The sequence below is a fragment of the Sphingomonas lycopersici genome, assembly GCF_026130605.1.
In the GTDB taxonomy this organism is placed as follows: Bacteria; Pseudomonadota; Alphaproteobacteria; order Sphingomonadales; family Sphingomonadaceae; genus Sphingomonas; species Sphingomonas lycopersici.
On record NZ_JANFAU010000020.1, the window covers coordinates 1 to 53,420 of the forward strand.

Here is a 53,420-nt window from a genome sequence, read left to right on the forward strand (position 1 = left end):
CGGATCGCGCCGAGCGCGAGGCGCGCAACGCCGCCGATGCGCTCGCCGCGCTCCCCGATGCGGCGCCGCTGGAGGCGACACGGAGCGGCGCGGAACAGACGCTCGCGGCGTCGGAGGCCGAGGCCGAGCAGGCGCGCGGCGACCTCGCGCGCGCCGAGAGTGACGAAAAGACCGCGCTCGCCGCCCGCGACGAGGCGCAGGGCCGCCGCGCCGCCGCGCGCGCCGAGCTTGCCGCGCTGGAGAGCGAGGCCGCGACGCTGGCGCGCGCAACGCAGCGCTCGGGACGCGATCGGTTGCTCGATCATGTCCGCGCCGCGCCGGGTTACGAGCGCGCGCTGGCGGCGGCGCTGGGCGACGATCTGGAGATCGGGCTGGATGCCGGCGCGGAGGCGCATTGGGCTGGCGCGGATATCTTGCCAGACGACCCCGCGCTCTCCTCCGTTCGTGCTGAGCCTGTCGAAGCGCTGCCTTCTTCCGCCAAGAAAGACAGCCCTTCGACAAGGTGGGGGCGAACGGAGGGGGTAGCCTTGGCGCTCCATGTCACCGCGCCGGTGCAGCTTGCGCGGCGGCTGGCGCAGGTCGTCGTCGTCCCCGAGGACGACGGGCGCCCCCTCGCGGTCGGGCAGCGGCTGGTGACGCGGACCGGCCAACTCCGCCGCTGGGACGGCTTCGTTGCGAAGAGCGGCGGCGCGGCGGCGGCGGAGCGGCTCGAACGGCTCAACCGGCTCGCCGCGATCGAGGCCGCGCTGCCCGATGCGCGCACGGCGGTGGAAGCCGCCGACAAAGCGCTTGCCGAAATCGAGACGCGGATCGCCGCCGCGCGCACCGCCGCCGGCACCGCGCGCACCGCCCTCACCCGTGCGGAAGCAGCCGCGCGCGAAGCACGCCAGAATATCGACCGCGCGGTGACCCAGATCGAGCGCCTCGCCGGGCAGCGCACCGATCTCACCGCGCGCGCCACGCACACCGCAACCGAACGTGACGCCGCCGCCACCGAAGTCGCGACCGCCGAGGCGGCGATTGTCGCTCTGCCCGATACCAGCGCCACCGCGGGCGAAGTCGCCACGCTCCAGCGCGAGGCCGAGGCGCGCCGCGCCGCGGTGGTGCAGGCGCGTGCGGACCGCGCGAACCGCGAGCGTGCCGGCGCCGCCGCGCGCGAACGGCTCGCCGCGTCGCAGGCCGAGACCAAGAGCTGGAAAAGCCGTGCCGGCGATGCCGCACGCCGCATTGCCGACATGGCGAAGCGCGAAAGCGAGATCGCCCGCGACCGCGAAGCGCTCGCCGGTCGTCCCGCCGCGCTGGAAGCCGATATCGCCGCTCTCGCCGCCCGGCACGACAGCGAACGCAGCGCCGCTGACGCGCTCGCCGCGACCGAGCGCGAGGCCGAGGCCGCGCTGCGCCGCTGCGAGGAGGCGGCGCGTATCGCTGGCGAAGCGCTCGCCGCGACCCGCGAGGCGCGCGCCGGGGCGCTGGCGCGCGCGGAAAATCAGGAGCAGCGCCGGGTGGAGCTGGGCCAGCTTTCGGGCGAACGCTTCGAATGCCCCGCGCCCGTGCTGCCGACCAAGGCCGGATTCGACAGCGCGACGGTGCGTGCACCGCAGGAGGAAAGCGCGGCGCACGACAAATTGACGCTCGATCGCGAGCGGCTCGGCCCGGTCAATCTCGTCGCCGAACAGGAACTCGCCGAGCTCGAGGCGGGCGCGGTCGGCAATGCCGCCGAGCGCGAGGAACTGGGGCTGGCGGTCAACCAGCTGCGCGGGTCGATCGGCACGCTCAACCGCGAGGGGCGGCAGCGGCTGCTCGCCGCGTTCGAGGCGGTCAACGGGCATTTCCAGCGGCTGTTCACCACGTTGTTCAACGGCGGGCAGGCGCATCTCGAACTGGTCGATTCGGATGATCCGCTCGAAGCCGGGCTGGAGATCATGGCGCAGCCGCCGGGCAAGCGCCTCCAGTCGCTCACCCTGCTGTCGGGCGGCGAGCAGGCGCTGACCGCCGTTGCGCTGATCTTCGGGCTGTTCCTCACCAATCCGGCGCCGATCTGCGTGCTCGACGAGGTCGACGCCCCGCTCGACGACGCCAATATCGAGCGCTTCTGCGACCTGCTCGACCGCATGACCCGCGAGACGCAGACGCGCTATCTGATCGTCACCCACAATGCGGTGACGATGAGCCGGATGCACCGCCTGTTCGGGGTGACGATGATCGAGCGCGGGGTCAGCCGGCTGGTCTCGGTCGACCTGCAGGGGGCGGAGACATTGCTGGCGGCGGAATAGCCTCTACCTTCCCCTTCTTCTCCCCTCCCTTCACCAGGGAGGGGAGCAAAAGGAAGGCGGCCCGGGGTAGTTCCTAAACCGTCACCCGCACCCTGTTCCGCCCGTCGCGCTTCGCCCCATACATCGCAAAATCCGCGCGGCGCAGGCTTTCGGCGATCGCGACGTCGCGATCGGCCGCGGCCAGCCCGATGCTGACGGTGATCGTCATCCCCGGCGCGACCGGATCGCTCAGCGAGGCGGTTTCCATGTCGGATCGCATCCGCTCGGCGACCTGCATCGCGATCCCGCGTCCCACCCCGGGGAGGTAGATGCCGAATTCCTCGCCGCCCAATCGCCCGATCAGGTCGCCGGTACGCGCCGAGCGGCGCAGCACCCCCGCCACCTTGCACAAGGCGCGATCGCCGACCTCATGCCCGTAACGATCGTTGATCGATTTGAAGTGATCGACGTCGAGCACCAATATCCAGCCGCCGACGCTGCGGTGCTGCGGCTCGAGCCGTTCGAGAAAGGCGGTGCGGTTGAGCACCCCGGTCAGCGGATCGGTTTCGGCGGCGTGCTTGAGCTGGACATGCACCGCCTCGAGCTCGGCATTGAGCCGGCGCAATTGCTCGCCCTGCCAGGCAAGCCGCAGCGAAACGAGAAACGAGACGCCGCCCGAACAGCAGGTCGCAAAGGCCCAATAGACCGCCGGGACCTCCAGACCGGTCCAGCGCGACAGCAAATACATCGGCACCAGGGTGACGCCGAGAGAAAATGCCGCCCATCGCAAGGCTTTGCGAATCGCCCCCATGACCGCGACGTAGCATCATTATGTTTAATGCGCATGAACCATGTAACAGATCATTGCATGGCGATCGGCGCAGGTTGACCCGCGCACCCGCCTCGCGCATGCGCGGCCGCTATGATCGAGAAGATACTCGCCGCGCTCGCGACCTTCGCCGTCACCGTCATTTCGGCGGGGGGCTATGGCGGCATTGCGCTGCTCATGGCGATCGAAAGCGCCTGCATCCCGCTGCCGTCGGAGATCATCATGCCCTTCGCGGGCTATCTCGTCTCGACCGGGCGGTTCGATCTGTATCTCGCCGCGACCGCCGGCGCGATCGGGTGCAACCTCGGCTCGATCGTCGCTTATGAGGCGGGCAAGCGCGGCGGGCGCCCGCTGGTCGAGCGCTGGGGCCGCTATCTGCTGATCGGGCCGGGTGAGCTCGACATGGCCGATCGCTTCTTCAACCGCTGGGGGCCGATCGCGATCCTCGTCGGGCGGATGCTGCCGATCATCCGCACCTTCATCGCCTTCCCCGCCGGGGTCGCGCGGATGCCGCTGATCCCGTTTCACATCTATACGTTCGTCGGCTCATGGCCGTTCTGCCTCGCGCTCGCCTGGATCGGGATGAAGCTCGGCACCGCGTGGAACAGCGACCCGCGGCTCAAGGCGTTCTTCCATCAGGCCGATCTCGCGATCGGCGCGGTGATCGTGATCGCCGGCGGGCTCTATCTGTGGCATCGGCTGCGCGGGTTGAAGAAGAACCCTCAGGAATAACCGCGCCGCGCGGCGAGCCGGCGCAATTCCTCGTCGCGCCCCGGCGCCAGCCGCTCGACGCGGCGCTGATAGGCCGCGACCAATGCCGCATCGGCATGTTCGGGCGAGCCCGAATCGAACGGCGGGTCGGGATCATATTCGAGCGCGAGCTGCACCATCCGCGCGTGCGCTTCGCCGCGGATCAGCGCCATTAGCCGAAAAGCGAAGTCGATCCCGGCGGTCACTCCGCCGCCGGTGACGCGGTTGCGATCGACCACCACGCGCTCCGCCACTGCGGTCGCGCCGAACAGCGGCAGCATATGGCGCTGCCCCCAATGGCAGGCGGCACGATAGCCCTCGAGCAACCCCGCCGCGCCGAGCACCAGCGAGCCGGTGCAGACGCTCGTCACCCATTGCGCGTGCGTGCCGACATGGCGCACCCAATCGATCGTGGCATCGTCGGCGATCGCGCCGTTGATCCCGAACCCGCCGGGAATGCACAGGATATCCGCCGCGGGCACCTCATCGAAGGTCGCGGTGGGGAGGATCGCGAAACCCGCATCGGTCGGCACAGCCTCCAGCGTCGCGGCGACGAGATCGACATGCGTCCCCTCCCCCATCCGCGACAGGACCTCCGCCGGGCCGGTGAGATCGAGCTGGGTAACGTTGGGGAATAGCAGAAAGGCGATGCGCATCGGGTCTCGGCTCCTCTCGTCCTGCGAAGATCGCCCAGGCGCGCGGCGGGAGAAGGCATCGCGCTCCCTCGTGGTGCTCCACGACTGCGCCAGTCACGCGACAGGGCCGAGGTTAGCGGGAAACGGGGGCGCGGGCCAGCGCCTCATCACACCTGTCACCCCGGCCTTGAGCCGAGGTCCATCGGAGGCAAGCGCAGGGCAAGAGGTTCTGACGATAGAGCGTGCGGCACAATGGACCCCGGCTCAAGGCAGGGGTGACGGTGTGCAGTTGGTCAGGGAGCCGGTCCTTAGTTCGACAGATCCGGATTGGCTTCCTTGGCGCGCGCGCGCGATTCCGCCCTGGCGCGATTGGCGTTCTGGACGAAACAGCCGGTCGCGCCGCCCGGGCCGACCGTCGAGCAGCTACCCACCCCGGTGCCGCTGAGATCGTCCTGCCCCTTGATGCGCGCCGCCCAGGCGGCGTTCTCGGGGGTCACCTCGAAATTGCGCAATTCCTTCGGGATGCGGAATTGCTCCTCGGCCGAGCGCCGGACGCACACCGCGACCTCGGCGCCGTCCTTGTTGGTCGGGCAGCGCTGGTTGCCGTAGAGCGTGATGACGCCGTTGACCGGCGCCGCATGCGACACATCGGACTGAACGGTCTGCGGGCTGACGCGCGGCGCGCCGGGCAGCGCGACCTCGCGCGACGAGGGCGGCGGGATGATCAGCGGCGGCGGCGCCGGCTTGGCCGCGGCCGTCTCGGCCTGTTGCGCGGAAAGCGCGGCCGGGGTCAGCAGCAGGGCGGCGATAATCATCGTGCGGGGCAACATCTTTTTCTCCCGTCAGATACGCTTGGCGGTCGCGATCGCGAACCGGCACCCCAACCGGATCGCGGCGGACAACAATGGATAGGCCGGCGCGTCCTCCGCCCCGCTGGCGAGCGCGGTCTCGCGATGCTCGACCTCCTCGGCCTGGAAGGTGCGGACCGCATCGGAAAGCTCGGGATCGTCGTCCCCCAGAACCCCGAGCTGCTCCTCATAATGTTTGTCGATCTCGGTCTCGACCGCGGCGGTGCAGGCCATCGCCGCCTCCGGCCCGATCGCCGCGGTCACCGCGCCGAGCGCGAAGCCCGCGACGTTCCAGAACGGCTGGAGCAAGGTCGGCCGCACCCCGCGCTCGACGATCAGCCGATCGAAAAAGGCGCGATGCCGCTCTTCCTGCAGCGCCATCCCGCTGATCTTGCGCGCGGCGGGCGAACGATGCCCCATGATCGCGAGCTGCCCGGCATAAATCCGCGTCGCGCCATATTCGCCCGCCTGATCGACGCGGATCATCGATGCGGTCGTGCGGCGACGATCTCCCGGCTTCCAGCTCACGCGCGCCTCCTGATGAGCCACGCGATCACCGCCGCGCCGCCCAATGAGAAGATCGCATTATAGCCCGCGAGCGAGATGCCGAACATCTTCCACTGCGCCGCGTCGCATCGCACCACCGGCGCGGCGAGGATCCGGCGCAGCATCTCGTCGGTGCTGATCCCGGCGCCGCTCACGCTGGTCGAGCAGGCGGTGATCCCCTGCCACCAATGATATTCGACCCCGGCGTGGAAGATGCCGATCAGCCCCGAGACCGCGATCAACGCGGCCGCACCCGCGATCAGCGTCAGCCGCACCGCGCGCCCCGGCACGACGAACGCCAGCGCGGCGGCAACCACCGCGGCATAATGCGGCCAGCGCTGCCAATGGCACATCTCGCACGGCACGAGCCCGCCGATCAGCTGCGATCCCCAGGCGCCGGCGAGCAAGGCGGCGGGCAGCAGCAGCGCGAGCGCGCGGGCCTTGGTCTGCGACGGGGTCATCTGCGAATAGCTCATCTGGCGGGTCACTTGGCAGCAATGTCCTTCGGGTCTTTCCAGTCCTTCTGCACCGCCGCGGTGACGGCCGCCACCTGCGTCGGGCCGCCGAGCCGGGCGATCGCCTTGAGCGCGTACCACAGCTGGAAGTCGGTGATCTTTTCCTTCTTGAGCTGATCCACCGTCATCGAGAAGCGCGGATCCTCCTTGGTGTCCTCCTCGAGCACCTTGTTGTCGGTCTTGACCTCATTGATCAGGTGCCGGCGCAGATCGGCCTCGCGAAACACCGGGCGCGCCTTGTAATCGGGGTCGGACAGCTGCGGCACGGCGATATCGGGCTCGATCCCGCCCTCCTGCACCGAGCGCCCCGAGGGGGTGTAATAACGCGCGGTGGTGAGCCGCAGCGCGGTGGTCGGGCCGAGCGGGAGCAACGTCTGCACCGATCCCTTGCCGAAGGTCCGCTCGCCCATCACCAGCGCGCGGTGATGATCCTGCAATGCGCCGGCGACGATCTCGCTCGCGCTGGCGGTGCCCGAATCGGTCAGGATGATCACCGGCAGCCCGTGCGCGTCGTCACCCGGCTTGGCGAAATAGCGCTGGTTCTCGCGCGGATCGCGCCCGCGCTGCGAGACGATCTCGCCGTGATCGAGGAAGGCGTCGGACACGTCGATCGCCTGCGTCAGCAGCCCGCCGCCGTTCGAGCGCAGATCGATGACATAGCCCAGCGGGCGATGCCCCAGCGCCTTGTCGATCGCGAGCAGCGCGGCGCGCGTGTCGGCGCCGGTCGTCTCGGAGAAGGTGTTGATGTCGATGTAGCCGACATCGCCCTTGATCTGCCATTTCACCGGGCGCTGGACGATCACCTCGCGGGTCAGCGTCACGTCGATCGGCTTGTCGCGGCCGGGGCGGACGATGGTCAGCGCGATCTTGGTGCCCGGCTTGCCGCGCATCTGCGCCACCGCCTCGTCGAGCGTGCTGCCGTAGAGCAATTTGCCGTCGATATGCGTGATATAGTCGCCCGGCTTGAGCCCCGCCTTGGCCGCCGGCGTATCCTCCTGGGGAGCGATCACCTTGACCGCGCCGTCCTCCATCGTGACCGAGAGGCCGAGCCCGCCATAATTGCCCTCGGTCTGGATGCGCAGATTGTCGAAATCGCGCCCGTCGACATAGCTCGAATGCGGATCGAGCGCGGACAGCATCCCGTCGATCGCGCCGCGGATCAGCTGCTCGTCGGTGACCTTGTCGACATAATCCGCCTTCACGCGGTTATAGACGTCGAGGAACTTGTCCATCTGCTTGTAGGTGTCGGTATCGACCGCCGCCATCGCCCCGGTCGCGACCGGGACCAGCGCGATCGTCGCGACAAGAGCGGTGGCCTGAAACAGCTTGAACTTCATCTGGGCGTCCTGACGAGAGGGGGCGTTTTCACCCTAGCCCCATATCGCCGGGCGAGCAAAGCGCCAGCGCGACTGAATGGGGGATGAGCGACCTTTCGCTCCCCTTCTTCTCCCCTCCCTGGAGAAGGGAAAGGAAAAAGAAGGGCGTCGCCCGCTTCACCCGATCAGCGCGGTGATATCGACCGGCTGGCTGCGGCGGCGCAGTTCGACGGTCACCTGCGGCTCCTCGCGCGTCGGCGCCGTGCCGAGCGCGCGGCCCGCCGCGATCGCCTCCCCGCGCGTCACCGCGATCGCGCCGAGCCCGGTGACGAGCGTGCTCCACCCCGCACCGTGATCGATGATCACCGTGCCGCCGTAATCGCGGAAAACCCGCGCGAAGATCACCTTCCCCGCCGCCGGCGCGACCACCGGCGCGCCCGACGCGACCGCGAAGGTCAGCCCGCGCGCGCGCACGCCATTGTCGGAAACCTCGCCCAGCCCGATCACCAGCCGCCCCGCGACCGGCAGGCGATACGCCGCCGGGATCGCGCCGGGCGTTCGGTCGACCCGCGGCGGCCCCGGCAAGCGTTCCAGCGCAGCAAGCGTCTGGCGATCGTCGCCGATCGCGGTCATCCGATCGAGCAGGTCGCGCGCTTCCTCACCCATCGCGATCGCGCGGTCGGCGGCGGCGCGCGCATCGCGGTCGAACCGCATCGCGGCCTGATCGTGGCTGGCGCGCAACGCCGCGAGCCGCTGGCGCTGGACGACGAGATCGGCGCGCCCGTCGCGCAGCCCCTTCGCCGCCGACGCCGCGGCGCGCTCGAGCCGGCGCGATTCGGCCAGCGCCGCGCGGACATCGGCCGCGCGCGCGTCGATCACCGGCGTGGTCGCCGCGAGCGCGGCGCGGACATGCACCATATCGCTGATCGACCCCGGCTGCGCCACCGCAACCACCGCCGGCCGCCCGGCAAGCGAAGCGAGCGCGGCGAGCAACCGCGCGACCGGCTCGCGCTTCCGCGCGAATTCCGCGCGCTGCTGTTCCTGCAGCCGTTCGACGATCGCGACGCGCGCCTCGGCCGCCGCCAGATCGGCCTCGGCCCGGGTGATGCGCGCCGCCATTCCCTGTTCCTGAACGTGGAAACGCGCCGCGGTGTCGCGCTCGGCGGCGGCCTGGCGATCGAAGGCGGCGGCGCGGCGGGTCGCCTCGGCGGCGGCGGCCTTGGCCTGCGCCAGCCGCGCCCGTGCGATCGCCAGCGCATCCTGCGCCGGCGCCGACGCGGCGAGCAGCGTTCCGGCCAGCACGGTGGCTGTTACCGCAAATACCCTTGTGCTCCCGCGAAGGCGGGACCCCAGACTGGGTCCCCGCCTTCGCGGGAGCACAAGGGAAGGCGTACCAGCCTCCAAAGCATCACGCGCCGATCCCTTTCCACCCCGGCGCAGGCCAGGGTCCGGTTGCGACCGGCCCGATGCTGGATCCGGGCCTGCGCCGGGGTGGATCATATCTTGGGTACAATGCTCCGCGTGCAATCCTTCCCCGTTCCGCATCGCCTCAGCCTTCGCGATGATAGGGGTGGTTGGCAAGGATCGAGGTAGCGCGGAACAATTGCTCCGCCAGCATCGCCCGCGCGAGCAGATGCGGCCAGGTCGCGCGCCCGAACGAGATCAGCAGATCCGCCTCGCCGCGCGCGGCATCGTCGAACCCGTCGGCCGCGCCGATCATGAAGCGCGCCTCGCGCACCCCGTCGTCGCGCCACCGCCCGAGCAATTGCGCGAAGGCGAGCGACGCCATCACCTCGCCACGCTCGTCGAGCAGCACGCGGCGCGTCTGCGGCGGCGCATCGGGGATGCGGCCGCCGGTGTCGGGCAGTTCGGTGATCTTGGTCGGCCAGCCGATTCGCTTCATGTAGCGATCGACCAGCTCGGCCTCCGGCGAGCGGCCGATCCGGCCGCGCGCCACGATATGCAGCAGCAGCTCAGGCGTTCCCGGCCGGCGGCGCGTCCCCGAACGACCACATCCGCTCGAGATTGTAGAAAGAGCGCACCTCGGGGCGGAACAGATGGACGATCACGTCGCCGGCGTCGATCAGCACCCAATCGGCGGTCGGCAGCCCCTCGATCCGGGGAGAACGGCCGGTTTCGGCCTTGATCTTCTCGGCGAGCTTGGACGCCATCGAGGCGACCTGTCGCGTCGAGCGCCCCGACGCGATCACCATATGATCGGCGATCGACGATTTCCCGGCGAGCGGGATCGAGATCATATCGGCGGCCTGATCATCGTCCAGGCTGTCGAGCACGAGCTTATGGAGCACCGCGACACCGTTGGCGTCGGGCGATCGATAGGCGTTGGCGGATGCGGGCAAGGTTACTCCTGGGCAAAAGGTTTGGCGGGGGCGCCGCGGAAGCGGCGATGCCAGGACGGGTCGGCAGCACGAAGCTGCGTCGCGGACGTCGGATCGGGGCGGAAACGCAACAGCACCAGCGCCGGCACACTCCACTCGGTCCAGTTCCTCGCCTGACATGCGGGCCTCTGGAAGCGCCGCAGCCAGCCCATCGCGTGGGCCGCGTGGGCCGGGCCATCATATCCCGGCCGCGCGATCACCGCAATCGGAACCGTCCGCGCAATCCGCCGCCAGTCGCGCCAGCGGTGGAACTGGACGAGATTGTCCGCCCCCATCACCCAGATGAAGCGTCGTTTGGGATAGCGCTGGACGAGTTTCGCCAGCGTATCGGCGGTGTAGCGCGTGCCGAGCCGCGTCTCGATATCGCTTGCGCGGATCGGCGCGCGGCGCGCCATCGCCCGCGCCGAGGCGAGCCGTTGCGGCAGCGGGGCCATCCCCGCTTTGGGCTTGAGCGGGTTGCCCGGCGAGACGAGCCACCACATGTCGTCCAGCCCCAGCGCGCGGATCGCCGCGAGGCTGACCCCGCGGTGACCACGATGCGCCGGGTTGAACGACCCGCCAAGGAGACCGGTGCGGGTCAGATTCCGCACCGCGACCGGCCTCGTGTCATCAGATCGGTTCGCCGACCACCGGGGGTGCCGACGGCGGATCGCCGACCAGCGCGCGATAGCCGAAGCCCGCGAGGATCCCGCCGACGATCGGCGCGACCCAGAACAGCCAGAGCTGCTGGAGCGCGAGCCCTCCGACCATCAGCGCCGGCCCGGTGCTGCGCGCCGGATTGACCGAGGTGTTGGTCACCGGGATGCTGATGAGGTGGATCAGCGTCAGCCCCAGCCCGATCGCGATCGGCGCGAAGCCGGAGGGCGCGCGGGTATCGGTCGATCCCATGATGATGGTGAGGAAGGCGAAGGTCATCACCACCTCGATGATCAACGCCGAATGGAGGCCGTAGCCGCCCGGCGATTGCGAACCGAAGCCATTGACCGCCAGCCCGTTGGGCGCGAGTTCGAACCCCGGCTTGCCGCTGGCGATGCACCACAGGAGCGCCGCCGCAACGATCGCGCCGACCACCTGCGCGACGACATAGGGAATGATGTCCTTCGCCGGAAAGCGCTTGCCCGCCCACAACCCGAAGGTGACCGCGGGGTTGAGGTGGCAGCCGGAGATATGGCCGATCGAATAGGCCATCGTCAGCACGGTCAGCCCGAAGGCGAGCGCGACCCCGAGGAGCCCGATCCCGACGCCCGGAAAAGCCGCGGAGAGCACGGCGCTGCCGCATCCCCCCAAGACCAGCCAGAAGGTGCCGAATGCTTCGGCGGCACAACGCTTGTGTATTGGCACCATATCTCCTTGTCCTCCTTTGCGACTTTGTGACGATCGTTCTTCATTCTCCCACGTAATAACGGGAGGATAAGGCACGGATATCATTGGGGCAAGCGGGGGGAGCGCAAGGTGCTGGGGGGCGAGAACCGAGCGCGCCGTGCATCGGCGCTGAGCGGAAAAGCGCGCGCCGGAGCGATGATGCCGAGGGCTGGCGCGGATTAGACACCTATCGATCCGGCCACCCGCGTCTTGTTCGATAAAGCTATCCCCACATTCTACGGATATACGAAAACACAATGCTATTTACTTAGTGAACCGCGCACTCGATGCTAAGGCCTGGAAAATCCCGCGAACTACCGAAGCGAATGACGCCCGGGGCGATTGCAGTTTGAGGGCAGATGCAGATCTGAGTGAATAACAACGGGGGAGGAAAGCACGATGGTCGCATATGCTCTTGGCGATGATCATCATAGGATGTCGGTGGGCAGGGCGTTCGCACGGGCTTTTGCGATAATCCGTGCTCATCCATTGCTGACCATCGGCACGACATTCGCGATGACGATGATCCCCAGCCTGCTGTTCAGTGAAACGAGCCTGAGCGAGGCAATAACCGGCGCTTATTATGGCGCGCTGACCGACAGTTTCTTTCTCAAGATGATGATGGGCTGGGTGGTCCAGTTGTTTTTCTGGGCCGTCGCGGTCGCGGCGGTGATTCAGGCGGGGCTGGCCTATGTCGAGGGACGGCGGCCCGACCTCGGCGAAATTCTATACACTGGCGGAATGCGCAGCCTGCCGATGCTGGCGGTCTACCTGCTCTACGCGATAGCGACCGGGATCGGCTTCACGCTGTTGTTGGTGCCGGGCATCTTTCTTGCGGTGATCTGGTCGATGGCGATGGTCGCGATGGTCGCAGAAGAACCCGGCGTATTTGGTGCGTTCAAGCGCAGCGCCGCGCTGACCAATGGCGCGCGGTGGAAGATATTGGGGATACTCCTGCTGACCGTCGCGATCGCCCTGATCGTCAATTTGCTCGGGGGATTCGTCGTCCTCACCGCCGGGCTTCGACCGGAAACGCAACCGGCCGCCCTACCTGCACAGATCGTCATGTCGCTGCTCAACACGATCGTCCTGACCTGGACGACAACGATGTTCACGGCGCTGTTCGTCGAGTTGCGCGAATGGAAGGACGGACCGGACACCGATCGGCTGGGCGACATTTTCGCCTGACCAACACGATCGCCCCGGCGAAACCGCGGACGGCTGCCCCACCCGACATTGTCCGGGCGGCGGATCAACTTGCGCCGATCACCCCCGCACCTGCCCCGTCCCCAGCCCGAGCCATTTGTACGTCGTCAGCCCCTCCAGCGCGACCGGCCCGCGCGCGTGGAGCCGCCCCGTCGCGATGCCGATCTCCGCGCCCAGCCCGAATTCGCCGCCGTCGGCGAATTGCGTCGAGGCGTTCCACAGCACGATCGCCGAATCGACCTGCGCGAGGAAGCGCTGCGCCACGCCTTCATCGGCGGTGACGATCGCGTCAGTATGGTGCGAGGCGTGCCGCGCGATATGCGCCAGCGCGCCCTCCAGCCCGTCGACCAGCGCGACCGAGGCGATCGCGTCGAGATATTCGGTGTCCCAATCGGCATCGTCCGCCGCCGCGATCCCCGGCGCCACCGCACGCGCGCGGCCGTCGCCGCGCACCTCGCAGCCGGTCGCTACCAGCGCGGCGATCAGCGCCGCCGGATCGGGATAGGCGATATCGATCAACAGGGTTTCCATCGCCCCGCAGATCCCGGTGCGCCGCATCTTCGCATCGACCACGATCCGCTCGGCCATCGCGCGATCGGCGGCGGCGTGGACGAAGACGTGATTGATCCCGTCGAGATGCGCCAGCACCGGCACCCGCGCCTCGGCCTGCACGCGGGCGACGAGGCTCTTGCCGCCGCGCGGCACGATGAGGTCGATCAGCCCGTCGGCGGTGAGCATCGCGCCGACCGCGGCGCGATCGGTGGTCGCGACGCGCTGCACCGCCCCCGCGGGCACGCCGGCCTGCGCCAGCCCGGCGACGAAGGCGCGGTGGATCGCGGCATTGCTCTCCACCGCCTCCGATCCGCCGCGCAGCACCGCCGCATTGCCCGACATCACGCATAACGCAGCGGCATCGGCGGTAACGTTGGGGCGGCTTTCGTAGATGATCCCGATCACCCCGATCGGCACGCGGACGCGGCGCAGCACGAGGCCGTTGGGGCGCGTCACCTCGTCGATCGTCGCGCCGACCGGATCGTCGAGCGTCGCCACCGTCGCCACCCCGTCGGCCATCGCCGCGACGCGCGCGTCGTCGAGCCGCAACCGGTCGAGCATCGCCGGCGAGAGGCCGTTCGCCGCGCCGCGTTCCATATCCAGCGCATTGGCGGCGATGATCTCGGGGCGCGCGGCACGCAGCGCTTCGGCGGCGGCGCGCAGCCCGGCGCGGCGCTGCTCGGTGGAAAGAAGCGCGAGCGCCTGCGCGGCGGCGCGCGCCTCGCCGGCCATCGTCGCGATCAGGGCGGAAGGGGACTGGCTGTCGAGCATCGGGCCTGCGCCTATCATGCCGGGGTGCGAGTGGGAATGGCGGCACGCATCAATCACGATTGTCGTCTCTACCGTTCGCCCTGAGCCTGTCGAAGGGCGAACGGTTCATATTTGGCACGCGATGCGCTAGATTAACGGCATGACCAACGCCAACCGACGCAATTTTCTGCTCGGCATGCTCGCCGGCGGAGTCGCCGGCGCGGCGCTGGCGGCGCCGGAACGGTTCGAAGTCTCCCTCACCGACGCGCAATGGCGCGCCCGGCTCTCCCCCGCGGCCTATCGCGTGCTGCGCCAGGCCGCGACCGAGCGGCCGTTCAGCAGCCCGCTCAACAGCGAGCATCGCACGGGCACCTTCGTCTGCGCCGGCTGCGCGTTGCCGCTGTTCGCCTCGCGCACCAAATTCGACAGCGGGACGGGGTGGCCGAGCTTCTGGGCGCCCTTGCCCGATGCGGTGCGGACGCGCACCGACAAGACGTTGGGGATGATCCGCACCGAGGTACTATGCCGGCGCTGCGGCGGGCATCTCGGCCATGTTTTCGACGATGGACCGAGACCGACCGGCAAGCGTTATTGCATGAACGGCCTCGCGCTCGCTTTCCGGCCTGCGTGAGGTTGCCCACCGTCCTCCCAGCCCGTAAAGGCGCGCCATGCCCGACAAGCCGACCGACAAGCCAGCGCTCGACCTGCTGATCGCCGCCCCGCGGGGCTTTTGCGCCGGGGTCGACCGCGCGATCCGCATCGTCGAGCTGGCGATCGAGAAGCACGGCGCTCCGGTCTATGTCCGCCACGAGATCGTCCACAACAAATTCGTCGTCGACAGCCTTCGGAAACGCGGCGCGATCTTCGTCGAGGAATTGGACGAAGTGCCCGATGGCGCCCCGGTGGTCTTTTCGGCGCATGGCGTGCCCAAATCGGTGCCGGCCGATGCCGATGCGCGCGGGCTCGACTATCTCGACGCGACCTGCCCGCTGGTCAGCAAGGTGCATCGCCAGGCGGAGCGGCTGGTCGCCGCCGGGCGCCATATCGTTTTCATCGGCCATGCCGGCCACCCCGAGGTGATCGGCACCTTCGGCCAGGTGCCCGCGGGGGCGATGACTTTGGTGCAGGACCTGGCCGACGTCGAGGCACTGACCCCGGCCGATCCCGACAATCTCGCCTTCCTCACCCAGACCACATTGTCGGTCGACGATACCTCGGAGGTGGTGGATGCGCTCCAGCGGCGCTTCCCGACGATCCAGGGGCCGCGCGGCGAGGATATTTGCTACGCCACCTCGAACCGGCAGAGCGCGGTCAAGGCGATCGCCGCCTCGTGCGACGCGATGCTGGTGATCGGTGCGCCCAATTCCTCCAACTCGCTGCGGCTGGTGGAGGTCGCCGAGCGCGAGGGTACGCGCGCGCGGCTGATCCAGCGCGCCGCCGAGCTCGACTGGTCGTTCCTCGACGGGGTGCGCACGCTCGGGCTGACCGCGGGAGCATCGGCGCCCGAATTGCTGGTGCGCGAGCTGATCGACCTGCTCGCCACCCGCTACGCGATCAACGAACGCGAAGTGGAAACGACGCGCGAATCGATCGCGTTCAAGCTGCCGCGCGGGCTCGAAGCCGTCGCCTGAGGCCGGCGGCCCGACATCTATATCATCGGGGGGAAGAATGGCGGTCTATACGCAGGTGTCGGCTGAGGTGCTGGCAGCGTTTCTGACGCGCTATGACGTGGGCGAACTCGTCTCGGCCAAGGGGATCGCCGAGGGGGTCGAGAATTCGAACTTCCTCGTCGAGACGACGCGCGATCGCTTCATCCTGACGCTCTACGAAAAGCGCGTCGCGGCGGCGGACCTGCCGTTCTTCATGGCGTTGCTCGATCATCTCGACGCCAAGGGCCTGCCGGTGCCGCCTGCGATCAAGGATCGCGACGGCATCGAGATTCAGGAGCTGGAGGGGCGCCCGGCGTGCCTGATCCGCTTCATGCCCGGCGTCTCGCTGTCGCACCCCACCCCGGCGCAGGCGCTCGCCGCGGGCAGTGCGATGGGCGAGATGCACCGCGCGGTCGCCGATTTCGCGCCGACCCGCGAAAATTCGATGGGGGTCGACACATGGCGCCCGCTGCTCGATCGCTGCGGGCGCAGCCTCGATCAGATCGCGCCGGGGCTGTACGACGATCTCGCCGCCGCGCTCGATCATGTCGAGGCGCGCTGGCCGCGCGACACGCTCGACCGCGTTGCGATCCACGCCGATCTGTTCCCCGACAATGTGCTGATGCTCGGCGACACGGTGACCAGCCTGATCGACTTCTATTTCGCCTGCACCGATATCCGAGTCTACGATCTGGCGGTGATGCACGGCGCCTGGGCGTTCGACGGCGCCGGGCGGAATTACGACGCCGCGGTCGGCGAGGCGCTGATCCGCGGCTATGAGCGGCATTTCCCGCTGAGCGCCGAGGAGCGCGGCCTGTTCGCCACGCTCGCCAGCGGCGCGTGCATCCGCTTCGCGCTGTCGCGCGCGTGGGACTGGCTCAATACGCCGCCCGATGCGCTCGTGATGCGCAAGGACCCGCTCGCCTATATGCGCCGCCTCGGCCATTATCATCCCGCGCTGGCGATGCGCGTCGCATGAACGAATTGTCCGAGGTCGAGGCGTTCACCGACGGTGCGTGCAAGGGCAATCCCGGCCCCGGCGGCTGGGGGGTCGTGCTGCGCATGGGGGTGCATGAGAAGGAATTGTCGGGGGGCGATCCTTCCACCACCAACAATCGCATGGAACTGACCGCGGCGATCGAGGCGCTCAACGCGCTGAGCCGGCCGTGCCGCGTCCGACTGTATACCGACAGCCGCTATGTGATGGACGGGCTGACCAAATGGATCCACGGCTGGCAGCGCAACGGCTGGAAGACCGCGGACAAGAAGCCGGTCAAGAATGCCGAATTGTGGCAGGCATTGCTCGCCGCGGCGAAGCGTCACCGGATCGAATGGCAATGGGTGAAGGGCCACGCCGGCCACCCGGAAAACGAGCGTGCCGATAAATTGGCAAGCGATGCCGCGATCGCGGCGGGGCGAGCCGGGCGGGTTTAATTAGCCAGGCCGATTGCGCCGCAATCACCCCTCCCCGTTCGGGCTGAGCTTGTCGAAGCCCTGCACTTTTCTTCCTCGCGAAGAAGAAAGCAGCCCTCCGGCGGGTCCCATGAAAGTATTACTTTCATGGGCGCCCTCACAAGCTCAGGGCGAACGGCTTTATTTGCGCGCGCCTTCCCTTATTCGGCAAACCGATCGGGCAGATATATCGCGATGTCGATCCCCGACGGCGGTGCCTCGCCCAGCAGCAGCGCCGCGCCGATCGCCGCGGCGGCAGGCGCGGTCTGGATGCCGAACCCGCCCTGCCCCGCGAACCAGAAGAACCCCGGCCTATCGGGCGCGAAGCCGTAGACCGGCAACCGATCCGGCGTGAAGCTGCGCAGCCCGGCCCATTTGCGCTCGACCTGCATCACCCGCCAGTCGACCGCCTGCTCCATCCGGTCGATCGCGATCGCGACGTCGAGTTCCTCGGGCTGGACATCGCCCGGCGCGACCGGGGTCTCGTCGTGCGGCGAAAGCCACAACCGCCCGCCCGCTTCGGGCTTGAAATAGAAAGCGCCGCCGAGATGGACGACATGCGGGACCCCCGCCGCCACCGGCGGATCGACGCGCAGTTGCGCCAGCGTCCGGCGATAGGGCTGGATGCCGATCGGCGCCGCCCCCGCCTGCCGCGCCACCAGATCGACCCACGCCCCGGCGGCGTTGACCAGCACCGTCGCCTCATAGCGGCCCGAGTCGGTCTCGATCCGCCAGCGGCCGTCGACGCGCGCCGCGCTGGTCACCGCGCTGCGCAATGCGAGCTCCGCCCCCGCCTTGCGCGCGCGCGCCAGTGCATCGGCGTGGAGCGCGGCGACGTCGATATAGGTGCAGCTCGGCTCCCATATTCCGATCGTCCAGCCGGGGCGCAGCCCGGGAATATAGGCCGCGGGGTCGACGCGTTCGAGCGTCACCCCGGATTCCTCGAACGCGGCGAGAAACGCCTCGGCGCGCGCCGCATCCTCCGCCTGCCCGATATGCAGCGACCCAAGCGGATCGAGGAACCCGCCCGCCTGCAGCGCCGGCCCCGATAAAGTGGTGAGCGGCTGGACGCCCGGCCCGCCATAGGTTTCGGACCAGAAAGCCGCCGAGCGCCCGGTGGCGTGATAACCCGCGATATCCTCCGCCTCGAGCATCACCACGCGGGCGCGGTCGCCGATCGCGGCAGCAAGGGTGGCGCCGGCAATGCCCGCGCCGACGATCGCGATATCGTAGGTCATCGCGCGCGCGTTTCGAGGAATTGGTCGATCGCCGCAAGCGCGCGATCGCGCACCGGATCCGCCTCGCGCAACAATTCATGCGCGGCCTCCGCGCCGAAGCGGACGACCGTCGCATCGGGCAGCCGATCGGCGACGCGCAGCGCCGCCGCCGGATCGACCAGCGCATCGGCCTCCGCCACCAGCAGCATGATCGGCACCGCGAGCGATTCGATCCGCCGGTCCGCCTGGAGCGCGCGCGTCCCGGCGAAGGCGTGCGCGAGCCACGCCCAGCTCGGCGGGCCGAGCTGGATCTCGGGCTTTTCGCGATACCAATATTGCTCGTCGTCGTAGCGCGACGCGTCATGCGTCAGCAGCGCGCGGCGTTCGAGTCGCGCGCCGGGACGCTCATGGCCCTTCCACGCCGCGCGCGCGGGGTTGCCGATGTGGGTCATCAGCCGGGCGACCGTCGCGCCGAGCCACGGCCCGACCGGCGCGCACAGCCCGAGCATCGGCGCGACAAGCACCGCCGCCGCCGGGGTCACCGCGCGATCGAGCAGCGCACGGAGCACGAGATAGCCCCCCATCGAATGCCCCATCACGACTCGCGGGCCGGGCGCATCCCAGGCGTGCCAAAAAGCCGCGATATCGGCGATCCACGGTGCGAAATCGTCCACATGGCCGACATGCGGATCGGGCGACAGCCGCCCCGATCCGCCCTGCCCGCGCCAGTCGAACGACGCGATCGTCCACCCCGCGGCGTGCCAATGCCCGAAGGCTTCGAAATATTTCTCGAACACGTCGCCGCGCCCGCCCTGAAACAGGATCGCGCCGCGCGGGGTGCCTTCCGCCGGCCAGTCGAAACGGCGGATCGTCCAGCCGTCGGGCGCCGACCATTGGGTGATCGTCGCGCCGGCCGGAATCGCGCGGCGGAGGGGCGCTGCGATGGTCATCGGGGATGGTTACGGTTTGGAAAGCCATTCCGTCTAGTCAGTTGCATCAATGGGGTGGGTTCTTCTTTCCGGCGCGCTGCCTGTGGCGCTTCTGCTTCTGCTGTTGTCGGCGGGAATCGAGGACGTGCGCACGCGTGAGATCGCTAATTGGAAGAATGCCGCGATCGCGTTGCTCGCGCCCTTGTGGTGGCTGGCGATCGGGCTGCCGCTGTGGCCCGGCGTCGCGCTGCGCATCGGCGTGGCGCTGGCGGTGTTCGCATTATTCTGCGTCGCGTTTCACTTCGGGCAGATGGGCGGCGGCGACGTCAAGCTGATAGGCGCGCTCGCCTTGTGGCTGCAGCCGATCGCGGTGCTGCAGATGCTCATGCTCATGTCGCTGGCCGGCGGGGTGCTGACGCTGGTGATGCTGGCCGACCACCATTTTCGGAAAAGCCAGCGGACTCTGGAGATTCCCTACGGTGTTGCGATCGCGATAGCCGGCCTCGCCGCGCTTCGCGAACCCCTTCTTAACCAGTTTGCGTAATCATAGCCGGCGCGAAATCCGGCCGGGCGGACGCTTGAAAGGCACGTTTTGTCATGGATACTCGCAAGGTCGTATTGCTGGTCGGGGCGCTGTTCGTCGCGGCTGTTACGGCATTCTTCGCGCGAACCCTGATCGCAGGAAACGCCGCGCCGCAAGCGCAGGCGGTGGCCGCCGTCGCGCCCCCGGCGGAGGGCCCCAAGGTGCTGGTCGCGACGCGTGCGCTGCCGGTCGGAACGATTATCGATCCGGCGTCGGTGAAGTTTCAGCCGTGGCCGAAGGAGCTGGTCGAGGGTGCCTATTTCCAGGAGGGCGCCGGCTTCGACATGAAGAATGTCGTCGGCACGGTGGTGCGCACCGCGATGACCGCCGGACAGCCGATCACGCAAGGCGCGCTGGTCAAGCCGGGTGACCGCGGCTTCCTCGCCGCCGCGCTCGGCCCGGGGATGCGCGCGGTGACGGTGCCGGTTTCGACGCAATCGTCGGTCGCCGGCTTTATCTTTCCCGGCGACCGCGTCGATCTGCTGCTGACCCAGTCGGTCGCCGGCGGCGGCGAAGGCCCGCCGCTCAAGGCGTCCGAGACGATCATGCGCAACCTGCGCGTGCTCGCCACCGATCAGCGCACCTCGGACGAGAAGGACGAAAAGGGCAATACGATCGTTCACACCTTCTCCACCGTCACGATCGAGGCAACTCCCAAGATCGCGGAGGAGATTGCGGTGGCGCAGACGCTCGGCACGCTGTCGCTCTCGCTGCGTTCGATCGCCGACAATCAGGGGGAATTCGATCGCGCGATCGCTTCGGGCGCGGTGAAGCTGCCGACCAATGGCGATCCCAAGGCCGAAAAGGCGTTGATGACGCAATTCGCCAGCCTGCCGCAGACGGGTGATTCGACCTATTCGGTCGGCGCCGACGTCTCGCGGTTCCAGCGCAGCACCGTGCCGGGCAAGGCGCAGGATAACAGCGCGGCGGGGGGCGCCGCCGGTGCCGCGCCGCCGATCGGCCCGATCGTCCGTGTTGCCCGGGGTACTGCTGTGACCGCCGTTCCGGTGGGGGGGAAGAACTGACATGCGTATTCGTTCGAAGCCGATCGGCCTGCCGATCGCGGTCGCGCTGACCGCCGTCGCGGTCGCCGCGACGCCGGCCGCCGCCCCGGCCCAGCCCGGCATGACCGGCACCGCGGTGGTGCAGCTCGCCACCAGCCGCGGCCGGTTGATCACGCTGGCGCGGCCGATGACCGACTTGTTCGTCGCCAATTCGGACATCGCCGACGTCCAGGTCCGCTCGCCGACCCAGCTCTATATCTTCGGCAAGAAGCCGGGCGAGACGACCGTTTCGGCGACCTCGCGCGGCGGACAGGTAGTCTATGCGGCCACGGTCCGCGTCGGCAACAATTTCGATTCGCTCGGGCAGATGCTCAAGCTCGCGATGCCCGAGGCGGCGATCACCGCGACGACGATGAACGGGGTCGTGCTGCTCACCGGCACGGTCGCGCAGCCCGACGACGGCGCCGAAGCCGAACGGCTCGTCACCGCTTTCGTCGGCGAAGGGACCAAGGTGGTCAGCCGGTTGCGCACCGCGACCCCGCTGCAGGTCAACCTGCAGGTGCGCTTCGCCGAGGTGAGCCGCAGCTTCGTCAAGAACATCGGCTCGAACATCATGACGCGCGATATGACGTCCGGCTTCAACTTCGGCATCGCGTCCGGTCGTCCGAATTTCGGCACCATTTCCAACAATAACACCACCGGCCTGCCGATGGCCGACGCATCGGCGCTCTACGGCCTGCCGACGGGGACGCTGTCGCTGCCGTTCAATCCGGCCACCAAACAGTTCATCACCGGCACGCAAACCACCTTCAAGCAGGGCAGCGACCGTACGACCCTGGGATTCGCGGGCAAGCTGCTCGGCCTCGATGTGCTTCAGGCGCTCGATCTCGGCGAACGGATCGGGCAGGTGACCAGTCTCGCCAACCCGAATTTGACCGCTCTGTCGGGCGAGACCGGCACCTTCCTCGCCGGCGGCGAGATCCCGATCCCGATCGCGCAGGGGCTGGGCGCGGTGTCGATCGAATATAAGCAATATGGCGTCAGCCTGGCCTATACCCCGACGGTGCTCGCCGACGGGCGGATCAGCCTGCGTGTCCGGCCCGAAGTGTCGCAATTGTCGTCCGACGGCGCGGTGACTTTCCAGGGCACGTCGATCCCCGCGATCACCACCCGCCGCGCGGAGACGACGGTGGAGCTCGGCTCGGGCCAGAGCTTCATGATCGCCGGGCTGCTGCAGAACAGCCACAACAATTCGATCGACAAGACGCCGGGCATCGGCGACCTGCCGGTGCTCGGCGCGCTATTCCGCTCCAACGGTTTCCAGCGCAACGAAACCGAGCTGGTGATCGTGATCACGCCGTATCTGGTGAAGCCGGTTAACGCCAACGACATCGTTCTGCCGACCGACGGCTATAAGGCGCCGACCGATCTCGATCGCGTGCTGTTCGGCCAGCTGGGCGGCGGCACCAACGGCGGGTCGCGGCCCAAGCCGGCGATGGAGGCGGGTCCGCCCGCGCAGCCGGCGCTCGGCGCGACCGCGCCGGTCGCCCCGGCCCCCGCGCCTGAACCCCGCGCGCCCGCGACGAAGCCAAAGGACGCCAAGGCGCCCCCCGCCCCGGCCCCCGGCTTCTCCAACAATTGATGCGCCAGCACGAGGACGTGAACATGTTCAAGCGCACCCTGCTTCTCGCCACCCTCCCTGCCCTGTTGGTCGGCGGGTGCAGCGGCACCAAGAACCGCGGGCTGGAATCGGTCCATCAACCCGTCGTCAGCCGGACCGATTATAGTTTCGATGTCGGCACCGCCGGCACCGGGCTTGCGCCGGGCGAGGAACAGCGGCTCGCCGGCTGGATGGCCTCGCTGCGGCTCGGTTACGGCGACAGCGTCGCGATCGACGATCCGGGCGGCAGCGGCAAGCCGGCACGCGAGGCGGTGGCGCGCGAGGCGGCGCGCTTCGGGCTGCTCGTCTCCGACCAGGCCCCCACCACCGGCGCACCGATCACCCCGGGCACGCTGCGCGTCGTCGTCAGCCGCGCGCGCGCGCAGGTGCCGGGCTGCCCCGATTTCTCGCGCACGCGCCAGCCCGAATTCGAAAGCAACACCTCGTCCAATCAGGGGTGCGCGATCAATTCGAACCTCGCGGCGATGGTCGCCAACCCGCTCGATCTGGTGCGCGGCGAGCCGGGCACGCAGGTCTATGACGCGGCCACCGGCACGCGCGCGATCACCGAATATCGCAAGGCCACGCCGACCGGCAACGGCGGCACGACGATCAAGGCCGAAAAGGCGGGGAGCAAGTAAGATGAACGCGCCGTGGAAACCAGCCGCGCTTCGCGAACCGTTCGTCGCCTTCGTCTGCGACGAGACGACCGCGGAGGCGATCCGCCCGATCGCGCTCGAGATGGGATGGCTGCCGGAAAAGGTGAACAAGGGCGGGCTGCGCAACGCGGTGCAATCCTTGTCGGTCGCGGCGAGCCCGCACATCCTGTTCGTCGATCTCGCCGAATCCGGCGATCCGCTGAGCGACATCAACTCGCTCGCCGAAGTGTGTGAACCGGGAACGATCGTGATCGCCGCGGGCCAGATCAACGACGTGCGGCTCTATCGCGATCTGCTCGCCAGCGGGCTGCAGGACTATCTGCTCAAGCCCCTGTCGGCCGACGTGCTGCGCGATTCGTTCGCGCACGCCCAGGCAGTGCTCAACGCCCCGAAGGCGAACGACGGCGTGACCGAGCGGCCGCATTATGCGGTGGCGGTGATCGGCACGCGCGGCGGGGCCGGCGCCTCGACCGTCGCCACCTCGCTCGCCTGGCTGATGAGCGAGAAGGAAAAGCGCTCGACCGCGATGCTCGACCTCGACGTGCATTTCGGCACCGGCGCGCTCGCGCTCGATCTCGAGCCGGGTCGCGGCCTCACCGACGCGATCGAGAATCCGGCGCGCATCGACGGGCTGTTCATCGAACGCGCGATGGTCCGCGCGTCCGAGCGGCTCTCGGTGCTGTCGGCAGAGGCGCCGATCAACACCCCGGTCGTCACCGATGGCGCGGCTTTCTACCAATTGCAGGAGGAAATGCGCGCCGCGTTCGAATGCACGGTGGTCGATCTGCCGCGCAACATGCTGGTCGCGCACCCGCATCTCGTCAGCGACATGCAGGCCGCGGTGATCGTGACCGAACTGACGCTCGCCGCCGCGCGCGACACGATCCGTATTCTCTCGTGGCTGCGGTCGAACGCGCCGCACCTCAAATCGCTTGTCGTCGCCAATCGCGTCCACCCGGGGCAGCAGCTCGAGATCTCGCGCAAGGATTTCGAGAGTTCGATCGAGCGCAAGATCGATTTCATCATCCCGTTCGATCAGAAGCTCGCCGCGCAGGCCGCGAAACTGGGCAAGCCGCTCGCCGAGACGGGCAAGGGATCGAAGACCATCGCACCCTTCGCCGATCTCGCCGCGCAGCTTTGCGCCGCCGGCGACGCCAGCGGCACCGCCCCCGAGGGCAAGGCCGCGAGCGCGAAGGTCAAGGGCGCGTCGCTGATCGGCAAGTTCACCGATCTTAAGTCTTTTCTGCCTAAGAAACCGGGCGGGGCGAAGGCGGGTTGATCGTGAGTCGCGCCCCACGCGGCGCTCGATCGCATCGAACGATTGGATGAAGCCACGATGCCGTTGATGCCGATTGTCATGCTGGCGCTGGGCACGATGACCGTGATCGGGATGCTCCTGTTCGCGTTCGCCGGCCCGTCGGCGGCGCGTGCCAGCAGCCGCCGGCTGGTCGCGCTGCGCGAGCGCCACTCCACCTCGCCCGCGATGGCGGTGGAGGCGCAGATGCGCCGCATCACCGGCAAGAACACCAGCAAGGCCGACGAGGCCGCGATGCGCTTTCTGCCGCGGCCGGCCGAGCTCAAGAAGCGGTTGGTGCGCACCGGCAAGAGCTGGACGGTCGGCCAATATGGCCTGGCGACGCTGGGCATCACATTGTTCATCGCGCTCACGCTGATGGTGAAGGGACTGCCGACGCTGCTCGCGCTGCTGACCGGGCTGGCGATCGGCGCGGGTCTTCCGCATCTCGTCGTCGGTTTTCTCATCAAGCGCCGCATCGCCCAGTTCAACGCCAAATTCCCCGACGCGATCGAGCTTCTCGTCCGCGGCCTTCGCTCGGGCCTGCCGATCACCGAGACGATGGCGGTGGTGGCATCCGAGGTGCCCGATCCGGTCGGCGAGGAATTCCGCATCGTTTCCGACAAGATGAAGATCGGCCGCTCGATGGACGTCGCGCTGCAGGAAACCGCGGAGCGGATCGGCACGCCCGAATTCCAATTTTTCTGCATCACTATCGCGATCCAGCGCGAAACCGGCGGCAACCTCGCGGAAACGCTGCAGAATCTCGCCACCGTGCTGCGCCAGCGCGGCCAGATGAAGCTCAAGATCAAGGCGATGTCGTCGGAATCAAAGGCGTCGGCCTATATCATCGGCTCGCTGCCGTTCATCGTCTTCGCGCTGATCTGGTCGATCAACGGATCCTATATGCAGAACTTCTTCAGCGATCCCCGGCTGATGGTCGCGGGCGGCGGCGGGCTGGTGTGGATGGCGATCGGCGGCTTCATCATGGCCAAGATGATCAATTTCGAGATCTGACGCGATGGAAACGGTCCACAACCCGACGCTGCTTGGAGTCGACGTCTATCTGGTGGCGACGATCCTGTCGGGCATCGCCTCGCTCGCGGTGCTGGTGGCGATCTATGCCGCGCTCAGCGTGCGCGATCCGATGGCCCGGCGGGTCAAGGCGCTCAACGAGCGGCGCGAGCAGCTGAAGGCGGGGATCATCGCCCCCAGCGGCAAACGCCGCGCCAAATTGGTCCGCCAAAGCGACGGCGCGGATCGCATGCGCGCGTTTCTCTCCTCGCTCAAGGTGCTGCAGGACAGCCAGCTTAAGGAAGCCCAGCTCAAGCTGCTCCAGGCCGGCATCCGATCGAAGGAATGGGCGGTCGGCGTGATCTTCGGCCGGCTGATGCTGCCGATCTTCATCGGCGGGCTGATGGTGTTCCTCGTCTACGGCACCGATAGTTTCGCCGACTGGACCCCGCTCAAACGTTACGGGCTGGTCGCGATCACGTTCATCGTCAGCTACAAAGCGCCCGACATCTTCCTCAAGAACAAGATCACCAAGCGCTCGCAGGCGATCCGCAAGGGCTTGCCCGATGCGCTCGACCTGCTGGTGATCTGCGCCGAGGCGGGGCTCACGGTCGACGCCGCCTTCCATCGCGTCGCGAAGGAGCTCGGCAAAGCCTATCCCGAGCTCGGCGACGAATTCGCGCTCACCGCGATCGAATTGGGCTTCCTCACCGACCGGCGGCAGGCGTTCGAGAATTTCGCGACGCGCATCGCGCTCGACGACATCAAGGGGATCGTCACGACGATGATCCAGACCGAGAAATACGGCACCCCCTTGGCCTCCGCGCTGCGCGTGCTGTCGGCCGAGTTCCGCAACGCGCGGATGATGCGCGCCGAGGAAAAGGCCGCGCGGCTCCCCGCGATCATGACGGTGCCGCTGATCCTGTTCATCCTGCCGGTGTTGTTCGTCGTCATCCTCGGCCCGGCGGCGTGCTCGATCAAGGACTCGTTCATCAACGGCGGGCATTGATCGGGCGGGATTTCTGCGTTCGCTCTCCGACAAGCTTAGGGCGAACGGGATTGCTAGTCCCGATTGGGCCAAGCTTCGGCCGCAATCGCTTGGCAAATCTACCCCCGACTCTCTAAGGGCCGGGATATATGAGCGACCGCGATACCATCCTCACCGCCGTCAAGGCGCAGATCGAACCCTTCAACAAGAAGGGCGTCACCGTCACCGAAGCCACCACCTTCCAGGGCGATCTCGAATGGGACAGCCTGACCGTGATGGATTTCGTCGCCGCGATCGAGGATGAGTTCGACATCATCATCACGATGAACATGCAGGCGGAAATCGAGACGGTCGGCCAGTTGGTCGATGCCGTCGCCAAGCTGAAGGCGTGATATGAGCGACGACGGCGTCCAATCCGACCTTCCCGCCGCCGCCGCCGCGGTGCCGGCCGAACGCGACCTGTTCGACAAATTCGCGCCCTTGATTGCCGAGCGCGAGGCGTTGCTGTCCAGCGGGGTACGCGATCCGTTCGGGATCGTGATGGAGGAGGTGAAATCCCCCACCGTCGCGGTGATCAAGGGCAAGGAAACGATCCTGCTCGGCACCTATAATTACATGGGGATGACGTTCGATCCCGACGTGATCGCCGCGGGCAAGGAGGCGTTCGACAAATTCGGCACCGGCACCAACGGCAGCCGCGCGCTCAACGGCACCTTCCACGACCATATGGAAGTCGAACAGGCGCTGCGCGAATTCTACGGCACCACCGGCGCGATCGTTTTCTCGACCGGCTATCAGGCCAATCTCGGCGTGATCTCGGCGATCGCCGGCAAGGGCGAATATGTCATCCTCGATGCCGACAGCCACGCCTCGATCTACGACGGCTGCGCGATGGGCAATGCCGAGATCGTGCGCTTCCGCCACAATTCGGTCGAGGATCTCGACAAGCGCCTCGGCCGGCTGCCCAAGGAGCCGGGCAAGCTCGTCGTGCTCGAAGGCGTCTATTCGATGCTCGGCGACGTCGCCCCGCTCAAGGAGATGGTCGCAGTCGCCAAGAAGCACGGCGCGATGGTGCTGGTCGACGAGGCGCATTCGATGGGCTTCTTCGGCCCCAACGGGCGTGGCGTCTACGAGGATCAGGGGCTGGAGGATCAGGTCGATTTCGTGATCGGCACCTTCTCCAAATCGGTCGGCACGGTCGGCGGCTTCTGCGTCTCGAACCACCCGAAGTTCGAGATCCTGCGCTTCGTCTGCCGCCCCTATATCTTCACCGCCAGCCTGCCGCCGGCGGTGGTGGCGAGCGCCGCCACGTCGATCCGCAAGCTGATGCACGCGCACAACAAGCGCGCGCATCTGTGGGAAAACACTCGCCAATTGCACGGCGGCTTGAAGCGCCTCGGCTTCCGCCTGCCGACCGATGAGCCGCAATCGGCGGTGGTCGCGGTGCTGCTCGAAGATCAGACGCAGGCGGTGGCGATGTGGCACGCGCTGCTCGAGGCCGGGCTTTACGTCAACGTCGCGCGGCCGCCGGCGACCCCGGCCGGCACCTTCCTGCTGCGCTGCTCGGTCTGCGCCGAGCACACCAGCGAGCAGATCGCGCAGGTGATCGCGATGTTCGAAGCCGCCGGCCGCGCGACCGGGGCGATCGGCTGACCGGTTTGCGGTAGAGCGGGATGCCCTGTCCCGTTCGTGCTGAACCAGTCGGAGCCCTGCCCTTCGACTGGCTCCGGGCGAACGGATATGTATGATCGCATATCCTTCCCCTGAATCGCCTGCTCTGGTAGGGAGATCGCCGTGAACGGGAACGTCTGGGAAGCGATTCCGGAAGGGGCTGTGTCCAGGCTGCGCGCCATTGCGCTGGCTGTAATGGGGCTGCTGGGCGTTGCCGTGCTCGTCGGGCTGATCCTGACGCTGGGCGAGGCCAACCGCCAGCGCGACCGCGCGATCCAGCTGCAATCGCACAGCTATGACGTGATGATCCTCGCGCGCACGCTGACGGGGACGATCGCCCGATCCGAGGCGACGCTCGGCCGCTTCGTCATCTCGGGCGATAAGCGGCTCGGGCAGCGTTATTATGACGACTGGCAACTCGCCGGGAAGCAGATCGAACGGCTCGCCGATCTGACCCGCGACAGCGACAGCCAGGCGTCGCGGATCGCGCGGCTGCGCGCCGATTACCAGGAGCGCGGCAAGCAATTGTCGCTGATCGCGCTCAGCACCAATTATCATAAGAACGATCAGGCGCTGTCGCTCTATTATGCCGCGCGCAAGGCACCGGCGCTGATCGGGATCGACACGATCCTCGAGGAGATATCGGGGATCGAGCGCGATCTGCTCGATCGGCGCACCGCCGAAACGCGCGCGGCGATCGATCGCTCGACGCGGCTCGCGGGGATACTCTCCTCGTTCGGCATCCTGATCCTGATCGGCGCGATCGCCCTGGGCATGCTCACCGTCCGCGCGCTGACCGAGCGCGGCATCGCGCTCGCCGAGGCCGATGCCGAGCGCAAGCGCGCCGACGAATTTGCCGCCGCGGTCACGGTCGCGACCGACGAGCTGCGCGATCAGGAGGCGCGGCTGCGCCAGGTGCAGAAGATGGAGGCGGTCGGCCAGCTCACCGGGGGCATCGCCCACGATTTCAACAATATGCTCGCGGTTGTTATGGGCGGACTCGAGCTGGCGCAGCGCGGCGTCAACGGCGATGCGACGCGCGCGGCGATTGCGCGGCAGCTCGATAGTGCGATGGAAGGCGCGAAGCGCGCCGCGGCGCTGACCCGCCAGTTGCTCAGCTTCACCCGCGAAGGCGGGATCAACCCCGAGGTGATGCGCGTCGGCGAGTTGCTCACCGGCATGTCCGATCTGCTCGATCGCACCCTGGGCGACCGCATCTCGGTGGTGATCCGCGACGAGAGCCGGGGGTGGCGGCTCCGCGCGGATCGCGTCCAGCTCGAGAACAGCCTCGTCAACCTTGCGGTCAACGCCCGCGACGCGATGGACGGACGCGGGACGCTGACGATCACCGCGGGCGCCACCACGCTCGCGGCGGGTGCGCGCGAATGCCCGGCCGGCGACTATCTGACGATCGCGGTGGCCGACACCGGCTGCGGGATGACCGCGGAGGTGGCGGAGCGGGTGTTCGAGCCGTTCTTCACCACCAAGCCGGTCGGCAAGGGCACCGGGCTCGGGCTCAGCCAGATCTTCGCCTTCGTCCGGCAGCAGGGCGGCGCGGTCGCGCTCGACAGCATCCCGGGCCAGGGCACGACGATCACGCTGTTCCTTCCGCGCGTCGTCTCCGCCGAGGACGGCCCGAGCGCCTCGCCGTCTGCGCCCGCCGCGCCCGTTGGCGCCGATATCGCGTCGGTCGACATATTGGTGGTGGAGGACGATCCACGCGTGCTCGGCGCGACCGTCCGCGCGCTGCGCGAGTTGGGGCACCGGCCGATCCCGTGCGACGACCCGCTCGCCGCCCCCGCGCTGCTTGCGACGCATAAGTCGATCGGGCTGATCCTGTCGGACGTGCTGATGCCCGAGCGTACCGGGCCGGAGATGATTGCCGCGCTCGATCCGCAATATGCCCATCTGCCCGTGCTGTTCGTCACCGGCTTCGCGGGCGAGATGATGGAGCATGAGGCGTTTCGCGGGCGTCAGGTGTTGCGCAAACCTTTCACGCTCGCCGCGCTGGAACGCGCGATCGCGACGACGCTCAGCGGCGTCGGCCCGGTCGGGGAGGATCAGGTGGCTGCGGAATAGGATTAATTCGGTATATTATATACCTTGGCACGATTCTCCTCGTGTGAACTTCGTGAACTTTGCCAAACCACGGACCGTCACCCCGGCCTTGAGCGGGGGTCCATCGTGCCGCACGCTCCACGGCCAGAACCTCTTGCTCCGCGCTTGCCTCCCGAAGGACCCCGGCTCAAGGCCGCGGTGACGGTGGGGAAGGCAGGAACATCTATCTGAATCCGCCCGGAAGACCGGACACAATGGACGCCGGCGCAGGAACGGCGCGGCGGATCACGCCTCTCGAAACCGCCGAATTTAAACCCACCCTAGCGCCATTTTTGCCACGATCGCGCACCCACCCGATATTTCCGGCTGACGCCCGCCGCGCGCGCGCCTATACCCCGCTATCTTTCGCAGCGCCGAGTGTCCGTTCCCCGCCCATGAAATCGATCGACCGCTACATGGCCCGGCTGATCGCGCTGCCGCTGTTCTCCACGCTGATCCTGGCGGCGATGTTGCTGGTGCTCGATCGCATGCTGCGGCTGTTCGACTTCGTCGCGACCGAGGGCGGGCCGGTTTCGGTGGTGTGGCGGATGCTCGCCAATCTGCTGCCCGAATATCTCGGGCTCGGCATCCCGATCGGGCTGATGCTCGGCATCCTGCTCGCCTTCCGCCGCCTCGCCACCTCGTCCGAGCTCGATGTGATGCGCGGCGTGGGGATGAGCTACGGCCGGTTGCTCCGCGTCCCCTATATGTATGCCACCGCGCTGGCGCTGCTCAATCTGGCGATCGTCGGCTATGTCCAGCCCAAGGCGCGCTACGCCTATGAGCAGCTCCGCTTCGAGCTGCGCACCGGCGCGCTCGGCGCATCGATCAAGGTCGGCGAATTCACCAAGCTCGGCGACCGCATGACACTGAGGATCGAGCAGAGCCGCGACGACGGACGCCAGCTTTCGGGCATCTTCGTCCACGCGCAGACCCCCAAAGGCGACTGGATCGGGGTGACCGCGCAGCATGGCCGCTTCCTCGCCACCGACGATCCCGATGTGATCATCCTGCGGCTCAGCAACGGCACGTTGGTCCACAATCGCAGCGATTTCAGCGTGCCGCGCGTGCTGAGCTTCAACAGCCACGATCTGCCGATCAACCTGCCCAAATTCGAGCAGTTCCGCGTCCGCAGCGGGCTCAGCCTCGAAGCGACCCTGCCCGAGCTGGTCAAATCGGGGCGCAGCGCGCAGACGCTCCACGAGCGCGACGCGAGCCGCGCCGAATTCCATTTCCGCATGGCGGAGATCGTCTCGATGTTCCTGCTGCCGCTGCTCGCGGTGGCATTGGGGGTGCCGCCGAAACGCTCGACCTCCGCGCTCGGCGTATTCCTGTCGATCGTGATGATCGTCACCTATCACAAGGTGAACCAATATGCCGCCTCGGTCGCGCAGCTTGGCGGGATCGATCCGTTGATCGCCTTGTGGGTGCCGTTCCTGATGTTCGCCGGGCTGGTGCTGTGGATGTATCGCACGATCGCTTATGTTCCCGGCGGGCAGCCGATCGGCGCGCTCGAACGCGTGGCGGGCAAGGCGTGGAAGGCGGTGGTCCGCTATCTGCCCGGCCGTCGCCGCCACCGGACAGAGGCCGCGGCATGACCTCGTTCTTCCCCTCGCGCACCGTGTCGCTGTACATGGGGCGGATGTTCCTGATCCGCACGTTCGGCATCCTCGCCGGGCTCGTGCTGGTGCTCCAGGCGCTCGATCTGCTCGGCGAATCGGGCAAGATTCTCGCGGTGCCCGGGAACAGCGACGCGCAGGTGTGGCATTACGTTTCGCTGCGCGCGCCGCAGATCATCGCGCGCTTCCTGCCCTTTTCGGTGCTGCTCGGGACGATCCTGACGCTGATCACGATGAACCAGAACAGCGAGGTGATCGCGCTCAAGGCGTCGGGGCTGTCGGCGCATCAGGTGCTCGCGCCGCTGATCGTCGCGAGCATCGGGGTGGCCGCGCTGAGCTTCGCGTTCAACGACCGCATCGTGCCGCGCGCCACCGCGACGCTCAACCGATGGCAGAAGGTCGATTACGGCCCGATGCCGGTCGATCGCGGCGACCGGACCAATGTGTGGGTGCGCTCCGGCCCCGATCTGATCGAGGTCGAGCAGATCAAGGGCCGCGGCAGCGCGGCGCAACTCGGCGGGATTACGGTCTATGACCGCCAGGGTGGCGATCTCCACGCGGTCATCTTCGCCCAGCACGGCCGCTACAGCGGGAACGGCTGGACGATCTGGCCCGCGCGGCGCTTCGACGTCGCGGCCGGCAAGATGGCCGATATCGGCGAGACGGTGACGGCGCGCGGCGTGACACCCGATCAATTCACCCTCGCCTCGGTCGACGCCGACGAATTGTCGTTCGGCGCGCTCAAGGCCGCGATCGACGATCTCGCCGCGGCGGGGCGCCCGACCAAGGCGCTGGAAGGCGCGCTGTGGCACAAATTGTCCGGCCCGATGTCGTCGGTGCTGATGCCGTTGCTCGGCGCGGTGGCGGCGTTCGGGATCGCGCGATCGGGGAAGTTGTTCGTCCGCGCGGTGATCGGCATGGCGTTGGGCTTCGCCTATTTCGTCGCGGACAATTTCGCGCTGGCGATGGGCAATCTCGGCGCCTACCCGCCGTTCCTCGCAGCCTGGGCGCCGTTCCTGCTGTTCCTGTTCATCGGCGAAACGGTGCTGCTGCGCACCGAGGAATAGCAGTTACATCGAGATTCCCTGTCCTCGTTCGGGCTGAGCCTGTCGAAGCCCTGCCCTTTCTGCCGAAGAAGTGCAGCCCTTCGACAAGCTCAGGGCGAACGGTGAGGATAAGCTCGTAACGCCTTACCGCGGCAGCATCGTGCTCCGCGCGATCTTGCCGACCAGATAGCCCAGGCTACGATAATTGGCGTTGTGATAGGTCGACGCCGGTTCGAGCACCTCGATCAGCCGGCGATGCGCCTCGCCGAGCGAATGATAGGGCAGCCCCGGCAGCAGGTGATGCAGCGCGTGATAACGCAGCCCGACCGGCGCCCACAAAGCCGGCAGCAGCGCCGGCGGCGGGACATTGACCGAATCGAGATATTGCGCGGTCACCGTCATCGCCTCGCCCTCATTCTCCCACAGGTGCGCGACGAGCGTGCGAACCTGATTGAGCACCGCGACGCCCGACGCAACCGCCAGCATGATGCCGAGCGCACGCAGCGACAGCACGCCCGTCGCCGCCAGCGCGACCAGCGCGATCGCCCACAAGGCGCAGGCGGTCTCGATCCGGTTCCACTGCGCGCGGAACTCGCCCTCGGGCATCCGCCGGCGAAAGGAGGGGTTGATCGTCAGCGCCGAGTAGCGCTCGACCACCGCGCGGCGCAGCGCGGGGCTGACCAGCGACAGCGGCGTGAGCACGCCGTAGCGGAAGATCAATGCCACCGGCGCCAGCGCGGCGACGATGATGAACACCGGCAGCGTCCACGGCTTCATCAGCGCGAGCGGCAGATATTCGGGATCGTCGACGGTGCCGTAGCGCGTGCGCGCGTGATGCAGGTTATGCACGCCTTCGTACATGAACGACGGCACCAGCATCGGCACGCCGATGAACAGATTATAGGCGAAGCGGAAGCCGGGCAGCGACGCATGACGCACATGCGTCAGCTCGTGGATGAAGCTCAGCGCGCGATACAGCGCCAGCACCGCAACCACCCCCGCCACGACCGTCAGCGCGGTGGATTGCACGACGATCGCCGCGACCAGCGCGGCATAGCCGACCGCGACCGAACCGAGGAAATCGCCCCAATAGACCCCCGGCCGCGGCGCGTTGATGTCGCGCGTCAGATCGGCAGCGGCCTTCAGCATCGCGCGATCGTCCGCGATCGGCGTGCGATCGGCCGGCGCGGCGCCGGCGCGGTCGAGGGTGATGGTCGTCATGGCGTGGTCCATTGCCGGAAGATAGTGGCGAGACGGTGGCCTTTACAGCGCCTCGATGACGGAAAGGCCACTCGCCATGATCGGGCAAGCCGATTATTGCATCACCGTCATGGCATCACCGCTCACCATTCGCCCCGTTCTGACGAAGCGCGATCGCAAGATCTTCGTCGACCTGCCCTTCCGCCTCTATCGCGACGATCCGAACTGGGTGCCGCCGCTCAAGGGCGAAGCGCTGGGGCTGATCACCCCCGAGAAGAATGGTTGGTACAGCCATGCAAAGGCTCAGCTTTTCCTCGGCGAGCAGGATGGTCGCGTGGTCGGGCGGATCTCTGCGCATATCGATACGCTCGCGCTTGAAATGCCCGCCGAGCGCGGCTTCGGCCCCGGCACCGGCTTCTGGGGGCTGATGGATGCGGAGAATGAGGAACAATTCACAGCGCTGATCACCGCTGCCGAGGGCTGGTTGCGCGAGCAGGGGATGACGCGCGCGATCGGCCCGGTTTCGCAATCGGTGTGGGAGGAGCCTGGGCTGCTGATCGAGGGGTATGACCACCCCCCGACGGTGATGATGGGCCATGCCAAGCCCGAATATCGCGGCTGGGTGGAACGCGCGGGCTATCTGCCGGTCAAGACGCTTTACACCTATGACCTGCCGATCAGCGACGGTTTTCCGCCGATCGTCAATCGCATCGTCGCCTCGGGCGAGAAGAACCCGCGGATCCGCATTCGCGAGGTCGACAAGTCGAAATTCATGGAGGAAGCCGAAATCATCCTCGGCATCCTCAACGATGCCTGGTCGGACAATTGGGGCTTCATCCCGCTCACCGAGCCCGAGATCAAGGACATCGGCGTCAAATTGAAGCCGATCGTATTCAACGATCTGATCCGCATCGCCGAGGTCGACGGGCGGCCGGTGGCGTTCATGATCACGCTCCCCGACCTCAACGAAGCGATCAAGCCGCTCAACGGCAATCTGCTTCCGTTCGGCTGGGCCAAATTGCTGCTGTGGCTGCGCCACCCCAAGGCGCGCACGATGCGCGTGCCTTTGATGGGGGTGCTCAAGGAATTCCAGTCGACGCGGCTCGCGAGCCAGCTCGCCTTCATGATGATCGAATATATCCGCCGTCCCTCGGTGGCGCGCTATGGCGCGAGCCGCGCGGAGATCGGCTGGGTGCTCGACGACAATCAGGGGATGCGCTCGATCGCCGACGCAATCGATAGCAAGATCAACAAGGTCTATCAGGTTTACGCCAAGACCCTGTAAAAACGGGATGCGACCCGCGGCCGAGGGAAAGAAGCCGCGGGTCGCCCCGCCCGCCTTCTCACTTGGCGAACGGATCGATACCCAATTTGGCCCATTCGGCGCGGGTGTGGCACATCCGCACCGGCACGCGCGAACCGGTGATTTCGTCGACGAGGCACACCCGCTGGTTCGGCGACGGCGTCGCGGTCGAAACGGGCGCCGGCGCGATCGGGGCAGGCGCGACGGTGCGCGCCGCAGCCGGGGCTGCAATGATGGCGGCGGCGGTGGCGGCGATCAGAAACTGGGCTTTCATGACATCTTCCTCCGAAAAATCCGGCAGCATCGTTCTGCTGCGATCATCGAAGTGCATTAGTCGTGCCAAACAGTTAAGTCCTTGATTTATAATAAATCTTAGTTTCGAAAACGTTCTGTTTTCGCTACTTGTTGGCGAAGGATGCGAGTTTGCGGCGGATTTCGCCATTCGCCGCGCCACTCCTCCATCGCGCCGCGCGGAGGGCGACTACATTTTGGTGCTGGGAAGCTTCTCTGTGTCCCCGCGAAGGGCCCCATCAAAGTATTACTTTGATGGGAACCCAAGGCGGGGACCCAGACTGGGCTCCCGCCTTCGCTGGGGACACCAGGAAGTGGATTACCGAATCTGCGCCCAGGTCGGCGCGTGGTCGCTGGCCTTTTCGCGGCCGCGATAGTCGCGATCGACCCCCGCCTCGACCAGCCGGTCGGCAACCGCCGGGCTGAGCAGCAGGTGATCGATGCGGAACCCGGCGTCGCGCTGCCACGCGCCGGCCTGATAGTCCCAGAAGGTCCACACCCGGCCCTGCGGGTGGCGGGTGCGCAGCGCGTCGGTCCAGCCCTGTGCCACCAGCGCGCGATACGCCGCGCGGCTGCCCGGCTGCATCAGCGCGTCATCGGCCATCGCCTGCACTGAATAGACGTCGTCATCGTTGGGGATGACGTTATAATCGCCGGCGAGCACTGCGGGCACTTCCGCCGCCAGCAGCGCGCGAGCGCGCTGCGCGAGCCGTTCCATCCAGCGCAGCTTGTAATCGAATTTCGGCCCCGGCTGCGGATTGCCGTTGGGGAGGTAGATCGAGGCGACCACCAATCCGTCGACATCGCATTCGAGATAGCGACTGTGATCGTCCTCGACCTCGCCGTCGAGCCCGCGTTGGCGCTCGACCGGATCCGCGCCGCGCGCGAGGACGGCAACGCCGTTGAACCCCTTCTGCCCGTGCCACACCGCGCCATAGCCGGCGGCGCGGATATCGGCCTCGGGGAAGGTCTCGTCGCTCGATTTGAGCTCCTGAAGGCAAACGATATCGGGTTGCTGCTCGGTGAGATATTCGAGCAGGCGCGGCAGGCGCGCCTTGATCCCGTTCACATTATAGCTGACGATCTTCACGCGGCGATCAGACCGAGAAACTGGTGCCGCAGCCGCAGCCCGACGCGGCATTGGGATTGTCCACCTTGAATGCCGCGCCGCCGAGCGATTCGACATAATCGACCGACGCGCCGCGCACGAGATCGATGCTGATGTCGTCGACCGCCAGCGTCACCCCGTCGGTCTCGACCGTGATGTCGCCGGGCTCGACCGCATCGGCGAGGCCGAAGCGATATTGGAAGCCCGAACAGCCCCCACCCTCGACCGAGAGCCGCAGGATCGCGGGCTTGCCCTGTTTCCCCGCGATCGCCGCGACACGCGCCGCGGCGGAGGGAGTGAGCGCGATTTCGGATATAACGCTGGCCATAGGCTGGAAATAGGGCGCGCGGGCCGGGTCGGCAAGCGCTGCGCTCATCTGCACACCGACAGCAAGGATGTGTCCCCGCGGAGGCGGGGACACGGGTTATTACCGCAGATCGAACCGGTCGAGGTTCATCACCTTGGTCCACACCTTGGCAAAGGCATCGACGAACGCACCCTCCGCATCGTCGGTCGCATAAACCTCCGCCAGCGCGCGAAGCTGCGAGTTCGATCCGAAGATCAGATCGACCCGCGTCGCGACATATTTCTGCGCGCCGGTCTGGCGATCGTGCGCGGTGAAGGTGCCGCCCTCGCCCGCCTGCCATTTCATGCTCGTGCTGGTTTCGAGCAGGTTGCGGAAGAAGTCGTTGCTCAGCGTCTCGGGTCGATCGGTGAACACGCCCAGCTCGGAGCCGCCGAAATTGGCCCCCAGCACACGCAGCCCCCCGATCAGCGCGGTCATCTCCGGCGCCGACAGCGTCAGCAGATTGGCGCGATCGATCAGCAATTCCTCGGGCGACCGTGAACTGCGCTCGCCGGCATAATTGCGGAAACCGTCGGTCCGCGGCTCGAGCGGCCCGAAGGAATGCGCATCGGTCTGTTCGGGGCTGGCGTCGGTACGCCCGGGCGCGAACGGCAGTTTCACGTCATGCCCGCCCTTCTTCGCCGCCGCCTCGACCGCGGCATTGCCGCCGAGCACGATCAGATCGGCGAGCGACACCTTCTTGCCGCCCGCGCCCGCGTTGAAGTCGCGCTGGATCGCCTCGAGCTTGGCCAAGGTATCGGCCAGCTCGGCCGGCTCATTGACCGCCCAGTCCTTCTGCGGCGCAAGCCGGATGCGCGCGCCATTCGCGCCGCCGCGCTTGTCCGACCCGCGGAAGGTCGAGGCCGAGGCCCAGGCGGTCTTGACCAGCCGCGAGATCGACAGCCCCGAAGCGAGGACCTTCGCCTTGAGCGCCTCGGCGTCGGCGTCGTCGATCAGCGGATGATCGACCGCCGGGACCGGATCCTGCCAAATCCGCGGCTCGGCCGGCACCTCGGCGCCGAGCAGCAGCTCATGCGGCCCCATGTCGCGGTGAGTCAGCTTGTACCACGCCTCGGCGAATGCCTTGGCGAAGACATCGGGGTGTTCGTAGAAGCGCCGCGAGATTTTCTCATAGGCCGGGTCGAACCGCAGCGAGAGATCGGTCGTCAGCATCGTCGGCCGATGCTTTTTCGACGGATCATGCGCATCGGGAACGATCTCGCCGACGCCCTTCGCCACCCATTGATGCGCGCCCGCCGGGCTCTTGGTCAGCTCCCATTCGTTCTCGAACAGGCTCTTGAAGAAGCCATTGTCCCAGGTGGTCGGCGCGTCGGTCCAGATCACCTCCAGCCCGCTGGTGATCGTGTCGTCGGCATTGCCGGTGCCATAGCTGTTGGCCCAGCCCAGCCCCTGTTGCTCGATCCCCGCGCCTTCAGGCTCGGGCCCGACATATTGCGAGGGATCGGCCGCGCCGTGGGTCTTGCCGAACGTGTGGCCGCCCGCGATCAGCGCCACCGTCTCCTCATCGTCCATCGCCATCCGCGCGAAGGTCTCACGGATATCGCGCGCCGCGGCGACCGGATCGGGGTTGCCGTTCGGCCCTTCGGGATTGACGTAGATCAGTCCCATCTGCACCGCGGCCAACGGATGCGCGAGATCGCGGTCACCGCTGTAGCGCTCGTCGCCGAGCCATTCGCGCTCCGGGCCCCAATGGACGTCGTTCTCCGGCTCCCAGATGTCGACGCGGCCGCCGCCAAACCCGGCGGTCTTGAACCCCATCGATTCGAGCGCGCAATTGCCCGCGAGGATCATCAGATCGCCCCACGACAGCTTGCGGCCGTATTTCTGCTTCACCGGCCACAGCAGCATCCGCGCCTTGTCGAGATTGGCATTGTCCGGCCAGCTGTTGAGCGGGGCGAAGCGCTGCGTGCCGTGCCCGCCGCCGCCGCGCCCGTCGCCGATGCGATAGGTACCCGCGCTGTGCCACGCCATGCGGATGAACAGCGGCCCGTAATGGCCGTAATCGGCCGGCCACCACGCTTGCGATTCGGTCATCAGCGCGAAGATGTCCCGCTTCACTGCGGCGAGATCGAGCGTCTTGAATTCGGCGGCATAATCGAAATCAGCCCCCATCGGATCGCCCGCCGGCGGATTCTGATGCAGCACCGAAAGATCGAGTTGGTTCGGCCACCACAGCCGGTTGGTCATTTCAAACAGAACGGCGGCGCCATCCAATTTCGCACCGGTAACCGGACATTTCGATTCGGCGTCCATGGCTCTCTCCTAAGCTTCAGCTCGTCGGGGGTAGGCGAAGCGATGATTGCGCGGCGGCGAGGCGCTGTCCAATCGCTAAATTCCGTGAGACTGATCGAAAGAGCGCCGCGAAGTCGCCTTATCGGCCTGCAAGAAATTCTTGCTGCGCTGCGGAAGGCCCCGGCCCTTAATCTGGATTTTCGAAGCCCCACATAGACTTCGGGCCGCCGCAACCGGCCGCGCCAGATAAATTACAACCGAAAAAGGGATTCCTTCATGCACAGTCAGCGTATCGCGAGGTTCGTCACCGTATCGCTCATCGCGCTTTCCGCCGCGCAGACGGCGCAGGCGCAGGAGAGCGCGCCGCCGCCCGCGCAGGACGACATCATCGTCACCGGCACCCGCGCCGTGGGACGCACCCGGCTCGACAGCGCCGCGCCGGTCGACGTGCTGTCGGCCAACAGCCTCCAGCGCCAGGGGACGACCGAACTCGCCACCGCGCTCGCCTCGGTCGCGCCGTCGATCGATTTCCCGCGCCCCTCGGCGACCGACGGCACCGACGCGATCCGCCCCGCCACGCTGCGCGGGCTCTCGCCCGACCAGACGCTCGTGCTGATCAACGGCGTGCGCGGCCACACCGCCGCGTTGCTCAATACCAACGGCTCGGTCGGCCGCGGCGCGGCGGCGGTCGATCTCAACACGATCCCGACCGTCGCGCTCGACCGGATCGAGGTGCTGCGCGACGGCGCATCGGCGCAATATGGCTCGGATGCAATCGCCGGCGTGGTCAATCTGCGGCTGCGCGAGGCGAGCAGCGGCGGCGGCGCCAGCGTCAATTACGGTTTCTACAACACCCACATCGACACCGCGCGCGGCAGCCGCAGCGTCAACGGCGAACATGCCGTCACCGCATCGGCCTGGCAGGGGCTGAAGCTCGGCGAGGACGGGTTCCTGACCATTTCCGGCGAATATATGAAGCGCGAGCCGACCAACCGCGCCGATTACGATCCGCGCGTCACCCCGACGCGCGTCACCGGGCGGTTCGGCGATCCCGAGGTCGAGCAATATACGGTGTTCGCCAATGCCGCGGTGGCGCTGACCGATACGTGGCAGCTCTACGGCTGGGCCGGCTATCAGCATCGTGAATCGAGCAGCGCCGCCTTCCCGCGGCTCGCCACGACCGCGGCGGCGAACGGGGTTGGCACGCTCTATCCCAACGGGTTCCTGCCGCTGATCAATACCCGGTCGAAGGATATCAACAGCGCGCTCGGGCTGCGCGGCGATCTGGGCGAGTGGAAGATCGATCTCAACGTCAGCTACGGCCGCAACCAGATCGATTTCCGCACGCTCAATTCGGCCAATTATTCCTACGGCACCGCCTCGCCGCGTAATTTCTACGACGGGCGGCTGACCTATCAGCAATTCGTCGCCGGGGCCGATGTGTTGCGCAAGTTCGACGTGTTTCAGTCGCTCAACCTCGCCTTCGGCGTCGAAGGGCGACGCGAATGGTTCTCGATCGGCGCGGGCGAGCGCGCGTCCTATGATTATTTCGATCCCAACAATCCCTCAGGCACGCCGGGCGCACAGGGCTTCGGCGGCTTCGCCCCGCGCAACGTGATCGACCGCAGCCGCCGCAACATCAGCGGCTATGTCGACTTGGAAGCGCAGGTGACCGATGCCTTCCTGATCGGCGTCGCCGGCCGCATCGAGGATTATTCGGACTTCGGCTCGACCGCCAACGGCAAGGTTTCGGCGCGCTACGATTTCACCCCATGGTTCGCGCTGCGCGGTTCGGTCTCCACCGGTTTCCGCGCGCCGGCGCTCCAGCAGCAATATTTCACCCAGGTCGCGTCGGTGGTGGTCAACGGCACGCCGATCCTGACGGGCACCTATCCTTCCACCGATCCCGTCGCGCGGGCGCTGGGCGGGTTGCCGCTCGAGCCGGAGAAGTCGACCAACTTCTCCGCCGGCACGGTAATCCGCGCGGGCGGGTTCGAGCTGACGGTCGACGGCTATTACATCAAGATCCGCGACCAGCTCGGCCTGTCGGAGAATATCTCCGGGGCGCCCGGCACGACGGTGGGCAATTTGCTCGCGCCCTATAGCGTGTCGGCGGCGCGCTTCTTCATCAACGGCCTGCGTTCCACAACGCAGGGCATCGATGCGGTGGCGCATTACCGGCTCAACACCGCGACCGCGGGCACGTTCGACTTCACGCTCGCCGGCAACGTCAACAAGATCAAGGTCGAGCGCCACATCACCGGTGTGGCGGGCGCGCTGATCCCGCCGACCGCGCTGTTCGCGCGCAGCCGCATCCTGACGATCGAACAGGGCACCCCCGGCGAAAAGCTGACCGGCACGGTCGACTGGTCGCTCGACAAGATCGGCGCGCTCGCCCGCGTGACCTATTACGGCAACGTCAACCAGCCCGGCACGACGCCGGCGGCGGACATCAACACCGGCCGCCACGCGATCACCGATTTCGAACTGCGTTATCAGGCGCCTAAGGGCGCACAGATCGGCATCGGCGTAAGCAATCTGTTCGACGTCTACCCCGATCGCACGATCGCGGCAAACAACTCGACCGGTGTGGTAGGCTTCCCCTACTTCTCGCCGTTCGGTTTCAACGGGCGTTACATCTATGCCCGCGTCGGCCTGAACTGGTGACGTGATCCGGCCCGGCCGCGATATCGGCCGGGCCATTGTCGTTCATCGCTATCGACGGACGGCGCCGCCCGCGATAGGCAAGGTGTTCATGGCGACGCCTCGCACATCCGATCGACGCCGCTCGCCGGCACTTGCGGCGTGGCTCGCGCTTGCCGCTGCGACCACATTGGCCGGCTGCCACCGCAAGCCCGCGGTCCCCCCGCCGCCGCGGCTCGAAATCCCCGTGCATTTGCCGGAAACCGCCTCCACCGTCGTGGTGCCGATCACCGCCCAGCTCGCCGATCTCGAACGCGCGCTCAATCGCGCGGTGCCGCAGACCTTGTGGTCGATCGACCGGGAAGAGCCGCGCTGCGTGTCGGCACAGCGCGTCAAGGTGTTCGGCGAGCGGATCAAGGTCACCCCCGATCTCGCCTGCCGCATCGTCGGGACGGTGCGCCGCGGGCCGATCACGCTGAGCGGCAGCGGCGAGACATTGCGGATCAACCTGCCGGTCAACGCGACGATCAGCGCGGAGGACGTCGGCGGGATCATCCGCCGCGAAACCGCGACCGGCGCGGCGTCGGTCCACGGCGACGTCCGGTTGTCGGTAAACCCCGATTGGACGCCGACCGCCAGGGTTTCGATCCGATACGACTGGACAACCCCGCCGGGCGTCACGCTGTTCGGCAAACGCATCACCTTCGTCGACAAGGCCGATCAAAAGCTTGCCGGGGTGATCGCCGGGCTCGAGCGCGATCTGCCCAAGGAATTGCGCGCGCTCGATGCGCGCGGCCAGGCCGCCGCGGCGTGGCGCGAGGGCTTCACCGTGCTCCAGCTCAACGAAGACAATCCGCCGGTGTGGCTGCGCATCACCCCGACCGAGATCGGCTATGCCGGCTATCGCGTAACGGGGCGCGAGTTGCGGCTGACCGCGATCGCCAAGGCGCTGACCCAGACCTTCGTCGGCGACCGCCCGGCCGATCCCACCCCCACCCCGCTGCCCGATCTGGTGCGGCAATCGAAACAGCCGCACCTTACTTTCCAGATCCCCGTGGTGGCGGATTATGCGCAGCTCGAACCGGTGCTGGCGCGCGCGCTGAAGAAGCTTGCCGCGCGCGGCATCACGATCCCCCGCGCCGGCCCGGTCGATGCCAAATTCGACGATGTCACCATCTATGCCACCACCGACAACCGGCTGGCGGTGGGGATCACGGTCGAGGCGAAATTGCGCAGCGGGGTGATCGAGAAGACGCGCGGCCGCGTATGGCTGACCGGGGTGCCGGACAATAAAGCCAATTCGGAAGAGGTCGAGATCCACGATCTGCGGATCGCCGCCGAGACCGATCGAGAGGCGGTCAACCTGCTGATCGACCTGTTCAAGACCCCCGAGGTCGTCGAAGCGATCCGCCAATCGCTGACGCAGGATTTCGCGCGCGATTACGACAAGGTGATCGGCTCCGCGCGCAAGGCGATCGCCGCAAAGCGGCTCGGCGATTTCATGCTCCGTGTGAACATGAAACAGGTGACGCATGGCCGCGTCGTCCCGACCGGATCAGGCTTGTTCCTGGCGGTTCAGGCGCGCGGCGACGCGAGCATCGCTTATCAGCCGCGCTCGCGCGCTGCGTCGACGCTCCACACGCCCGGCCCGGCGAAGACCAGATAGAGGAAGATGAAGCAGAACAGCACGGCGGCATCGCCGCCGTTGCCGCCTGGCCAGAAGCCGTTGGGCATGTGCGCGGTGAAATAGGCCACCGCCATCTGCCCCGAGCAGATGAACGCCGCGATGCGGGTGAACAATCCGAGCGCAAGCAGCGCGCCGCCGACCACCTCGATCACCGCCGCCACGACGAGGATCGTCGGCAACGGGCTCGGCACGCCGGGCTGGGCGAGCGGGAAGGCGAAGAGCTTCATCAGCCCATGTTCCATGAACAGCAGCGCTGCCATGATCCTCAACACGCTCAACACCCGCGGCTGCCAAGCGGCCAGAAGCTGCGTCATACCCCGTCCTTCCCTCGCAAATATGGCCTGGAAGATAGACGATTATTCGCGCCGGCACAGCCCGGCCCGAAGAGACGCTGCGTTTCCGATTTTTGCGCTCGGGTGCATAAAGCGCCTTGCCCTTTTCGCGCGCGTGCCGGAGGCCTGCGGCACCCGGCGCGAGCCCTGATGTGGACGGTGACGATGATCCTCAGCCCCTTCGACGAAGAGAATTTCCCCGAAATCCGCGAGGGCGTGCGCAAATTATGCGCCGAATTCCCCGGCGACTATTGGCGCAGGCTCGACGAGAAGCGCGAATATCCCACCGCCTTCGTCCAGGCGCTGACCGCCGCGGGGTATCTCTCGGTGCTGATCCCGGAGGAATATGGCGGCTCGGGGCTCGGGCTCAGCGCCGCGGCGGCGATCTTGGAGACGATCCAGTCGGAAGGCTGCAACGGCGGGGCGTGCCACGCGCAAATGTATACGATGGGAACGATCCTGCGCCACGGGTCGGAGGCGCAGAAGCGCGCCTATCTCCCCAAGATCGCCACCGGCGAGCTTCGGCTACAGGCGTTCGGGGTGACCGAGCCGACGAGCGGCACCGACACCACCGCGCTGCGCACCACGGCGGTGCGCGACGGCGACGATTATGTCGTCAACGGGCAGAAGATCTGGACGAGCCGCGCCGAACATTCCGATCTGCTGCTGCTCCTGGCGCGCACCACCCCGCGCGACCAGGTGGCGAAGAAGACCGACGGCCTCTCGACCTTCATCGTCGACATGAAACAGGCGCTCGCCGACGGCTCGCTGACGATCCGCCCGATCCGCACGATGATGAACCACGCGACGACCGAGATCTTCTTCGACAATATGCGCATCCCCGCCGCCAATCTGCTCGGCGAGGAGGGCAAGGGCTTTCGCTACATCCTCTCGGGCATGAACGCCGAACGCGTGCTGATCGCCGCGGAATGCGTCGGCGATGCCAAATGGTTCACCAGAAAGTCGGTCGATTATGCCGGCGAACGCCATGTGTTCGGCCGCGCGATCGGCAAGAACCAGGGCATCTCCTTCCCGATCGCGCGCGCCTACGCCAATATGCGCGCGGCCGAGCTGATGGTGCATGAGGCGGCGCGGCTCTACGAGGCGGGCAAGCCCAATGGCGCCGAGGCCAATATGGCGAAGATGCTCGCCGCCGATGCCTCGGTCGAGGCGGGCAATGTCTGTATCCAGACCCACGGCGGGTTCGGTTTCGCCGAGGAATATGACGTCGAGCGCAAGTTCAGGGAGACGCGGCTCTATCAGGTCGCGCCGATCTCGACCAACCTCATCCTGTCGTTCCTCGCCGAACATGTCCTCGGCCTGCCGCGGAGTTATTGAGGGCCCCTATCCCTCCACCCTCTCGAACGCGGTGAGGATCGGGCAGGCCCGACCCTCACCGCTGCCGCATTCGGTCGCGAGCCGCACCAGCGCTTCGCGCGCGCCACGCAATTCCGCGATACGCCGATCGAGTTCCGCCACGCGACGCAGCGCCAGTTCGCGCGCCCGCGGGCGATCGTCGACCGCGTCGAGCCGGAGCAATTCGCCGATCTCCTCCAGCGTGAACCCTGCCGCCTGCGCGGCACGGATGAAGCTCAGCCGGCGCACGTCGTCGCTCCCGTAGCGTCGCACCCCGGAAAGCGGGCGCTCGGGCTCGGGCAACAACCCGCGACGCTGATAATAACGTATCGTTTCCACCCCGACGCCGCCGGATTCGGCCAGTTTTGCAATCGTCATCGCGGTCAAGGCTTGACTCCGTACTATGGTACGGACCCTATATGCGCCGGCACCAACCAATAACAAGCCGGTGCCAATCATGACGACCGCCTCTTCTCGCACAGCCCAGCTCTATCGCATGGTGATGCCCGGCCACACCTGTCCCTATGGGTTGAAGGCGCTCCATTTGCTGCGTCGAAAGGGGTTTACGGTCGACGATCACTGGCTGACTACCCGCGACGAAACCGATGCGTTCAAGGCGCAGCAGCAGGTGCAGACGACCCCGCAGATATTCGTCGATGGCGAGCGCATCGGCGGCTATGACGCGCTGCGCCGCTATTTCGGGATGCATGTCGCCGCTCCCGGCGAGACGAGCTACCGCCCGGTGATCGCGGTGTTCGCGATGACCGCGCTGATGGCGCTCGCGGCGAGCTTTGCCGCCTTCGGCACGCCGCTGACGATCCACGCCGGCGAGTGGTTTATCGCGTTCAGCATGTGTGTGCTGGCGATGCTCAAGCTGCAGGATGTCGAGCGCTTCTCGTCGATGTTCCTCAACTACGATCTGCTCGCGAAGCGCTGGGTGCCCTATGCCACGATCTACCCCTTCGCCGAGGGGCTGGCCGGGGTGCTGATGGCCGCGGACGTGCTGATGTGGGTCTCGGTGCCGGTCGCCTTTTTCATCGGCAGCATCGGCGCGGTTTCGGTGTTCAAGGCGGTCTATATCGACCGGCGCGAGCTCAAATGCGCCTGCGTCGGCGGATCGAGCAACGTCCCGCTCGGCTTCCTGTCGCTGACCGAGAATGTAATGATGGTCGCGATGGCGATCTGGATGGTGGCGAAATAGCCAAGGGCCAGCACCTCACTTTTCGTCAGGCCGGACTTGATCCGGCATCCAGAGTAATGACCGATACCCTTTGTGGTTCTGGATGCCGGGTCAGCCCGGCATGACGGTGGCATGCGTAGCGCTTCCCTAACCCACCGACCGACGATAACAGGCGGGCATGGCCACGCTCGCTCCCCCAGCCGCCGACCACCCGCTTGCCGCCGTCGACGCCGCGGTCGACCGCGCCGCCGCCGCGCTCACCGATGCGCAGCGCGTCGACGGGCATTGGGTGTTCGAGCTCGAAGCCGATTGCACGATCCCGGCCGAATATGTCCTTCTACGCCACTATCTCGGCGAGCCGGTCGATGCCGTGCTGGAGGCGAAGATCGCGCGCTATCTGCACCGTATCCAGTCTGCCACGCATCACGGCTGGGGGCTGTTCCACGCCGGCGGTTTCGATCTCAGCGCAAGCGTGAAGGCTTATTATGCGCTCAAGATGATCGGCGACGACGTGGACGCGCCGCATATGGCCCGCGCGCGCGCCGCGATCCTTGCCGCGGGCGGCGCGGCGGCGAGCAATGTCTTTACCCGGATCCAGCTCGCGCTGTTCGATGCCGGGCCGTGGTCGGCGGTGCCGACGATGCCGCCCGAGATCATCCTGCTGCCGCGCTGGTTCCCGATCCATCTCTCCAAGATGAGCTATTGGGCGCGCACCGTGGTGGTGCCGCTGCTGGTGCTCGCCGCGCGTCGGCCGGTCGCTCGCAATGCGAAGAACATCCGGGTCGACGAATTGTACACCGGCAAGGCCGCACATCTCGAGACGCGCGCCGCCGATCCCAAATGGCTGTGGACCAAGGGGTTCAATGCGCTCGATCGCGTGCTCAAGGCGGTCGACGGGCTGTGGCCGACGAAGCTGCGCGAACGCGCGATCAAGACCTGCGAAAATTGGGTGGTCGAGCGGCTCAACGGCGAGGACGGGCTCGGCGCGATCTACCCGGCGATGGCGAACAGCGTGATGATGTTCGACCTGCTCGGCTATCCCGAGGATCATCCGACGCGCGCGATCGCGCGCCAGTCGGTCGAGAACCTCCTCGTGATCGGCGAGGAGGAGGCTTATTGCCAGCCCTGCGTCTCCCCGGTGTGGGATACCGCGCTCGCCGCGCATGCGATGATGGAAGCGGGCGGCGAGGTCAATCAGGCCCGCGCCGAAGCAGCGCTCGACTGGCTCAAGCCGCGCCAGGTGCTCGATGTCGAGGGCGACTGGGCCGAGGAGCGCCCGGGTGTGCGGCCGGGCGGCTGGGCGTTCCAGTATAACAACGATCATTACCCCGATCTCGACGATACCGCGGTGGTGGTGATGGCGATGGACCGTGCCGCGGTCGCCGATCGCATGCCGATCGATCGCGGGGTCGAATGGACCGTCGGGCTGCAATCGAAGAACGGCGGCTGGGGTGCGTTCGACGCTGACAACAGCTACGACTATCTCAACAACCTGCCCTTCGCCGATCACGGCGCGTTGCTCGATCCGCCGACCGCCGACGTTTCGGCGCGCTGCGTGTCGATGCTCGCGCAGCTCGGCGAAGGACGCGACAGTCCCCGGATGGCCGCCGCGCTCGATTATCTGCGCCGCGAACAGGAGCCCGACGGGAGCTGGTTCGGCCGCTGGGGGGTGAATTACATCTACGGCACCTGGTCGGTGCTGTGCGCGCTCAATGCGGCGGGGCTGGAGCCCGAGGAGCCGATGGTCGCGCGCGCGGTGGCGTGGCTCCGCGCGATCCAGAATCCCGACGGCGGCTGGGGCGAGGATTGCGACAGCTACGACCTCAAACGCACCGGGCATGTTCCCGCCCCGTCCACCGCCTCGCAGACCGCCTGGGCGTTGCTCGGGCTGATGGCCGCGGGCGAGGTGGAGAGCGAGGCGGTGCAGCGCGGCACCGAATGGCTCGCGGCGCATCAGGAAGCCGACGGGCTGTGGGGGCAGGAATATTATACCGGCGGCGGTTTCCCGCGAGTCTTCTACCTGCGCTACCACGGCTATCCGAAATATTTCCCGCTGTGGGCGATGGCGCGTTACCGCAACCTCAAACGATCGAACACCAAGCGCGTCACGGTCGGGATGTGACGCTGATCGTCGCCTGCGGGCTGAAGCGCGAGGCGCGGATCGTCGCCCGCGCCAGCGGCGATGTCGTGACGGTGATCGGCGGCGGCGATGCGATGCGGCTTGAGGCGGCGCTGGAGCGTGCGGCATCCGCCGCTCGCGCTGAGCTTGTCGAAGGATCTGCCGCTATCATCCTGTCGTGCGGCATCGCGGGCGCGCTCGTGCCGTCGCTCGAACCCGGCGAAATCGTGATCGACGGCGATGCGGCTGTGGTCGAGCGACTGGGTCAGGCGCTGCCCCGCGCGCATCGCGGAACGATCGCCGGGAGCGACACGATCGCCGCGACCGTCGCCGAGAAACGGGCGCTCGCCCAGCGCACCGGCGCGCTCGCGGTCGATATGGAGACCCATGTCGCCGCGCGTGTCGCCGCGCGACATGGGCTGCGCTTCGCTGCGTTGCGGGTGATCTCCGACCGCGCGACCGACGATCTGCCGCCTGCCGCACTGGTCGGAATGCGCCCCGACGGCGGGATGGCGCTCGGTGCGGTGCTGGCGTCGCTGGCACGCAACCCCGGGCAGCTTCCCGCACTGATCCGCACCGGGCGGCAGGCCGACCGCGCGTTCAGCAGTCTGTCACAAGCGTTCGAGGCGATCATCCGCGCCGGGATCGATCGCCTCTAACCGTCACGCCGCGTTCTGGACACGCTTATACCCCTCGGGGTCGGCGGCCTTGATCCGTTCGAGCTCGCGCTCGACGTGGCTCGAATAGACGTCCTCCGCCGGCCGCGCGTTCGAAAGGTCGACGTCGGGCGCCATCGCCCCCTCGGTCTTCACCCCGTTGCGCCCGAGCTTGAACATCTTGAGCGGGTGGCGGATCGCATCGGTTGCGGCGGTGCCCTCGAAGCCGCAATGCGTCATGCAGTTCGAGCATTTCTCGTACTTGCCGACGCCGTACTGCTCCCAGTCGGTGCCTTCCATCAGCTCCTTGAAGGTCGCGACATAGCCCTCGCCGAGCAGGTAGCACGGCTTCTGCCAGCCGAAGATCGTGCGCAACGGCATCGACCAGGGGGTGCATTCATAGGTCTGGTTGCCGGCGAGGAAATCGAGGAACAACGGCGAATTGGTGAAGGTCCACGCCTTGCCGCCGTCGCCGCGCGCGAAAACGTCGCGGAAGAAGCGCTTGGTGCGCTCACGGTTGAAGAAATGCTCCTGATCGGCGGCGCGCTCATAGGCATAGCCGGGCGAGACCGTGATCTCGACGCCCAGCGCCTCCATCTCGTCGAAGAATGCCGCCAGCCGCCCGGCGTCGGCACCATCGAACACGGTGCAATTGACCTGGACGCGGAACCCCTTCGACTTGGCGAGCTGGATCGCCTCGATCGCCACCTCATAGGTGCCCTCGCGATCGACCGCATGATCGTGCATCTGCCGGTCACCATCGAGGTGGATCGACCAGGTGAAGAACGGTGACGGCGAATATTCGTCGATCTTCTTCTTCAAAAGCAGAGCGTTGGTGCAAAGGATCACGAATTTCTTCTTCGCGATATAGCCCTTTACGATCCGCGCCATATCGCGATGCAGCAGCGGCTCGCCGCCGGCGATCGAAACCGCCGGCGCGCCGCATTCGTCGATCGCTTCCATGCATTGCTCATAGGACATGCGCTGATTGAGGATCGCGTCGGGATAATCGATCTTGCCGCAGCCGGGGCACGCCAGGTTGCAGCGGAACAGCGGCTCCAGCATCAGCACCAGCGGATAGCGCCCGCCCTTGATATGCTGCTTCAGCGTGTAGGCGCCGATCCGGGCGACTTGCGCAAGCGGTAAACTCATCCGATCAATCCTATTCCGCGGCCATTGCCCGTCTGAGCTGGGCCGGCAGGGTGAATTCGATTTCTTCCTTAACACCGTCCAGCTGCCGCACGGCAACCGGGCGCACCGCGGCGAGCGCGGCGATCACATTCTCCACCAGTTCATCAGGCGCGGATGCCCCGGCGGTGATGCCGACGGTCCCGACGCCGTTCAGCCATAGCGGATCGACGGCACTCCCGTCATCCACCAGATAGCTTGGCACGCCCATCTCGTCGCCGATCTCGCGTAACCGGCTCGAATTGGAGCTGTTGCGCGCGCCGACGACGATCAGGAGATCGCTCTGCCGCGCCAGATCGCGCACCGCGGTCTGCCGGTTCTGCGTCGCATAGCAGATATCGGCGACGTCCGGCCCGACCACATCGTCGAAATGCTGGTGGAGCGCCGCGATCACCCCGCGGGTATCATCGACGCTCAGCGTGGTCTGGGTGACATAAGCGATCGGCGTATCGGTCGCGAGCGGCAGCGCGACGACGTCCTCGGCGGTCGAGACGAGATGGACCGGCGCATCGATCTGCCCCATCGTGCCGATCACCTCGGCGTGGCCGGCGTGGCCGATCAGCACCAGCGTCCGCCCCGCCTTGACGTAGCGGCGCCCCTGCACGTGGACCTTGGTGACCAGAGGACAGGTCGCGTCGAGCACCGGCAGATCGCGCGCGGCGGCGGCCTCCTCGACCGAACGTGCGACTCCGTGCGCGCTGAACACGGTCGGCGCGCCGGCGGGAATCTCATCGAGCTCCTCGACGAAGATCGCGCCCATCGCGCGCAACCGCTCGACCACCCGCCGGTTGTGGACGATTTCGTGCCGCACATAGACCGGCGCGCCATAGAGCTCGAGCGCGCGTTCGACGATATCGATCGCGCGGATCACCCCGGCGCAGAAACCGCGGGGGCTGGCGAGCAACACATTGAGCGGGGATGAAGCAGAATCACCGGTCATCTTACGCTAAACACCATCATTTACCGGCTCCCGTGCGCTGCAGATAGTCGCTCTATCCTCCTTACAAAAGAAAGAAATATGCGAGGCGACGCAAGTCCCTGTCGCGTCGAGGGGTGGACGCCCCTGCATTGAACACGTTACTCTAGCGGCAACCGTTTTCGGAGTGTTCGATGCGTATCCCCTTCGCTGCCGCCTTGCCTTTCGCGCTGATCGCGGCCGTTCCCGCCCAGGCGCAGACCGATCCCGCGCGCACCGCGGTGCAGGGGCTGGACGACGGCCTTCTCGCGATCATGAAGGCGAAAGGAACGGTCAAGAGCCGCGCCGCGTCGATCGCCCCGGTGATCGACCGCGCCTTCGATCTGCCGCTGATGACGCGGCTTGCGGTCGGCCCGGCCTGGACCACCACCGCCCCCGCCGATCAGCAAGCGCTGGTCGCCGCGTTCCGCCGTATGACGATCGCGCAATATGCCACCAATTTCGACGATTGGTCGGGCGAACGCTTCGTCATCGCCGATCGGATCGAGGCGCGCGGCGGCGACAAATTGGTCCGCACCACGCTCGCCGCACCGGGCAAGGCGGATATCGCGATCAGCTATCGCCTGCGTCAGACCGGCGGGGCGTGGAAGATCATCGACGTCTTCTATCGCAATTCGATCAGCCAGGTCGCGACGCGGCGCTCGGATTTCGCGAGCGTGCTCGCCAGGGGCGGCGCGAAGGCGCTGGTCGCGCATCTCGACAGTCTCGCCGCCAAGGGTAGCTTTTGACGGTCCCATTCCTTCTTCCCGTCGCGGTGCTGGTCGCCGCGCCGGTGCAGGCCCAACCGATCGACACCGCGCCCCCGGCGGCGGTCGTCGTTCCGGCACAGGCCGCGCCGCCGGTCGTCGTCGTGCCACCGCCGCCGGCCGCAACGCCGGCGAGTGCAGAGGCGCCGCGCGAGCTGGCCGATCCGCTCGCCGATCCGGCCACGACGACCGCCGCCGCGCCGCCCACCCCCGCGGCATCGCGCCATTATCCCGGCGACCCGCTCGAAGGCTTCAATCGCGCGATGTTCGGCATCCACCAGGGGCTCGACAAGGCGATCTATCGCCCGGCGGCGATGGGCTACAAACATATCGTGCCCAAGCCGGTGCGGTCGGGGGTGCGCAATTTCTTCAGCAACCTGACCGAGCCGGTCGTTTTCGCCAATTATCTGCTGCAATTGCGCTTCGGAAAGGCGCTGCGTCCGTTCGCGCGCTTTCTGGTCAATTCGACGATCGGGATCGGCGGGCTGTTCGACGTCGCGAAGCGCAAGCCGTTCCATATCCCGCACAAGGACAATTTCTTCGGGGATACTTTGGCCTATTATGGCGTCGGCCCCGGTCCGTATCTGTTCCTGCCGCTGGTCGGCCCGACGACGTTGCGCGACATATTGGGCGGTCCGCTCGACGGCATCGGCTGGCCGCTGGTGATCGGCGAGCCGTTCACCAACTGGCGTTATCAGTTCGGCAGCCTTGCGGTCACCGGGCTCGATCTGCGCGCCGAATCCGATGCCGATCTGCGTGCGCTGTTCAGCGGCGCGGTCGATCCTTATGCGACGCTGCGTTCGGTCTGGCTGCAGAACCGCGCGGCGGAAGTCGCGGCGCTGCATGATCACGGCACGGGAGAAACGCCCGCGACCGAACTCGACGATCCGCTGCACGATCCCGGCGCCGGCACCGCGCCGCCGGCGGCTAAATCCGATAACCCACGGGAATTGCAGGATCCGCTAACCGATCCCGCCTCACCCGTGCCGCATTGATGCCCTGATCACGACGATTGTTTCAGGGATATGACGAATTAAGTAAGGCGCCCCATGACCATTAGCTTCGAAACGCCATTGCTTGACACGATAGCCGATCCGTTGGCGCTGCGTCGTTTGCCGCCTGAGCGGTTGCGCGAGGTGGCGGACGAGCTGCGCGCGGAGACGATTTCGGCGGTGGGCCAGACCGGGGGGCATC

The 53,420-nt window shown here is 67.1% G+C and carries 52 protein-coding genes and 1 riboswitch; of the genes, 29 read left to right on the top strand and 23 right to left on the bottom strand.

Annotation, left to right across the window (positions count from 1 at the left end):
• On the top strand, positions 1-2,273 hold a 2,273-nt coding region (locus tag NED98_RS21935), incomplete at its 5' end, for a coiled-coil domain-containing protein (RefSeq protein ID WP_489886382.1).
• A 73-nt stretch (positions 2,274-2,346) separates the two neighbouring features.
• Here NED98_RS21935 and NED98_RS21940 read toward each other — a convergent pair.
• Positions 2,347-3,000: a GGDEF domain-containing protein gene (locus NED98_RS21940; RefSeq protein WP_265271584.1), complete on the bottom strand. Its 654-nt coding sequence runs from the start codon at positions 2,998-3,000 to the stop codon at positions 2,347-2,349.
• A 174-nt stretch (positions 3,001-3,174) separates the two neighbouring features.
• Here NED98_RS21940 and NED98_RS21945 point away from each other — a divergent pair, with 174 nt between their 5' ends.
• Positions 3,175-3,813 (top strand): DedA family protein, encoded by a 639-nt coding sequence (locus NED98_RS21945; RefSeq protein ID WP_179512166.1) that lies wholly within the window; start codon positions 3,175-3,177, stop codon positions 3,811-3,813.
• On the opposite strand, the gene NED98_RS21950 is transcribed toward NED98_RS21945, so the two are convergent.
• The 10 genes from NED98_RS21950 to aqpZ all read right to left on the bottom strand — a co-directional run bounded on the left by NED98_RS21950 (position 3,804) and on the right by aqpZ (position 11,434).
• Entirely contained in the window at positions 3,804-4,487 is a 684-nt protein-coding gene (locus NED98_RS21950; protein WP_265314481.1) for a DJ-1/PfpI family protein, read from the bottom strand. The genes NED98_RS21945 and NED98_RS21950 overlap by 10 nt on opposite strands.
• A gap of 25 nt (positions 4,488-4,512) precedes the next feature.
• Positions 4,513-4,594, bottom strand: a riboswitch (ZMP/ZTP riboswitch).
• A gap of 180 nt (positions 4,595-4,774) precedes the next feature.
• Positions 4,775-5,281 (bottom strand): hypothetical protein, encoded by a 507-nt coding sequence (locus tag NED98_RS21955; protein WP_265314483.1) that lies wholly within the window; start codon positions 5,279-5,281, stop codon positions 4,775-4,777.
• Positions 5,282-5,308: 27 nt separating this feature from the next.
• Complete coding sequence (locus NED98_RS21960; RefSeq protein WP_179513690.1) at positions 5,309-5,800, bottom strand: demethoxyubiquinone hydroxylase family protein; 492 nt, start codon at positions 5,798-5,800, stop codon at positions 5,309-5,311.
• A gap of 38 nt (positions 5,801-5,838) precedes the next feature.
• Positions 5,839-6,321 (bottom strand): disulfide bond formation protein B, encoded by a 483-nt coding sequence (locus NED98_RS21965; RefSeq protein WP_432423357.1) that lies wholly within the window; start codon positions 6,319-6,321, stop codon positions 5,839-5,841.
• 23 nt (positions 6,322-6,344) lie between these two features.
• A complete protein-coding gene (locus NED98_RS21970; protein ID WP_179512169.1) occupies positions 6,345-7,712 on the bottom strand; it encodes a S41 family peptidase in 1,368 nt (455 codons plus the stop codon).
• Between the two features lie 156 nt (positions 7,713-7,868).
• Positions 7,869-8,993, bottom strand: coding sequence for a murein hydrolase activator EnvC family protein (locus NED98_RS21975; RefSeq protein WP_265314484.1), 1,125 nt, complete (start codon positions 8,991-8,993; stop codon positions 7,869-7,871).
• 247 nt (positions 8,994-9,240) lie between these two features.
• Positions 9,241-9,663, bottom strand: coding sequence for a 23S rRNA (pseudouridine(1915)-N(3))-methyltransferase RlmH (locus NED98_RS21980; protein WP_179513692.1), 423 nt, complete (start codon positions 9,661-9,663; stop codon positions 9,241-9,243).
• Between the two features lies 1 nt (position 9,664).
• The gene (gene rsfS, locus NED98_RS21985) at positions 9,665-10,051 is read right to left on the bottom strand and encodes a ribosome silencing factor (RefSeq protein WP_179512171.1); all 387 of its coding nucleotides are present in this window, start codon (positions 10,049-10,051) and stop codon (positions 9,665-9,667) included.
• A gap of 2 nt (positions 10,052-10,053) precedes the next feature.
• On the bottom strand, positions 10,054-10,671 hold the full coding sequence (locus NED98_RS21990; RefSeq protein WP_179513693.1) for a nicotinate-nucleotide adenylyltransferase: 618 nt from the start codon (positions 10,669-10,671) through the stop codon (positions 10,054-10,056).
• A 28-nt stretch (positions 10,672-10,699) separates the two neighbouring features.
• Entirely contained in the window at positions 10,700-11,434 is a 735-nt protein-coding gene (aqpZ, locus tag NED98_RS21995) for an aquaporin Z (protein WP_179512172.1), read from the bottom strand.
• A gap of 534 nt (positions 11,435-11,968) precedes the next feature.
• Between aqpZ and NED98_RS22000 the strand changes: the two genes are divergently transcribed.
• Positions 11,969-12,640, top strand: a complete 672-nt coding sequence (locus NED98_RS22000) for a DUF7847 domain-containing protein (protein WP_179512173.1) — start codon at positions 11,969-11,971, stop codon at positions 12,638-12,640.
• A gap of 78 nt (positions 12,641-12,718) precedes the next feature.
• Here NED98_RS22000 and NED98_RS22005 read toward each other — a convergent pair whose 3' ends face one another.
• Positions 12,719-13,981 (bottom strand): glutamate-5-semialdehyde dehydrogenase, encoded by a 1,263-nt coding sequence (locus NED98_RS22005; protein ID WP_265314486.1) that lies wholly within the window; start codon positions 13,979-13,981, stop codon positions 12,719-12,721.
• A 175-nt stretch (positions 13,982-14,156) separates the two neighbouring features.
• Here NED98_RS22005 and msrB point away from each other — a divergent pair, with 175 nt between their 5' ends.
• The 4 genes from msrB to rnhA are packed head-to-tail and all read left to right on the top strand — an operon-like array spanning position 14,157 to position 17,043.
• Positions 14,157-14,591 (top strand): peptide-methionine (R)-S-oxide reductase MsrB, encoded by a 435-nt coding sequence (gene msrB / locus NED98_RS22010; RefSeq protein WP_265271588.1) that lies wholly within the window; start codon positions 14,157-14,159, stop codon positions 14,589-14,591.
• A gap of 37 nt (positions 14,592-14,628) precedes the next feature.
• Complete coding sequence (ispH, locus tag NED98_RS22015; RefSeq protein WP_179512176.1) at positions 14,629-15,591, top strand: 4-hydroxy-3-methylbut-2-enyl diphosphate reductase; 963 nt, start codon at positions 14,629-14,631, stop codon at positions 15,589-15,591.
• Between the two features lie 37 nt (positions 15,592-15,628).
• Positions 15,629-16,588: a homoserine kinase gene (gene thrB, locus NED98_RS22020; RefSeq protein WP_179512177.1), complete on the top strand. Its 960-nt coding sequence runs from the start codon at positions 15,629-15,631 to the stop codon at positions 16,586-16,588.
• Positions 16,585-17,043 (top strand): ribonuclease HI, encoded by a 459-nt coding sequence (gene rnhA, locus NED98_RS22025; RefSeq protein WP_179512178.1) that lies wholly within the window; start codon positions 16,585-16,587, stop codon positions 17,041-17,043. Before thrB ends, rnhA begins: the two co-directional genes overlap by 4 nt.
• Positions 17,044-17,222: 179 nt before the next feature.
• Here the strand turns inward: rnhA and NED98_RS22030 are convergent, their stop codons facing one another.
• A complete protein-coding gene (locus tag NED98_RS22030; RefSeq protein ID WP_265314489.1) occupies positions 17,223-18,299 on the bottom strand; it encodes an NAD(P)/FAD-dependent oxidoreductase in 1,077 nt (358 codons plus the stop codon).
• On the bottom strand, positions 18,296-19,228 hold the full coding sequence (locus NED98_RS22035) for an alpha/beta fold hydrolase (RefSeq protein ID WP_265314490.1): 933 nt from the start codon (positions 19,226-19,228) through the stop codon (positions 18,296-18,298). Before NED98_RS22035 ends, NED98_RS22030 begins: the two co-directional genes overlap by 4 nt.
• Before the next feature lie 49 nt (positions 19,229-19,277).
• On the opposite strand from NED98_RS22035, the gene NED98_RS22040 reads away from it, so the two are divergent.
• The 12 genes from NED98_RS22040 (at position 19,278) to lptG (ending at position 32,863) form a co-directional block, all read left to right on the top strand.
• The gene (locus NED98_RS22040; RefSeq protein WP_265314492.1) at positions 19,278-19,751 is read left to right on the top strand and encodes an A24 family peptidase; all 474 of its coding nucleotides are present in this window, start codon (positions 19,278-19,280) and stop codon (positions 19,749-19,751) included.
• Positions 19,752-19,804: 53 nt separating this feature from the next.
• Positions 19,805-20,815: a Flp pilus assembly protein CpaB gene (gene cpaB / locus NED98_RS22045; protein WP_179512182.1), complete on the top strand. Its 1,011-nt coding sequence runs from the start codon at positions 19,805-19,807 to the stop codon at positions 20,813-20,815.
• A gap of 1 nt (position 20,816) precedes the next feature.
• A complete protein-coding gene (locus tag NED98_RS22050) occupies positions 20,817-22,436 on the top strand; it encodes a type II and III secretion system protein family protein (RefSeq protein ID WP_265314494.1) in 1,620 nt (539 codons plus the stop codon).
• Positions 22,437-22,459: 23 nt separating this feature from the next.
• Positions 22,460-23,095 (top strand): CpaD family pilus assembly protein, encoded by a 636-nt coding sequence (locus NED98_RS22055; RefSeq protein WP_179512184.1) that lies wholly within the window; start codon positions 22,460-22,462, stop codon positions 23,093-23,095.
• A 1-nt stretch (position 23,096) separates the two neighbouring features.
• Positions 23,097-24,392, top strand: a complete 1,296-nt coding sequence (locus tag NED98_RS22060; protein WP_265314495.1) for a CpaE/TadZ family protein — start codon at positions 23,097-23,099, stop codon at positions 24,390-24,392.
• 57 nt (positions 24,393-24,449) lie between these two features.
• Positions 24,450-25,424, top strand: a complete 975-nt coding sequence (locus tag NED98_RS22065; RefSeq protein WP_265271541.1) for a type II secretion system F family protein — start codon at positions 24,450-24,452, stop codon at positions 25,422-25,424.
• 4 nt (positions 25,425-25,428) lie between these two features.
• A complete protein-coding gene (locus NED98_RS22070; RefSeq protein ID WP_179512187.1) occupies positions 25,429-26,430 on the top strand; it encodes a type II secretion system F family protein in 1,002 nt (333 codons plus the stop codon).
• Between the two features lie 128 nt (positions 26,431-26,558).
• Positions 26,559-26,801 carry an acyl carrier protein gene (locus NED98_RS22075; protein ID WP_179512188.1) on the top strand — a complete coding sequence of 81 codons (243 nt, stop codon included), beginning with the start codon at positions 26,559-26,561 and terminating at the stop codon, positions 26,799-26,801.
• Between the two features lies 1 nt (position 26,802).
• Positions 26,803-28,062, top strand: coding sequence for a serine palmitoyltransferase (gene spt / locus NED98_RS22080; RefSeq protein WP_265314497.1), 1,260 nt, complete (start codon positions 26,803-26,805; stop codon positions 28,060-28,062).
• 180 nt (positions 28,063-28,242) lie between these two features.
• Entirely contained in the window at positions 28,243-30,159 is a 1,917-nt protein-coding gene (locus NED98_RS22085) for an ATP-binding protein (protein WP_265314498.1), read from the top strand.
• 413 nt (positions 30,160-30,572) lie between these two features.
• Complete coding sequence (lptF, locus tag NED98_RS22090) at positions 30,573-31,775, top strand: LPS export ABC transporter permease LptF (protein WP_265271550.1); 1,203 nt, start codon at positions 30,573-30,575, stop codon at positions 31,773-31,775.
• On the top strand, positions 31,772-32,863 hold the full coding sequence (lptG, locus tag NED98_RS22095) for an LPS export ABC transporter permease LptG (RefSeq protein ID WP_179512191.1): 1,092 nt from the start codon (positions 31,772-31,774) through the stop codon (positions 32,861-32,863). The genes lptF and lptG overlap by 4 nt, the downstream gene beginning before the upstream one ends.
• A gap of 123 nt (positions 32,864-32,986) precedes the next feature.
• On the opposite strand, the gene NED98_RS22100 is transcribed toward lptG, so the two are convergent.
• Complete coding sequence (locus tag NED98_RS22100) at positions 32,987-34,063, bottom strand: fatty acid desaturase family protein (protein WP_265314500.1); 1,077 nt, start codon at positions 34,061-34,063, stop codon at positions 32,987-32,989.
• Between the two features lie 76 nt (positions 34,064-34,139).
• On the opposite strand from NED98_RS22100, the gene NED98_RS22105 reads away from it, so the two are divergent.
• Positions 34,140-35,327: an N-acetyltransferase gene (locus tag NED98_RS22105; protein ID WP_265314501.1), complete on the top strand. Its 1,188-nt coding sequence runs from the start codon at positions 34,140-34,142 to the stop codon at positions 35,325-35,327.
• Between the two features lie 58 nt (positions 35,328-35,385).
• Here the strand turns inward: NED98_RS22105 and NED98_RS22110 are convergent, their stop codons facing one another.
• From NED98_RS22110 to katG, 4 genes are all read right to left on the bottom strand, one after another.
• Positions 35,386-35,619, bottom strand: a complete 234-nt coding sequence (locus NED98_RS22110) for a hypothetical protein (protein ID WP_265314502.1) — start codon at positions 35,617-35,619, stop codon at positions 35,386-35,388.
• Positions 35,620-35,955: 336 nt separating this feature from the next.
• Complete coding sequence (xth, locus tag NED98_RS22115) at positions 35,956-36,726, bottom strand: exodeoxyribonuclease III (RefSeq protein ID WP_179512193.1); 771 nt, start codon at positions 36,724-36,726, stop codon at positions 35,956-35,958.
• Between the two features lie 7 nt (positions 36,727-36,733).
• Positions 36,734-37,060, bottom strand: coding sequence for an iron-sulfur cluster insertion protein ErpA (gene erpA, locus NED98_RS22120; RefSeq protein WP_179513697.1), 327 nt, complete (start codon positions 37,058-37,060; stop codon positions 36,734-36,736).
• A gap of 111 nt (positions 37,061-37,171) precedes the next feature.
• Positions 37,172-39,364 (bottom strand): catalase/peroxidase HPI, encoded by a 2,193-nt coding sequence (gene katG, locus NED98_RS22125; protein WP_179512194.1) that lies wholly within the window; start codon positions 39,362-39,364, stop codon positions 37,172-37,174.
• 255 nt (positions 39,365-39,619) lie between these two features.
• Here katG and NED98_RS22130 point away from each other — a divergent pair, with 255 nt between their 5' ends.
• On the top strand, positions 39,620-42,010 hold the full coding sequence (locus NED98_RS22130) for a TonB-dependent receptor plug domain-containing protein (RefSeq protein ID WP_265314503.1): 2,391 nt from the start codon (positions 39,620-39,622) through the stop codon (positions 42,008-42,010).
• A gap of 88 nt (positions 42,011-42,098) precedes the next feature.
• A complete protein-coding gene (locus tag NED98_RS22135) occupies positions 42,099-43,652 on the top strand; it encodes a DUF4403 family protein (protein WP_265314504.1) in 1,554 nt (517 codons plus the stop codon).
• On the opposite strand, the gene NED98_RS22140 is transcribed toward NED98_RS22135, so the two are convergent.
• Positions 43,592-43,987 (bottom strand): DoxX family protein, encoded by a 396-nt coding sequence (locus NED98_RS22140; RefSeq protein WP_265314506.1) that lies wholly within the window; start codon positions 43,985-43,987, stop codon positions 43,592-43,594. The two genes, NED98_RS22135 and NED98_RS22140, sit on opposite strands and share 61 nt — an antisense overlap.
• A 183-nt stretch (positions 43,988-44,170) precedes the next feature.
• On the opposite strand from NED98_RS22140, the gene NED98_RS22145 reads away from it, so the two are divergent.
• Positions 44,171-45,343, top strand: a complete 1,173-nt coding sequence (locus NED98_RS22145) for an acyl-CoA dehydrogenase family protein (protein ID WP_265314508.1) — start codon at positions 44,171-44,173, stop codon at positions 45,341-45,343.
• Positions 45,344-45,349: 6 nt separating this feature from the next.
• On the opposite strand, the gene NED98_RS22150 is transcribed toward NED98_RS22145, so the two are convergent.
• Positions 45,350-45,739 carry a MerR family transcriptional regulator gene (locus NED98_RS22150; protein WP_179513698.1) on the bottom strand — a complete coding sequence of 130 codons (390 nt, stop codon included), beginning with the start codon at positions 45,737-45,739 and terminating at the stop codon, positions 45,350-45,352.
• 79 nt (positions 45,740-45,818) lie between these two features.
• On the opposite strand from NED98_RS22150, the gene NED98_RS22155 reads away from it, so the two are divergent.
• From NED98_RS22155 to NED98_RS22165, 3 genes are all read left to right on the top strand, one after another.
• The gene (locus NED98_RS22155; protein WP_265314509.1) at positions 45,819-46,562 is read left to right on the top strand and encodes a glutaredoxin family protein; all 744 of its coding nucleotides are present in this window, start codon (positions 45,819-45,821) and stop codon (positions 46,560-46,562) included.
• A gap of 157 nt (positions 46,563-46,719) precedes the next feature.
• Positions 46,720-48,663, top strand: a complete 1,944-nt coding sequence (shc, locus tag NED98_RS22160; RefSeq protein ID WP_265314511.1) for a squalene--hopene cyclase — start codon at positions 46,720-46,722, stop codon at positions 48,661-48,663.
• The gene (locus NED98_RS22165; RefSeq protein ID WP_265314514.1) at positions 48,660-49,319 is read left to right on the top strand and encodes a phosphorylase family protein; all 660 of its coding nucleotides are present in this window, start codon (positions 48,660-48,662) and stop codon (positions 49,317-49,319) included. The genes shc and NED98_RS22165 overlap by 4 nt, the downstream gene beginning before the upstream one ends.
• A gap of 3 nt (positions 49,320-49,322) precedes the next feature.
• On the opposite strand, the gene hpnH is transcribed toward NED98_RS22165, so the two are convergent.
• Both hpnH and ispH (NED98_RS22175) read right to left on the bottom strand, forming a co-directional pair.
• Complete coding sequence (gene hpnH, locus NED98_RS22170) at positions 49,323-50,468, bottom strand: adenosyl-hopene transferase HpnH (RefSeq protein WP_179512202.1); 1,146 nt, start codon at positions 50,466-50,468, stop codon at positions 49,323-49,325.
• 10 nt (positions 50,469-50,478) lie between these two features.
• On the bottom strand, positions 50,479-51,444 hold the full coding sequence (ispH, locus tag NED98_RS22175; RefSeq protein ID WP_265314515.1) for a 4-hydroxy-3-methylbut-2-enyl diphosphate reductase: 966 nt from the start codon (positions 51,442-51,444) through the stop codon (positions 50,479-50,481).
• Between the two features lie 170 nt (positions 51,445-51,614).
• On the opposite strand from ispH (NED98_RS22175), the gene NED98_RS22180 reads away from it, so the two are divergent.
• The 3 genes from NED98_RS22180 to NED98_RS22190 all read left to right on the top strand — a co-directional run.
• Positions 51,615-52,208, top strand: coding sequence for an ABC transporter substrate-binding protein (locus NED98_RS22180; RefSeq protein ID WP_179512204.1), 594 nt, complete (start codon positions 51,615-51,617; stop codon positions 52,206-52,208).
• Positions 52,205-53,221 carry an MlaA family lipoprotein gene (locus NED98_RS22185; RefSeq protein ID WP_265314517.1) on the top strand — a complete coding sequence of 339 codons (1,017 nt, stop codon included), beginning with the start codon at positions 52,205-52,207 and terminating at the stop codon, positions 53,219-53,221. The genes NED98_RS22180 and NED98_RS22185 overlap by 4 nt, the downstream gene beginning before the upstream one ends.
• 54 nt (positions 53,222-53,275) lie before the next feature.
• Positions 53,276-53,420 (top strand): 1-deoxy-D-xylulose-5-phosphate synthase N-terminal domain-containing protein (locus tag NED98_RS22190; protein ID WP_265271591.1); only part of this gene is annotated, 145 nt, incomplete at its 3' end.

Bases quoted from the DNA above. Each gene is read 5' to 3' on its own strand.
- NED98_RS22005 (WP_265314486.1), bottom strand. From the start codon at position 13,981: ATGCTCGACAGCCAGTCCCCTTCCGCCCTGATCGCGACGATGGCCGGC.
- aqpZ (WP_179512172.1), bottom strand. From the start codon at position 11,434: ATGGTGCCAATACACAAGCGTTGTGCCGCCGAAGCATTCGGCACCTTC.
- NED98_RS22055 (WP_179512184.1), top strand. From the start codon at position 22,460: ATGTTCAAGCGCACCCTGCTTCTCGCCACCCTCCCTGCCCTGTTGGTC.
- NED98_RS22135 (WP_265314504.1), top strand. From the start codon at position 42,099: ATGGCGACGCCTCGCACATCCGATCGACGCCGCTCGCCGGCACTTGCG.
- spt (WP_265314497.1), top strand. From the start codon at position 26,803: ATGAGCGACGACGGCGTCCAATCCGACCTTCCCGCCGCCGCCGCCGCG.
- msrB (WP_265271588.1), top strand. From the start codon at position 14,157: ATGCTCGCCGGCGGAGTCGCCGGCGCGGCGCTGGCGGCGCCGGAACGG.
- NED98_RS21965 (WP_432423357.1), bottom strand. From the start codon at position 6,321: ATGACCCCGTCGCAGACCAAGGCCCGCGCGCTCGCGCTGCTGCTGCCC.
- NED98_RS22105 (WP_265314501.1), top strand. From the start codon at position 34,140: ATGATCGGGCAAGCCGATTATTGCATCACCGTCATGGCATCACCGCTC.
- katG (WP_179512194.1), bottom strand. From the start codon at position 39,364: ATGGACGCCGAATCGAAATGTCCGGTTACCGGTGCGAAATTGGATGGC.
- NED98_RS22070 (WP_179512187.1), top strand. From the start codon at position 25,429: ATGGAAACGGTCCACAACCCGACGCTGCTTGGAGTCGACGTCTATCTG.
- NED98_RS22145 (WP_265314508.1), top strand. From the start codon at position 44,171: ATGATCCTCAGCCCCTTCGACGAAGAGAATTTCCCCGAAATCCGCGAG.
- NED98_RS21945 (WP_179512166.1), top strand. From the start codon at position 3,175: ATGATCGAGAAGATACTCGCCGCGCTCGCGACCTTCGCCGTCACCGTC.
- NED98_RS22110 (WP_265314502.1), bottom strand. From the start codon at position 35,619: ATGAAAGCCCAGTTTCTGATCGCCGCCACCGCCGCCGCCATCATTGCA.
- NED98_RS22130 (WP_265314503.1), top strand. From the start codon at position 39,620: ATGCACAGTCAGCGTATCGCGAGGTTCGTCACCGTATCGCTCATCGCG.
- NED98_RS22000 (WP_179512173.1), top strand. From the start codon at position 11,969: ATGACGATGATCCCCAGCCTGCTGTTCAGTGAAACGAGCCTGAGCGAG.
- thrB (WP_179512177.1), top strand. From the start codon at position 15,629: ATGGCGGTCTATACGCAGGTGTCGGCTGAGGTGCTGGCAGCGTTTCTG.
- NED98_RS22180 (WP_179512204.1), top strand. From the start codon at position 51,615: ATGCGTATCCCCTTCGCTGCCGCCTTGCCTTTCGCGCTGATCGCGGCC.
- lptF (WP_265271550.1), top strand. From the start codon at position 30,573: ATGAAATCGATCGACCGCTACATGGCCCGGCTGATCGCGCTGCCGCTG.
- NED98_RS22155 (WP_265314509.1), top strand. From the start codon at position 45,819: ATGACGACCGCCTCTTCTCGCACAGCCCAGCTCTATCGCATGGTGATG.
- NED98_RS22035 (WP_265314490.1), bottom strand. From the start codon at position 19,228: ATGACCATCGCAGCGCCCCTCCGCCGCGCGATTCCGGCCGGCGCGACG.
- NED98_RS21960 (WP_179513690.1), bottom strand. From the start codon at position 5,800: ATGATCCGCGTCGATCAGGCGGGCGAATATGGCGCGACGCGGATTTAT.
- NED98_RS21940 (WP_265271584.1), bottom strand. From the start codon at position 3,000: ATGTATTTGCTGTCGCGCTGGACCGGTCTGGAGGTCCCGGCGGTCTAT.
- hpnH (WP_179512202.1), bottom strand. From the start codon at position 50,468: ATGAGTTTACCGCTTGCGCAAGTCGCCCGGATCGGCGCCTACACGCTG.
- rnhA (WP_179512178.1), top strand. From the start codon at position 16,585: ATGAACGAATTGTCCGAGGTCGAGGCGTTCACCGACGGTGCGTGCAAG.
- NED98_RS22140 (WP_265314506.1), bottom strand. From the start codon at position 43,987: ATGACGCAGCTTCTGGCCGCTTGGCAGCCGCGGGTGTTGAGCGTGTTG.
- NED98_RS21955 (WP_265314483.1), bottom strand. From the start codon at position 5,281: ATGATTATCGCCGCCCTGCTGCTGACCCCGGCCGCGCTTTCCGCGCAA.
- ispH (WP_179512176.1), top strand. From the start codon at position 14,629: ATGCCCGACAAGCCGACCGACAAGCCAGCGCTCGACCTGCTGATCGCC.
- NED98_RS22040 (WP_265314492.1), top strand. From the start codon at position 19,278: ATGGGGTGGGTTCTTCTTTCCGGCGCGCTGCCTGTGGCGCTTCTGCTT.
- NED98_RS22060 (WP_265314495.1), top strand. From the start codon at position 23,097: ATGAACGCGCCGTGGAAACCAGCCGCGCTTCGCGAACCGTTCGTCGCC.
- NED98_RS22150 (WP_179513698.1), bottom strand. From the start codon at position 45,739: ATGACGATTGCAAAACTGGCCGAATCCGGCGGCGTCGGGGTGGAAACG.
- NED98_RS22050 (WP_265314494.1), top strand. From the start codon at position 20,817: ATGCGTATTCGTTCGAAGCCGATCGGCCTGCCGATCGCGGTCGCGCTG.
- ispH (WP_265314515.1), bottom strand. From the start codon at position 51,444: ATGACCGGTGATTCTGCTTCATCCCCGCTCAATGTGTTGCTCGCCAGC.
- shc (WP_265314511.1), top strand. From the start codon at position 46,720: ATGGCCACGCTCGCTCCCCCAGCCGCCGACCACCCGCTTGCCGCCGTC.
- NED98_RS22100 (WP_265314500.1), bottom strand. From the start codon at position 34,063: ATGACGACCATCACCCTCGACCGCGCCGGCGCCGCGCCGGCCGATCGC.
- NED98_RS22065 (WP_265271541.1), top strand. From the start codon at position 24,450: ATGCCGTTGATGCCGATTGTCATGCTGGCGCTGGGCACGATGACCGTG.
- NED98_RS21970 (WP_179512169.1), bottom strand. From the start codon at position 7,712: ATGAAGTTCAAGCTGTTTCAGGCCACCGCTCTTGTCGCGACGATCGCG.
- cpaB (WP_179512182.1), top strand. From the start codon at position 19,805: ATGGATACTCGCAAGGTCGTATTGCTGGTCGGGGCGCTGTTCGTCGCG.
- NED98_RS22075 (WP_179512188.1), top strand. From the start codon at position 26,559: ATGAGCGACCGCGATACCATCCTCACCGCCGTCAAGGCGCAGATCGAA.
- NED98_RS22030 (WP_265314489.1), bottom strand. From the start codon at position 18,299: ATGACCTACGATATCGCGATCGTCGGCGCGGGCATTGCCGGCGCCACC.
- lptG (WP_179512191.1), top strand. From the start codon at position 31,772: ATGACCTCGTTCTTCCCCTCGCGCACCGTGTCGCTGTACATGGGGCGG.
- NED98_RS21950 (WP_265314481.1), bottom strand. From the start codon at position 4,487: ATGCGCATCGCCTTTCTGCTATTCCCCAACGTTACCCAGCTCGATCTC.